Genomic DNA, 57,671 nt, shown 5'->3' on the forward strand with positions numbered 1-57,671 from the left:
GCGGGCGTGTTTCTGTTCTCTTATTACGCGCCCGCCCCCGCCCCCGCCCCGCGCGGCCCCCGCGGCCCCCCCGCGCCCCCCCCCGGGGCCCCCACGCCCGTTCGGCACCGTCCTACAGATCCTCGATGAAGGCCAGCGCCACCGACCAGGCCCGCTCGGCCGCCTCCTCGTCCCAGTCGGGCAGCTCCGCGTCCGTGAACACGTGCCCCGCGCCCGGGTAGCGGTAGATCTCCACGTCCGCCCCCGCCTTGCGCATCTGGAGGTACCAGGAGGACAGCCAGTCGTGCGTCTCGAACGGGTCGGGATCGGCCACGTGCAGCTGTACGGGCAGCTCGTCCACCGACGCGGACTCCGCGAGGTCCGAGGTGCCGTGGAACAGCAGCAGCCCGCGCGCCTTCTCGTCCCCGAGCGCCAGGGTCTGCGCGATCGAGGCCCCGAGGGAGAGGCCCATGTAGACCAGTCCGCGCTCGGAGTAGGGGGCGGCGGCGAGGACCGCCCGCTTCAGCAGCTCGTCCTTGCCGATCTCGTCCCGGAGCTCCACACCCTCCTCGACGGTCCCCACCGTCCGGCCCCCGTAGAGGTCCGGGGTCCAGACCTGGTGCCCGGCGGCGCGGAGCCGCTCGGCAGCGGCCTCGACGGAAGGGGTCAGCCCGTAGGCCGAGTGGAAGAGCATGATGTCCATGCGTCCCATCCTGCCATCCGGCCCCCGGGGCACCGGTCTCACCGCATGCTGCGGACGTCCAGCTGCCGCAGCACCCGGTCCACCACCTCCGGGTCGGCGCCGGGCTCGCTGCGCGCGGCGAGCACCTCGTGCCGGGCGGCCGACATCAGCTCCCGCTGGATCCGCTGCATCGCCCTGACCCGCTCCGTCCGCTCGGCGAAGGCGGCCTTCCGCTCCTCGTCGACCATGTCAGGACTGATCCGGGCCCCGATGTCGTACGCCCCGCGCAGCAGCCGCTCCTGGACGTCCTCGGGCAGCTCCTCGACCTCCTCGATCTCCTTGAGCCTGCGCTTGGCGGCCTTCGCGGCCCGGATGGCGAGATCCCGCTCGAGGGCGCGCTCGGCGTCCGCGTCGGCCCGCACCCCGAGCCGCTTGACCAGCCAGGGCAGGGTGAGGCCCTGGAAGACGAGGGTGGCGATGATCACACAGAAGGCGATGAAGACGATCTCGTCACGGCCGGGGAACGGCGAGCCGTCGTCGGTGCGGAGCGGGATGGCGAGCGCGAGGGCGACCGAGGCCACCCCGCGCATCCCCGCCCACCACATGACGACGGTCTCCCGCCAGCTCGTCGGGATCTCCTCGTCGACGTCCCGGCGCGTGTGCAGCCGCTTCGCGAGCCAGGTGGCGGGCAGCAGCCAGAGCAGCCGGACCCCGACGACCACCGCGACGACGACGGCGCCCCAGCGGAGCATCTCCCAGCCGTGCCCTTCGGCGACCCCGAAGACGTGCACGAGTTCCAGGCCGATCAGGCCGAAGGCGATGCCGGTGACGAGGGTGTCCACGACCTGCCAGAAGGTCTGCCCGGCGAGCCGGCCCATGACGTCGTCGGCGTCGGTCGCGTGCTCGGCGAGGAAGAGCGCGGTGACCAGGACGGCGAGGACGCCGGAGCCGTGCAGCTCCTCGGCGAGGACGTAGCTCACGAACGGCACGAGGAGGGTGAGGCCGGTCTGGAGGGTGACGTCTCCCAGGACCCCGATGAGCTTGTTGGAGAGCCAGCCGAGCCCCAGACCGACGATCACGGCGACCACGGCGGAGAGCACGAGCGCGCCGACCGCCTCCGGCCAGGAGAAGGAGCCGCTGACGGCGGCGGCGATCGCCACGTGGTAGAGCACGATCGCGGTGACGTCGTTGAAGAGGCCCTCGCCCTCCAGGATCGACACGAGGCGGCGCGGAAGGCCGAGCGAGCCGGCCACGGCGGTCGCCGCGACCGGGTCGGGCGGCGCGACGAGGGCGCCGAGCGCGATCGCGGCGGCCAGTGGAAGGCCGGGCACCAGCGTGTGCGCGACCGCGCCGACGGCGGCCGTGGTGACGAAGACGAGGGCGACCGCGAGCAGGAAGATGGGCCGCTTGTTGGCCGCGAACTGCCGCCAGGAGGTGCGCTGCACGGAGGCGTAGAGCAGGGGCGGCAGCACCAGCGGGAGGATGAGCTCCGGCGGGATCTCGACGTTCGGCACGAAGGGCAGGAAGGCCAGCACGATCCCGATGAGGGTCATCAGGACGGGCGCGGGCAGTCCGAGCCGCTCACCGAGGGGGACGGTGAGCAGGGCGCCGAGCAGCAGCAAGAACAACAGGGCCAATTGATCCACGGGCACACCCTGCCACGTATGTCCGCTTTGGCGGCCATTGCCCCCGCATGGGTGCCGGGAACGGGTCCCGGCCCCGGCGGCACCCGCGTCTACAGGGCCTTGCGCATCGCGCGGTGCGGCATGCCCGCGTCCGGGAACTCGGGGCCGTAGGCCTCGTAGCCGAGCCGCTCGTAGAAACCGAGCGCGTGGGTCTGCGCGTGCAGGTCGACGGCGGTCAGACCGCGCTCCCGGGCCGCGTCCTCGACGGCCAGGACGAGCGCCGCGCCGACGCCGAGACCGCGTGCCGCCTTGACGACCGCCAGCCGGCCGAGCGAGCCCACCGAGGCGTCGCCGCCGGTCTTTCCGACCGCGTCCGCCCCGAAGAGAAGACGCCCGGTGCCCAGCGGCAGCCCGTCCTCGCGCACGGCGAGCACGTGCGCCGCGGTCGCGTCGTACGCGTCGTACTCCAGCTCCCGCGGAACGCCCTGCTCCTCGACGAAGACCTCGCGGCGGACCGCGAAGCAGGCCTCCCGGTCCTCGGGGCCCAGCGCCTGGCGGACGCCGAACACGGCACTCACTGGCTCTCCGCCGCGATCCGGTCGAGGGCCTTGCGCAGGTCCTCGGGGTAGGTGCTGGCGAACTCGACCCACGAGCCGTCGCCCGGGTGCTCGAAGCCGAGGCGGACGGCGTGCAGCCACTGCCGGGTCAGGCCGAGGCGCTTGGCGATCGTCGGGTCGGCGCCGTAGGTGAGGTCGCCGACGCAGGGGTGGCGGTGGGCGGACATGTGCACCCGGATCTGGTGGGTGCGGCCCGTCTCCAGCTTGATGTCGAGCAGCGAGGCCGAGCGGTACGCCTCGATGAGGTCGTAGTGCGTGACCGAGGGCTTGCCCTCGGCGGTGACCGCCCACTTGTAGTCGTGGTTCGGGTGCCGGCCGATGGGGGCGTCGATGGTGCCGCTCATCGGGTCGGGGTGCCCCTGCACGAGCGCGTGGTAGCGCTTGTCGACCACGCGCTCCTTGAACTGGCGCTTGAGCGAGGTGTACGCGTACTCCGACTTGGCCACCACCATCAGACCGGAGGTGCCGACGTCGAGGCGGTGCACGATGCCCTGGCGCTCGGCGGCGCCGGAGGTGGAGATGCGGTAGCCGGCGGCGGCGAGGCCGCCGATGACCGTGGTGCCGGTCCAGCCGGGGCTGGGGTGCGCGGCCACGCCGACCGGCTTCATGATCACGACGATGTCGTCGTCGTCGTGGATGATCTCCATGCCCTCGACGGGCTCGGCGACGATCTGGACGGGGGCGGCCGCGCCCGGCATCTCGACCTCGAGCCACGCGCCGCCGCTCACCCGCTCGGACTTGCCGACGACGGAGCCGTCGACCTGGACCTTCCCTGCGGCGGCCAGCTCGGCCGCCTTCGTACGGGAGAACCCGAACATACGGGCGATGGCGGCGTCGACGCGCTCGCCCTCCAGGCCATCGGGAACGGGCAGCGTGCGGATCTCGGGACTCGTACTCACCCGTCGAGTATGCCTTGTGCCGGACGTACTCCGTCCGGCGTCGGTCGTCCGTCAGTCCTTGTGGACGGTTCCGTCCGGGTCCAGACCCCGGAACGACAGGATCACGATGAGGATGCCGCCGCACACGATCGCCGAGTCGGCGAGGTTGAAGACGGCGAAGTGCGCGGGGGCGATGAAGTCGACGACCGCGCCCTCGAAGACGCCCGGCGAGCGGAAGATCCGGTCGGTGAGGTTGCCCAGCGCACCGCCGAGCAGCAGACCGAGCGCGATCGCCCAGGGCAGGCTGTAGAGCTTCCGGGCGAGCCGGATGATCACGACGATCACGGCGGCGGCGATACAGGTGAAGATGATCGTGAAGGCCTCGCCCATGCCGAACGCGGCACCGGGGTTGCGGATGGCGTCGAAGCGCAGCACGTCGCCGATCACCCGGATCGGCTCGCGGCCCTCCAGCTTGGCGACCACCAGCATCTTGCTGCCCAGGTCGAGCAGGTAGGCCACGAGCGCCACCACGAAGAGCGCGAGGATCCGCCGCCTGCCCCTGGGCCGCTCCCCGGGAGCGGCCGACCCGTCGGGCGCGGCCGTTCCGTCGACGGCGGCCGACTCGTCGGAGGCGGCCGAGTCGTCGGCCCCTGCTGAATCCGGCGTACCGATGATGCGCTCCGCCTCTGCCACGTGAGTGAGTCCCTCGACCTCGATGCCTGACCGTGCACCGAGGGTACGGCACAGGCGTACGAGACCGGCAGCCGAGACCGTCGGCCGCGCGGTCGGGATCGTCAGCCGCTCAGCCGGGTCCGTCAGCCGCGCCGCTCCTGCCGCTGCTTGTCCTCGACGCAGAGGGTGGCCCGGGGGAAGGCCTGCATCCGCGCCTTGCCGATCGGCTTCCCGCACACCTCGCAGAGGCCGTACGTGCCGGCGTCGAGCCGTTCCAGGGCGTGCTCGGTCTGCTCCAGCATCTCCCGGGCGTTGGCCGCGAGGGCCAGCTCGTGCTCCCGGGTGATGTTCTTGGTGCCGGTGTCGGCCTGGTCGTCCCCGGCGCCGTCGCCGGAGTCCCGCATGAGGCCGGTGAGCTCCTCCTGGGAGTGCGCCAGCTCGGTGCGGAGCCTCAGCACCTCCGCCTGGAGCACGGTGCGGGCCTCGGTGACCTCCGCCGGGGTCCAGGGATCCTCGCCCGGCCGCACCGCGAGCTCGCCGGTACGGGCCGGAGGCACCGCCGCCTCGTCCCCGGCGGTCGTGACGACACCCGCGGTCTTCTTCGCTGCCACCGAACCGGCTCCTGTCTGCTTCTTCGCGGGCGCCCTCTTGGCAGCCGCCTTCTTCGCCACGGCCTTCTTGGCGGGCGTCTTCCCGGCGGCCGTCTTCCCGGCTGCCGTCTTCTTCACGGCGGGCGTCCTCTTCACGACCGTCGGCGGCTCCGTGACCGTCGTCCTCTTCCCGGCCACGTCCTTGGCGCCCTCGGCCGTACCGGCGGAACCGGCGGCCGAGGTCTTCTTCGCGGCGGTCTTCTTCGCCACCATGTCGCGGCCCCTTCACATTTTGTGATCTTGCTCGCGCATCGTGCTGGGACGATAAATCGGCCCAGGGCCCGCGGCAACGGGGCACGCCGCCGTTCCCACCCGTCCCCGCGCCCCTCGGGGCGGGCCTGCCTCCGTTGTGCCCAGCTCCCCGCCGGGTAATCCGTCCCGCCCCTCCCCCACATGGCCGCATCCGGGTCCGGCCCGTCCCGTATGGCCATTCGGGTCACGGGAAAACCGGTCTGCCGCCCCGCACCGGGCCCCGTACACTGGCCACAGCGAAAGGCTTGGATGGGGACGAGTAGCGTCGTACGCAGCCATGAGCGACCCGGGGACGGTGAGAGCCCGGGGGCGAGCCCGATGTGAAGCATCACCCCGGAGCCGTCGGAAGAAAGCCGCAGCACAGCGCGGTGACTAGACCCGGCGTCGCGACCCCAATGAGGGGGCTCAGGGCGTGCGTGCCCGGGGCCAAGGAGGGTGGTACCGCGGGAGCAGCGCTCTCGTCCCTCCGACGGAACGACGACAGTCCGCCGGAGGAACTCGATGACACCGCCGCAGTACCGCCAGGTGCCCGCCCAGATCGACCTGCCCGCGATGGAGCGCGCCGTGCTCGATCACTGGCAGGAGAACAAGGTCTTCGCCAAGACCCTGGAGCAGTCCGAGGGACGCCCCGAGTGGGTGTTCTACGAGGGTCCGCCCACCGCCAACGGCATGCCCGGCGCGCACCACATCGAGGCCCGCGTCTTCAAGGACGTCTTCCCCCGCTTCCGGACCATGCGCGGCTACCACGTGGCCCGCAAGGCCGGCTGGGACTGCCACGGCCTGCCGGTCGAGCTCGCCGTCGAGAAGGAGCTCGGCTTCTCCGGCAAGAAGGACATCGAGGAATACGGCATCGCCGCGTTCAACGACAAGTGCCGCGAGTCGGTGACCCGGCACACCGACGCCTTCGCCGAGCTGACGACCCGCATGGGCTACTGGGTCGACCTCGACGACGCGTACCGGACCATGGACCCCTCGTACATCGAGTCGGTCTGGTGGTCCCTGAAGCAGATCTTCGACAAGGACCTCCTGGTCCAGGACCACCGGGTCGCCCCCTGGTGCCCCCGCTGCGGCACCGGCCTCTCCGACCACGAGCTGGCCCAGGGCTACGAGACGGTCGTCGACCCCTCGGTCTACGTCCGCTTCCCGCTGACCTCGGGACCGCTGGCCGGCAAGGCGGCGCTCCTCGTCTGGACGACGACCCCGTGGACCCTGGTGTCCAACACGGCGGTCGCCGCCCACCCCGAGGTCACCTACGTGGTCGCCACCGACGGCGACGAGCGGATCGTCGTCGCGCAGCCGCTGGTCGAGAAGGCGCTCGGCGAGGGCTGGGTCACCACCGGCGAGTCGTTCACGGGCGCCGAGATGGAGCGCTGGACGTACCGGCGCCCCTTCGAGCTGATCCCCTTCGACGCCCCGGCGCACTACGTCGTGAACGCCGAGTACGTGACGACCGAGGACGGTACGGGTCTGGTCCACCAGTCCCCCGCCTTCGGTGAGGACGACCTCAAGGTCTGCAAGGCGTACGGCCTGCCGGTCGTGAACCCGGTCCGCCCCGACGGCACCTTCGAGGAGGACGTGCCGCTGGTCGGCGGCGTCTTCTTCAAGAAGGCCGACGAGGCGCTCACCGCCGACCTGGACGCGCGCGGCCTGCTCTTCCGCCACATCCCGTACGAGCACAGCTACCCGCACTGCTGGCGCTGCCACACGGCGCTGCTGTACTACGCGCAGCCGTCCTGGTACATCCGCACGACCGCGGTCAAGGACCGCATGCTCGCCGAGAACGAGCGGACGAACTGGTTCCCGGACTCGGTCAAGCACGGCCGCTTCGGCGACTGGCTGACGAACAACGTCGACTGGGCGCTGTCCCGGAACCGCTACTGGGGCACCCCGCTGCCGATCTGGCGCTGCGAGGACGACCACCTCACCTGCGTGGGCTCGCGCGCGGAGCTGACCGAGCTGACCGGCACGGACCAGTCGGAGCTCGACCCGCACCGCCCGTACATCGACGCGGTGACCTTCCCGTGCCCGAGCTGCTCGAAGACCGCCACGCGCGTGCCCGAGGTCATCGACGCCTGGTACGACTCGGGCTCGATGCCGTTCGCGCAGTACGGCTACCCGTACGAGAACAAGGAACTGTTCGAGTCCCGGTACCCCGCGCAGTTCATCTCCGAGGCCATCGACCAGACCCGTGGCTGGTTCTACACCCTGATGGCCGTCGGCACCCTGGTCTTCGACAAGTCGTCCTACGAGAACGTGGTCTGCCTGGGCCACATCCTCGCCGAGGACGGCCGCAAGATGTCCAAGCACCTGGGGAACATCCTCCAGCCGATCCCGCTGATGGACCAGCACGGCGCCGACGCGGTCCGCTGGTTCATGGCGGCCGGCGGCTCGCCGTGGGCGGCGCGCCGGGTGGGCCACGGCACGATCCAGGAGGTCGTCCGCAAGACCCTCCTGACGTACTGGAACACGGTCGCCTTCCAGGCGCTGTACGCCCGTACGTCCGGCTGGGCGCCGAGCGCCGCGGACCCGGCCCCGGCCGACCGCACGGTCCTCGACCGCTGGCTGCTCTCCGAGCTGAACACGCTGGTCGCCGAGACGACCGAGGCGATGGAGTCGTACGACACCCAGCGCACCGGCAAGCTGATCTCCGCCTTCGTCGACGACCTCTCCAACTGGTACGTGCGCCGCTCGCGCCGCCGCTTCTGGCAGGGCGACAAGGCGGCCCTGCGCACCCTCCACGACGTGATCGAGACGGTCACCCGCCTGATGGCCCCGCTGACCCCGTTCATCACGGAGCGGGTCTGGCAGGACCTGGTGGTGCCGGTGACGCCGGAGGCCCCCGAGTCCGTCCACCTGGCCACCTGGCCGGAGGCGGACACCGCCCGGATCGACAGGACGCTCTCCGAGCAGATGCTCCTGGTCCGCCGCCTGGTGGAGCTGGGCCGCGCCACGCGCGCGGAGTCCGGCGTGAAGACCCGCCAGCCCCTCTCCCGCGCGCTGGTCGCGGCGACGGGCTTCGCGGCCCTCTCCCCCGAGCTCCAGGCCCAGATCACGGAGGAGCTGAACGTCTCCTCGCTCGCCTCCCTCTCCGAGGTGGGCGGCTCGCTGGTCGACACGACGGCGAAGGCGAACTTCCGCGCCCTGGGCAAGCGCTTCGGCAAGGGCGTCCAGGACGTGGCGAAGGCGGTCGCGGCCGCCGACGCGGCGGCGCTCTCCCTGGCCCTGCGCGCGGGCGAGGCGACCCTCGAGGTGAACGGCGAGACGATCACCGTCACCCCCGAGGAGGTCATCATCACGGAGACCCCTCGCGAAGGCTGGTCGGTCGCCTCGGACGCCGGCGCGACGGTCGCCCTGGACCTGGAGATCACCCCGGAGCTGCGCAAGGCGGGCCTGGCCCGTGACGCGATCCGTCTGATCCAGGAGGCCCGCAAGAACAGCGGCCTGGACGTCGCCGACCGCATCGCCCTGCGCTGGTCCTCCGACTCCCCGGAGACCGTCGAGGCCCTCACGGCCCACGCCGACCTCATCGCCGACGAGGTCCTGGCCACGGACCACGCCCAGGGCGACGCGGACGACACGTACGGCACGCCGTTCGAGGACGAGGGCCTGTCCCTGACGTTCCGCCTCCGCAAGGCGTAAGCGATACGGCGAAGGGCCCGGCACCAGTGGTGGTGCCGGGCCCTTCGCCGTACCCCCGCACAGGCGCGTGGGCCCACGGCAAAGGGCCGGCCCCCCGGAGGGGACCGGCCCTTCTAGCCTGCCGACGGCTACGCGCTCATCGCGCGACCGGGCGCCGTCAGTTGTCGTCCTCGTCGATCAGGAAGCCGCGCATCGGCGCCGGGGCCTGCTGCATCGGCTGCGGTGCCTGCGGACGGACCGGAGCCATCGGCTGGGTCATCGCCGGAGACATCTGCTGCTGACCGCCGCCGTAGGAGGGGGCGCCACCCATGGACGGCGCACCGCCCATCGTGCCGTTGCCGCCGTAGGACGGCGCGCTCGCGCCCGCCGAGGCCATCGACGGGGCCGGCGGCAGGGAAGCCGTGGCCGGGGTGCGCGGCGGGGCCAGCGAGTCGTCGGCCTGGGTCTCCAGCTGACGCAGCTGCGACTCCAGGTACGACTTCAGCCGCGTGCGGTACTCGCGCTCGAAGCCGCGCAGGTCCTCGACCTTGCGCTCGAGCGTGGCGCGGGCGGACTCCAGGGAGCCCATGGCGACGCGGTGCTTCTCCTGGGCGTCCCGCTCAAGAGCGTCCGCCTTGGCGCGGGCGTCCCGCTCCAGGCCCTCGGCGCGGGAGCGCGCCTCGCCGACGATCTTGTTGGCCTCGGAGCGGGCCTCGGCGATCGCCTGGTCGGCGGTCTGCTGGGCCAGCGAGAGGACACGCGCGGCGCTGTCGCCACCGGGACCCTGGGCAGGCTGCTGCATCTGCGGCGGCATCTGCTGCTGCATCTGCTGCTGCTGCATCTGCTGCTGCTGCGGGTGGCCCATGGGGCCGCCCTGCATCGGGCCGGGACCCATCGGACCGCCCTGCATCGGGCCGCCCTGCATGGGACCGCCCTGCATGGGGCCGGGGGGAAGCTGGGGGGCACCGGACGGCAGCTGCGGCGGGCCCATCTGCGGCGGCTGCTGCTGGACCGGCGGTCCGGATATGGCGGCGGGCACGGGCGCGCCGGGACCGACGGGACGATCCTGCTGCTCCGGAGGCTTGCGCATGCCCTGCTGCTGTTGCTGCTGCTGGTTCTGCGCGGCGGCGCGCGTCGCGGCGGCCAGCTTGGCGCGCAGGTCCTCGTTCTCGCGGAGCAGGCGGGTCAGCTCGGACTCGACCTCGTCGAGGAAGGCATCGACCTCGTCCTCGTCATAGCCTTCTCGGAGGCGGACGGTCGTGAACTGCTTGTTCCGCACGTCCTCGGGGGTCAGCGGCATCTCTTCTTCACCTCTACGTAGTCGTCGGCAGTCGGCAAGACCGTATCGTCCACATTCACCTCGCGAAGCTGCTCACGATGGAGATCAGGATGTAGACGATGATCATCAGAACGAAGAAGGACAGGTCGAGTGCCACGCCCCCGAGACGCAGCGGCGGGATGAGTCGCCGCAGAAGCTTGAGCGGTGGATCGGTGACAGTGTAGGTGGCCTCAAGGACGACCACCATCGCCTTACCGGGTTGCCATGAACGGGCGAACTGGAAGACGTAGTCCATGACAAGTCGGACGATGAGGAGGACGAGGAAGCACATCAGCACGATGTAGACCACCTGTAGTGCGACGCCCATCCCGCGTTTCCCTCTCCCCTGACTTACGTGCTCTTACTTGTCCGACCGCTTCGCGGCCGGCCCGTCCGGTTCTCGTGTTCTCAGCTCTGGTTGAAGAATCCGCCCTCTGCGATCCGGGCCTTGTCCTCCGCCGTGACATCGACGTTAGCAGGCGACAACAGGAACACCTTCTGCGTCACGCGCTCAATGCTGCCATGGAGCCCGAAGACGAGTCCGGCGGCAAAGTCGACAAGTCGCTTCGCGTCCGTGTCGTCCATCTCCGTGAGGTTCATGATCACCGGGGTGCCCTCACGGAAGTGTTCCCCGATGGTACGGGCCTCGTTGTAGGTCCGGGGGTGCAGCGTGGTGATGCGGTAGGGCTCCCGCTCGGACACGACCTTGGGCATGATCACCGGTGCGTTCTTCTCCATGCTCGGACGTTCGGGTGTGATGGATGCCACGGGGGCAATTCGGGCCGGACGTCCGCTTTCGGCGAGTACCGGGACAGAATGGGCGACCGGTTCCCGGGGCGCCGGGGGCTGCACCACTCGTACCGGTTCCTCACGCTCCACCTGGCGCGGGGGGGTGTGACGCCGCTCGCGCTCGGGCTCCGGCTCCAGCTCGGGTTCGAAGTCGTCGTCGGGGTCGAAGCCCCGGCCGTCGTACCCATCGTCCTCCACGAGGCCGAGGTAGACCGCCATCTTGCGCATCGCGCCGGCCATTCTCTGAGTCCTCCGCTCTGTGGTGGATCGCCCTACTGGCCAATTCGCAGCGTCACCAAGTGCCCGCGATCCACGGGTCGTCCCGCCGTTCTGCGGAATGACCATATTTTCTGCTGTGGTCCGACTTGCTTCGCGACGTTACCCGAGCTTCGGGCGGACGCCGAGTACCGCCGTACCGACGCGTACGTGTGTCGCCCCGGCCGCGACGGCCTCCTCGAGGTCCGCGCTCATCCCTGCCGACACCATGTTCGCAGCCGGACGGGTCGCGCGCAGGACAGTCGACAAATCCATCAGCCGGTCGAAGGCCGCCCGTTGCCGTCCCGCGTACGGACCGGCGAGCGGGGCGACGGTCATCAGTCCGTCGAGCCGCAGTCCGGGGGCGGCGTCCACCGCGGCCGCCAACTCCTCGATCCCGTCCGGCGCGACACCGCCGCGGTCGCCCCGCTCACCGGACTCGGCGTCGAGGGCGACCTGGAGGAGACAGCCGAGCTCGCGGCCCTCCTTCTCCGCGGCGGCGGAAAGGGAGGAAACGAGCTTCAAGCGGTCGACAGACTGCACCACATCGGCATAACCCACCACGGATCTGACCTTGTTGGTCTGCAACTGGCCCACGAAGTGCCAGGTCAGATCAAGGTCGGCACAGGCGGCCGCCTTGGGGGCGGCGTCCTGGTCCCGGTTCTCGGCGACGTGCCGTACGCCGAGTCCGTGGAGGATTCTCACGTCGCTCGCGGGATAGGTCTTGGTGACCACGATGAGCGTCACCTCCTCCCGCGGGCGTCCGGCCGCGGCGCAGGCGGCGGCGATGCGCGCCTCCACCCGGGCCAGGTTCTCGGCGAGTTCCGACGTGCGGTCCGTCATGTCTCTTCTCAGTCCAACCAGACATATCCCGCGAGTCGCCCCGTGGTGCGATCGCGGCGGTACGAGTAGTGGTCACCGGATTCCCGGGTGCAGACCGTACTGGCCTGCCGGTCGGTGACGCCGAGCCGTTCGAGCTGGGCGTGCACTCCGGCGGTGACGTCGACGGCCGGGGTGCCCCAGCTCGTCTCGGCCCAGGCGGTCGGTTCGGTCGCGGCGACCTCGGCCCGCATGGCCTCCGGCACCTCGTAGCAGCGCCCGCAGACGGCGGGGCCGGTGCGGGCGACGATACGGGCGGGGTCGGCACCGAGTTCGATCATGGCCGCGACCGCGGCCGGGACCACTCCCGCCACCATCCCGGGGCGCCCGGCGTGGGCGGCGGCGGCGACTCCGGCGACCGGGTCGGCGAGGAGGACGGGTACGCAGTCCGCGGTGAGGACGGCGAGTCCGAGTCCCGGTCGGGAGGTGACGAGCGCGTCCACCGACGGGATCGCGTCGGTGCCCCACGGTCCGTCGACCTCGGCGACGTCCGCGCCGTGCACCTGGTTCATCCAGACCACCCGGGCCGGGTCGAGCCCGAGGGCGCCGGCGGCGAGCGTCCGGTTGGCGCGTACGGCCCCGGGGTCGTCCCCCACCGCACCGCCCAGGTTGAGCTCCTCGTACGGAACGGCGCTCACCCCGCCCCACCGGTCGGTGAAGGCGAAGTGCGCGCCGTTCGCGTCGAAGCGCTGTCCTATCACTTCAGGAAGTCCGGGACGTCCAGCTCCTCGGCCTGGCTGTCCGCGTACGGACGGGCCGGCGGGACGACCGGCGGGGCGGGCGACAGCGGGGCCTCGTTGACGGCCGGGGCCGGCTCGACCGGAGCCTGGACCGGCTCCTCGCGCGGGGCGACCGTGCCGAGGCCGCCCAGCGGACGGGAGGTCTCGACGTGGCGGGGTGCCGGGGCCGGCTCCTCGCGCTTGGCCGAGACCGAGCCGATGATGTTCTCCCGGCGGGCCGGCGGCTGACCGCCGTCGAAGCCGGCCGCGATGACGGTGACCCGGACCTCGTCGCCGAGGGCGTCGTCGATGACGGCGCCGAAGATGATGTTGGCCTCGGGGTGGGCCGCCTCGCTGACCAGCTGTGCGGCCTCGTTGATCTCGAAGAGACCGAGGTCGCTGCCGCCGGAGATGGAGAGCAGCACGCCGCGGGCGCCGTCGATGGAGGCCTCCAGGAGCGGCGAGGAGATCGCCATCTCCGCCGCCGCCACCGCGCGGTCGTCGCCGCGGGCGGAGCCGATGCCCATGAGGGCGGAACCGGCCTCGGACATGACCGACTTGACGTCGGCGAAGTCGAGGTTGATCAGACCCGGGGTGGTGATGAGGTCGGTGATGCCCTGGACACCGCTCAGCAGCACCTGGTCGGCCGACTTGAAGGCGTCGAGCACGGAGACCTGGCGGTCCGAGATCGACAGGAGCCGGTCGTTGGGGATGACGATGAGGGTGTCGACCTCTTCGCGGAGTTCGGCGATGCCGTCCTCCGCCTGGTTGGCCCGACGGCGTCCCTCGAAGGTGAACGGCCGGGTGACCACACCGATCGTGAGGGCGCCGAGCGAGCGTGCGATGTTGGCGACGACGGGTGCGCCGCCGGTGCCGGTGCCGCCGCCTTCGCCGGCGGTGACGAAGACCATGTCGGCCCCCTTGAGGACCTCCTCGATCTCCTCACGGTGGTCCTCTGCCGCCTTGCGACCGACGGCCGGGTTGGCCCCGGCCCCGAGGCCGCGGGTGAGTTCACGACCGACGTCGAGCTTGACGTCGGCGTCGCTCATCAACAGCGCTTGCGCGTCGGTGTTGATCGCGATGAACTCGACGCCCTTGAGACCGACCTCGATCATTCGGTTGATGGCATTGACACCACCGCCGCCGACACCGATGACCTTGATGACTGCGAGGTAGTTCTGCGGTGCTGCCACGTCGAAGGCCTCTCGCCTCGAGTTACGTGTCGTCGCTGCGCGGTTGGTCGCGCCGCTCCGACGGATGCCGATTGGGACGGTCCGAAACGCCGACCCAAACCCTAACGTTGAAGTTTAGGGTTACCAGTGTCTCTGTTCGCTGGACTCTTCCGAACGAGACACTAAGTCGACAAGCGGCGCACGTTCAACGAACACGCCGAACCTCCCGTTTTTCTTTTCACCCTATGTGATCACCCGTAGCGCTGGCCAACCAGGGTGCTGGCCAGGGGCGATACCCGTCAACTTCCGGACGAGGCGGGCGCCGTGGGGGCACTTACATCGAAGTGCCCCGCTTTGGGAGTGGCCTTCATGAGCGCGGTGAGAACCCGGGCCTTGACCGGGCCGTGCTCGCCGCTGCCCCAGAAGACGGTGCGTCCCCCGGTCAGCTCCAGAGTGACGGAGTCGTACGAGGTGATGCGCACGACACGAGTGTTCCGGGCGATTTCCGCCGGGAGTTCACCCCGGACGCGGACCGCCTCGCGGAGCAGTCGGCCCGCGTCGAAGCGGCGCAGGCTCGGGGAGGAGGCGCTGTCGAGGGCGAGCCGGGGGACACCGGGAGGGGCTTTGTCGACGGTGGAGAACCGCACACCGGCCGCGTCCACTTCGATGAACTTTCCGCCCTTTTCCATGAGGAGAACGGGCTTTCGTTCCGTCACTTTCAGCCCGATTCCGTGCGGCCAGGACCGTGCGACGGTCACCGTCTCGATGCGCGGCAGCTTTTGCCGGAGCCGGGCCTCGATGGCGTCGGTGTCGACCGTGACGAGCGGGGCCCCCATCGGGACGGCGGCGACGGCCTCGATCTCACGCACGGTCAGGACCGCGGCGCCGGAAGTCTTCACACGTTCCACACGGAACCAGGCCGAGCCGTAGAGCGCCCAGACGCCACCGGCCACGAGGGCGAGGACGCCGAACGCGATCAGGAGCGTCCGGGTTCCAGGTGCCCGGAACCCTCGGTTCCGGGCACCCGTGCGGGACGGACCGCCCGACGACCCCTTCGACGTGCTCGCGCCGCTCTTCTCGGCGGTCGTCGGTCCGGCTGCCACGCTTCCCGCCTTTCGCGGCCGCTACGCCTGTCGGCGTGCGGCGATCGCCTCGTACACCATGCCGACGAGCAGGTCGTCGGCGTCCCGGCGGCCGAACTCGGCGGCGGCGCGGGACATCTCGTACAACCGGTGCGGATCGGCCAGTACGGGCAGGACGTTGCCCTGCACCCACTGCGGGGTCAGCTCCGCGTCGTCGACGAGGAGCCCACCGCCGGCCTTGACCACCGGCTGGGCGTTGAGCCGCTGTTCACCGTTGCCGATGGGCAGGGGGACGTACGCGGCGGGCAGCCCGACGGCGGACAGCTCGGCGACGGTCATCGCGCCCGCGCGGCAGAGCATCATGTCGGCGGCGGCGTACGCGAGATCCATCCGGTCCACGTACGGTACCGGCACGTAGGGCGGCATTCCGGGCATGTTGTCGACGCGCGGCATTTCGTTCTTCGGGCCGACCGCGTGCAGGATCTGGATGCCCGAGCGCTGGAGCACCGGGGCGACCTGCTGGACGACCTCGTTGAGCCGCCGGGCGCCCTGCGAGCCGCCCGAGACGAGGAGCGTCGGCAGGTTCGGGTCGAGCCCGAAGGCGGCGCGCGCCTCGGGGCGCACCCGTGCCCGGTCGAGGGTCGCGATGGTGTGCCGCAGCGGGATGCCGATGTAGCGGGCGTTGCGGAGCTTGCTGTCCGGGGTGGCGACGGCGACCCCGGCCGCGTATCGCGAACCGATCTTGTTGGCGAGGCCGGGCCTGGCGTTGGCCTCGTGGACCACGATCGGCACGCCGAGCCGCTTGGCCGCGAGGTAGCCGGGCAGCGCCACGTAGCCGCCGAAGCCCACCACGCAGTCCGCCTTGGTGCGTTCGAGGACCTGCTCGGCGGCCTTGATCGTGCCGCGCAGCCGCCCGGGGACGGTGATCAGCTCGGGGGTGGGCTTGCGGGGCAGCGGTACGGCGGGGATGAGGGCCAGCTCGTAGCCCCGCTCGGGCACGAGCCGGGTCTCCAGACCCTTCTCCGTGCCGAGCGCCGTGATCCCCACACTGGGGTCCTGCCTGCGCAGGGCGTCCGCGAGGGCCAGCGCCGGCTCGATGTGGCCGGCGGTCCCCCCGCCGGCGAGTACGACATGCACCGAAATTCACCGCTCTCCGGACGGGCGCTTCTTGACGCGCCGTCGCATCGACTTCCATCTCACCCCGGCCCGCTTACCCCAACCGGGGCGGCGCATGGCCAGGGCCGCTTTCGCGGCGGGTTCCTGTCGCGCGAAGGCGATGAGGAGCCCGACGGCGAACATGGTCGGCAGCAGGGCCGACCCACCGTAGGAGAACAACGGGAGCGGGACCCCGGCGATCGGCAGCAGACCGAGCACCGCACCGATGTTGATCACGGCCTGAGCCGTGATCCAGGTGGTCACACCTCCCGCGGCGAACCTCACGAAGGGGTCCTCCGTGCCTCCGGCCACGCGGATACCCGCATAGCCTAGAGCCGCGAACAGGGCGAGTACCGACAGCGTCCCCGCCAGACCCAGTTCCTCACCGGTGACCGCGAAGATGAAGTCGGTGTGCGCCTCGGGCAGTTGGCCCCATTTCTCGACGCTCGCACCGAGTCCGGAACCGAACCATCCGCCCGAGGCCAGAGCATAGATTCCGTGCGCGGCCTGGAGGCAGGGGGCTCCCTCTCCGCCGGGGTCGGTCGCTCCGATGCAGTCGAAGCGCTTCATCCGGTTGGGGCTCGTCTTGATCAGCAGGACGCCGATCGCGCCGGCCACCCCGAGCACCCCGACGAAGAGCCGGGTGGGTGCTCCGGCCGTCCACAGGAGGCCGAAGAGGATCGCGGCGAGGATGATCGAGGTGCCCAGGTCGCCGCCGAGCATGATCAGCCCGAGCAGCATGAAGGCGCCGGGAACCAGCGGCACCAGCATGTGCTTCCACTGGGTGAGCAGCTTCGTGTCGTGCTTGCGGGCGAGCAGGTCGGCCCCCCACAGGATCAGCGCCAGCTTGCCGAACTCGCTGGGCTGGAGCTGGAAGGGGCCGCCGAGGGAGATCCAGTTCTGGTTGCCGTTGACCGCGTGCCCTATCCCGGGGATCTGCACGAGCACCATCAGGAAGACCGCGCCGACCAGGATCGGGTAGGCGAGCGCCCGGTGCAGCTTGATCGGCATCCGGGAGGCGGCCAGGAGCAGTCCGGTGCCCAGGAGCGCGGCGAAGAACTGCTTCCGGAAGAAGTAGGACGGCACCAGGTCGTAGGTGAGCGCCGTGATCATCGAGGCGGAGTAGACCATCACGAGGCCGAGCGCGGTGATGAGCATCCCCGCGCCGCTGATCACGTAGTACGCCGTGAGCGGCCGGTCCCAGGCCTTCAGCGCCCGCCTGCGCAGGCCTCGCAGGCCTCCGCCGCGCGTCCGTCGCGGAACCGCGGGGGCCCGCCCCCCGCCGCGTACGGCGGACGGCCGGCGTGTCCCTGCGATCTTGCTCGGCATGGTCGCTGCCCCCTCCGGTCGTGCCCGGTCCGGCCGGACCTTCCCACTGGGCAGGTCAGGCGTCCCCGGTGGCGGCGAGGGCGCGGACCGCGTCCGCGAAGGCCTCGCCGCGCTTGTTGTAGTTGGTGAACATGTCCATCGAGGCGCAGGCCGGGGCGAGGAGCACCGTGTCCCCCGGGCGGGCGAGACGGGCCGCCTCGCGGACCGCCTCGGACATCGCCCCAGTGTCGGTCCGGTCGAGGTCCACCACCGGTACCTCCGGGGCGTGTCGCGCCAGGGCTTCGCGGATCAAGGCACGGTCGGCGCCGATCAGGACGGCCCCGCGCAAGCGCTTCGCCGACTTCTCCACGAGCTCGTCGAAGGTCGCGCCCTTGGCGAGGCCGCCGGCGATCCAGACGATCGGGTCGTAGGCGGCCAACGAGGCTTCCGCGGCGTGGGTGTTGGTGGCCTTGGAGTCGTCGACGTACGTGACTCCCTGGATCTCCTCGACCAGTTCGATGCGGTGCGGGTCGGGCCGGAAGGCCTTCAGCCCGTCCCGTACGGCCTTCGCGTCGACGCCGAAGGCGCGGGCGAGGGCGGCGGCGGCGAGGGCGTTGGCGATGTTGTGCGGGGCCGGCGGCTGGACGTCGGCGATCTCGGCGAGCTCCTGGGCGTTCTTCTGCCGGTTCGGGGCGAAGGCCCGGTCGACGAGGATGCCCTCGACGACGCCGAGTTCGGAGGGGCCGGGGGTGCCGAGGGTGAAGCCGATGGCCCGGCAGCCCTCCTCGACGTCGGCCTCGCGGACCAGGTCCTCGGTGGCCTTGTCGGCGACGTTGTAGACGCAGGCGACCTGGTTGCCCTCGTAGATCCGGCCCTTGTCGGCGGCGTACGCCTCCATGGAGCCGTGCCAGTCGAGGTGGTCGGGAGCCAGGTTGAGCACGGCGGCCGAGTGGACGCGGACGGACGGCGCCCAGTGCAGCTGGTAGCTGGACAGCTCGACGGCGAGCACGTCGTAGGTCTCGTCGCCGAGGACGGCGTCGAGGAGCGAGACGCCGATGTTGCCGACGGCGGCGGTCCGCAGTCCGGCCGCCTCCAGGATCGAGGCGAGCATCCGGACGGTCGTGGTCTTGCCGTTGGTGCCGGTGACCCCGAGCCAGGGGGCCGCGTCAGGGCCCCTGAGCCGCCAGGCGAGTTCGACGTCGCCCCAGATCTCCACGCCCGCCTCCGCGGCGGCCGTGAAGAGCGGCTTGTCGGGGCGCCAGCCGGGGGTGGTGACGATCAGCTCGGTACCGGTCGGCAGGGTCGCCCCGTCGCCGAGGCGGACGGTGATGCCCTCCGCCTCCAGTTCGGCGGCCTGGGCCCGGGAGCGCTCGTCGTCGCCGTCGTTGACGACGGTCACGACGGCGCCCAGACCGTGCAGGACGCGGGCGGCCGGGATGCCGGACACCCCGAGCCCCGCGACGGTGACGTTCTTGCCGGTCCAGTCGAGCTGTTCTGTCACTTTTCCGATGCCCATCCCGCGTAGAAGAGGCCCAGGCCCACGATCACGCACATGCCCTGGATGATCCAGAACCGGACGACGACAAGGACCTCGGACCACCCCTTGAGTTCGAAGTGGTGCTGGAGGGGTGCCATCCGGAAGACGCGCTTGCCGGTCATCTTGAACGAGCCGACCTGGATGACCACGGACATCGTGATCAGCACGAACAGGCCGCCGAGCAGGGCCAGCAGGAGCTCCGTACGGGAGCAGATGGCGAGACCGGCGAGCGCGCCGCCGAGGGCGAGCGAGCCGGTGTCACCCATGAAGATCTTGGCCGGCGAGGTGTTCCACCACAGGAAGCCGAAGCAGGAACCCATCAGCGCGGAGGCGACGACCGCGAGGTCGAGCGGGTCGCGCACCTCGAAGCAGGCGTTCGGGTTGGTCAGGGTCATGGCGTTCGCACAGGACTCCTGGAACTGCCAGAGCCCGATGAAGGTGTACGCGCCGAAGACCATCACCGAGGCGCCGGTGGCCAGGCCGTCCAGGCCGTCCGTCAGGTTCACGCCGTTGGACATGGCGAGGATCATGAAGAGCGCCCAGACCACGAAGAGCACCGGTCCGATGGACCAGCCGAAGTCCGTGATGAAGGAGAGCTTCTCGGAGGCGGGCGTGAGTCCGCGCAGGTCCGCGAACTGCAGCGACAGCACGGCGAAGGCGATGCCGACGATCAGCTGGCCGGCCATCTTCGCCTTGGCGCGCAGGCCCAGCGACCGCTGCTTGACGATCTTGATGTAGTCGTCGAGGAAGCCGACGAGGCCCATGCCGGCCATCAGGAACAGCACCAGGACGCCCGAGTACGTCGGGTCCTCACCGGTGATGACCTTGGCCAGGGCGTACGCGATGAGCGTGGCCAGGATGAAGGAGATGCCGCCCATGGTGGGCGTGCCCTTCTTCCCGGCGTGGCCGCGCGGGCCGTCGTCGCGGATGAACTGCCCGTATCCCTTGCGGGCGAGCAGCTTGATCAGCAGCGGCGTGCCGATCAGGGTCAGGAAGAGCCCGATGGCCCCCGCGAAGAGGATCTGCCTCATCGGCCGGTGACCTCGCCCTCGGTGTCGAGGAGAGCCAGGGCGACCTGTTCGAGACCGACCGACCTGGAAGCCTTCACAAGGACGACGTCCCCCGGGCGCAGCTCACTGCGCAACAGGTCGACAGCCGCCTGCGCGTCGGACACGTGCACCGACTCCTCACCCCACGAACCCTCGTTATATGCGCCCAGTTGCAGCCAGGACGCTTCCCTGTCCCCGACCGCGACGAGCTTGCTGACGTTGAGCCGGACGGCGAGCCGTCCGACCGCGTCGTGCTCGACGAGCGATGCGTCACCGAGCTCGGCCATCTTGCCGAGCACCGCCCACGTACGAGCCCCTCGGGCCTGTGCGGCCCTTCCCATGGCCGCGAGCGCGCGCAGGGCGGCTCGCATGGACTCGGGGTTCGCGTTGTAGGCGTCGTTGACGATCGTCACGCCGTCCGGACGCTCGGTGACCTCCATGCGCCAGCGCGACAGGGTGCCGGCCTCGGAGAGCGCGGTGGCGATCTCTTCGACAGGCATGCCCAGCTCGTGCGCGACGGCGGCCGCTGCGAGCGCGTTCGACACGTGGTGCTCACCGTACAGGCGCAAGGTCACGTCGCTGCACCCGGTGGGTGTGTGAAGACGGAAAGAGGGCTGTCCGGCGGCTGTGAGGTGGACGTTCTCGGCCCGTACGGCCGCTTCGTCCGCTTCGCCGAACAGGATCACGCGGGCCTTGGTGCGGCTCGCCATCGCGCGGACGAGCGGGTCGTCGGCGTTGAGGACCGCCACCCCGCCCTCCTCGGCCGACGGCAGCGCCTCGACCATCTCGCCCTTGGCCTGGGCGATCTGCTCCCGGCCGCCGAACTCGCCGATGTGAGCGGTGCCCACGTTGAGGACGAGGCCGATCCGCGGCGGGGTGAGGCCGGTGAGGTAGCGGATGTGCCCGATGCCGCGGGCGCCCATCTCCAGGACCAGGTGCCGGGTCTCGTCGCTCGCGCGGAGCGCGGTCAGCGGCAGGCCGATCTCGTTGTTGAGCGAACCGGGCGTCCACACGGTGGGCGCGTGCCGGTCGAGGACCTGGGCGATCAGGTCCTTGGTGGAGGTCTTGCCCGCCGAGCCGGTGAGGGCGACGACATCGGTGCCGAGCCGTTCGACGACCGCCCGGGCGAGGGCCCCGAGCGCGGTCTGGACGTCGTCCACGACGAGGGCGGGGACGCCGACGGGGCGGGTGGCGAGCACCGCCACCGCGCCCGCGGCGACGGCGCGTTCCGCGTAGTCGTGGCCGTCGACGTGCTCACCGGCGAAGGCCGCGAAGAGGCTGCCGGCCCGCACCTCGCGGGAGTCGATGACGACGGGCCCGGTGATCCGGGCGGCCGGATCCGGTATGTCGTGCGCCTGCCCGCCGACGATTTCGGCGATCTCGGCGAGGGAGAGGGCGATCACTGCTTCATCCCTGACTGTTCTGGTGGCTGTTCTCGTGACTGGCTTCGCCCGGGACGGCCCGGGTGGCGTTCTGTTCGAGGATCGCCGCGCGCAGGACCTCGCGGTCGTCGAAGGGGCGGACCACTCCGGCGATCTCCTGGCCCTGTTCGTGGCCCTTGCCTGCGACCAGGACGGTGTCGCCGGGCCGCGCGCGGGCGACGGCGGCCGCGATGGCGGCGGCCCGGTCGGGTTCGACCAGGACGGCGCCGCGCTCCCCCGCCGGCACGTCCGCGGCGCCCGCGAGCATGGCGGTGAGGATCGCGAGCGGGTCCTCGGAGCGGGGGTTGTCGGAGGTGAGGACGGCGGTGTCGGCGAGCCGGGCGGCGGCGGCGCCCATCGGGCCGCGCTTGGTGGTGTCCCGGTCGCCGCCGCAGCCGATGACCACGTGCAGGCTGCCCTCGGTGACCTCGCGCAGGGAGCGCAGGACCGATTCGACGGCGTCCGTCTTGTGCGCGTAGTCGACGACCGCGAGGTACGGCTGGCCGGCGTCGACCCGCTCCAGGCGGCCCGGTACGCCGGGGACGGCGGCGACGCCCTCGGCTGCGCTCTTGGGGTCGACGCCCGCGGCGGCGAGGGTGGCGATCGCGGCGAGGGTGTTGGCGACGTTGAACGGGCCGGGCAGCGGGGCGGTGGCGGGGATCCGCACGCCCTCCGGGCCGACGGCGGTGAACGTCGAGTCGTGGGAGCCGAGGACGACGTCCTCGGCGCGCCAGTCGGCGTCGGCGCGGCCCGCGGCGGAGAAGGTGACGACCGGGACGGTCGCCTCCTTCACGAGCCTGCGGCCGTACTCGTCGTCGAGGTTGACCACACCGAGGCGGCTGCGCTCGGGCGTGAAGAGCCCGGCCTTCGCCCGGAAGTAGTCGTCCATGTCGGAGTGGAACTCCATGTGCTCCGGGCTGAGGTTGTTGAAGACGGCGACGTCGAAGACGCAACCGTCGACCCGGCCGAGCACGAGGGCGTGGCTGGAGACCTCCATGGCGACCGCGTCGACGCCGCGCTCGCGCATGACGGCGAAGAGCGCCTGGAGGTCGGTGGCCTCGGGGGTGGTCCGCTCCGACTTGATGCGCTCGTCCTCGATCCGCGTCTCGACGGTGCCGACGAGCCCGGTGCGGTGTCCGGCGCCACGCAGTCCGCCTTCGACGAGGTAGGCGGTGGTGGTCTTGCCTGAGGTGCCGGTGATGCCGATCTGGAGGAGGTCGGCGCCGGGCCGTCCGTAGATCTCGGCGGCGAGTTCGCCCATCCGGCCGCGCGGATTCTCGACGACCAGGACCGGCAGGTCGGTCGCGGCGGCGCGCTCGGCGCCCGCCGGGTCGGTGAGGATCGCGGCGGCTCCGAGTCCGGCGGCCTGGGCGACGAAGTCGGCGCCGTGGAGGCGGGCGCCGGGCAGGGCGGCGTACACGTCGCCGGGGCGCACGGCCCGCGAGTCGTGGGTGATGCCCGAGATCTCGGCGTCCCGGGGGGCGTCGACCCCCAGGTACGCGGCCAGGACGCCCAGGGGTGTCGGGCGGGCCTGCTCCGGCCGGGGCGGGGCGGTTCGGTACTGATCAGCGTGTGGCACGGCGGTGAGCGTACCGGGCCCACCCTGTGAGGGGCCAAAACGGCCCGGGGCCTCGCCGGAGTTCGATTTCCGGTTCCCGGAATGGGGGGTGATCGTTGTCACTGGTGCTCCCGGAGTGTCACGGGGTGGGGTCGGAGAAGACCGGCAGTCGGGCGGGCTCGCTGCCCGTGGGGGCGATGTGGAGGGTCTTGAGGGCGAACTCCATGACCTTCTTGTAGATGGGACCGCAGATCTGGCCGCCGAAGTAGCTGCCCTTGGTGGGGTTCTGGATGGCGCAGTAGACGGTGACCCGCGGGTCGTCGGCGGGGGCGAAGCCGGCGAAGGAGGCGGTGTAGCCCTTGTAGCGGCCGAGTTCGGGGTCGACGCGGTTGGCGGTACCGGTCTTGCCGGCGACGCGGTAGCCGGGGATGGCCGCCCTGGTGCCGGTGCCCTCCCGGTCGTCGACGACGGACTCCAGCATCGTGGCGAGGGTGTCGGCGGTCTTCTCGCTGACGACGCGGGTCTCCTTGGGCGTGGGGGCGGGTGAGAAGCGCCCGTCGGGCCCCTTGGTGCCGCGTACGAGGGTCGGTTCGACGCGTACGCCGCCGTTGGCGATGGTCGAGTACACGGAGGCGGCCTGCAGGGCGTTGACGGAGAGGCCCTGGCCGAAGGGGATCGTGTACTGCTGCGAGGTGGACCAGTCCTGGGGCTTGGCGAGGATGCCGGCGGTCTCGCCCGGGTAGTTCAGGCCGCTGGGGCTGCCGATGCCGAACTTGCGCAGATAGCCGTGGAGGACCCGGTTGGACTCGGCCTGGGTGGCGCCGAGCCGGCCGGTGGCGAGGATGGTGCCGATGTTGCTGGACTTGGCGAGGACGCCGTTGAGGGTCAGGTACCAGGTCTTGTGGTCGACGTCGTCCTTGAAGAGCCGGTCGCCGCGGTGGAGCCGGTTGGGGACGGTGACATGGGTGTCGGGGGCCGCCTTGCCCTCCTCCAGGACGGCGGCCATGGACATGACCTTGCTGGTGGAGCCGGGCTCGTAGGCGTCCTGGAGGGCCGCGTTGCCCATGGAGGCGGCGTTCGCGGCGGAGAGGTCGTTGGGGTCGAAGCCGGGGGCGTTGGCCATGGCGAGGACCTCGCCGGTCCTGGTGTTCTGCACGATGACGTAACCCCGGTCGGCCCTGGACTTCCTCACCTGCTCGGTGATGGCCTGCTGGGCGGCCCACTGGATGTCCCGGTCGATGGTCAGCTCGATGTCGGAGCCGGGAACGGCGGGGGTGCCCTGGGAGCCCGCGGTGGGGACCTGCCGGCCGCCGGACTGGGTGAAGCGGATCTTGCCGTCCTTGCCGGCGAGCTGGGGGTCGAGCATGGACTCCACGCCGCCCGCTCCCTTGCCCTCGGCGTTGACGTACCCCAGTATCCCGGCGGCGAGTTCGCCGTTCGGGTAGACGCGCTTGGTGCTGGGCTCGCTGAGGATGCCGCCGAGGAGGTTGACGCCGTTGCCGCCGGCGGCCTGGGCCTTCTGCCCGTAGACCTTCCTGAGGTCCTTGATCTGGTTCCAGACCTGCGGGGTCTGCTTGCGGGCGAGCAGGGTGTAGCGGGACTTGGGGGTACGGAGCTTCTTCGCGAGCTCCGCGGGCTCCTTGCCGAGGAGCGGGGCGAGGAGGGCGGCGGCCTGCTCGGGCGCGTCGGGGACCTTGGACTCCTCGGGGGTGAAGAGCTTGGGGTCGGCCGTGATGTCGTACGCGTCGACGCTGGCGGCGAGCGCGATGCCGTTGCGGTCGGTGATCTCGCCCCGCTCGGCGGAGAGCGTGTACTCCTGGAAGCGGTACTTGTCGGCCTTCGCCGCGTACGCGCCGGCGTCGACGGCCTGGACCTGGAGCAACCGCACCACGAAGGCCAGCATGACGAGGGTCAGACCGAGGGAGACCAGGCGCAGCCGGGGCCGCGGGCTGCCGAGCCGGATCGTGCGGGGCTGCCTGGCCGGCGGCCGGGGCGCGGTCCGCTTCGCGGCCGGGCGCGGGGCGGGGCGGGACGGGCGGGCTCCGGCGGAGGCGGGCCTGGGGCGCGCGGGCCGGGCGGGGCCGGGGACGCGGCGGCGCGGGGGCTCCTTGGGGGGCACTGCTCGGTCACCTGCCGGAGGTCGTCGGAGCGGGGGCGGAGGGGCCGGTGGGGGCGGCGGTAGCACGGGTCCCGGTGGCGGACCGGGCGGTGTCGGACCGGGCGGTGTCGCCGGTCGAGGTGCCGGACCAGGTGGTGCCGCCGGTCGGGGTGCCGGTCGCCGTGGCTCCGGTCAGCGTGTCAATCCCGACGCCTGCCACGATGCCGGGCGTGTCGGTTCCCGTGGCCCCGGTGGTCGTGGCGATGCCGATGCCCGTGGCGGCCCCGGCGCCCGTGACGGCACCGGTGCTCGCGGCGGTGTCCACGCCCGTGGCCGCCGCGCCGGCGGCGGTCCCCGACGCGTCGGCGCGCGCCCCGGGCTCCGGGGAGCCCGTAAAGGCCGACGGCGTGACCGACGCGCCGGCCGTGGGGCTCGGCTTCGGCGCCACCGCGACCGAGGGCTCGCCGAGCACCTTGCCGTCGGGCCCCAGGAAGGCCGGGCTGCCGCCCGGGACCATGCCGAGCTCGCGGGCCCGCCGCTCCAGCGCGTCGGGGGCCGCGTAGTCGTCGACGTCCCGCTGGAGCGCCTGCTCCTCGTCGGTGAGCTCGGTGGTCCTGTCCTTGAGCTCGTTGAGCTGGAAGGAACCCTGGTTGAGGGCCGAGTTCAGCAGCAGCAGGCTGATCAGGCCACCGCCGAGCAGCACCACGACGAGGAGGACGAAGGGGGTGCGGGCGGCCGAGCTGGGCCCCGACGGCATGAGCCGTCCGAGCCGCGCGGCCCGCCCTTTGAGCGGCCCCTTCGCCGTACTCACAGGACGTCTTCCCTGATCCGTTCGGCGCCCCTGAGCCGGGCCGGGGCGGCGCGCCGGTTCTCGGCCACCTCCTCCTCGGTGGGCAGCTCGGCGCCCCGGGTGAGCAGCTTCAGACGCGGCTGGTACTTCTCCGGGACGACCGGCAGGCCGGGCGGGGCGGTGGTCGCCGCGCCGGCCGCGAAGACCTGCTTGACCAGCCGGTCCTCCAGGGAGTGGTACGAGAGGACGGCGATGCGGCCGCCGACGCCGAGGGCCTTCACGGCCGCCGGAATCGCCCGCTCCAGGACGGTCAGCTCGCCGTTGACCTCGATGCGCAGGGCCTGGAAGGTGCGCTTGGCCGGGTTGCCGCCGGTCCGCTTGGCGGCCTGCGGCAGCGAGTCGCGGATGAGCTCGACGAGCCGGGCACTGTTGCTGAACGGCTCCTTCTCGCGCTCGCGCACGATCGCGGAGACGATCCGCTTGGCCTGCTTCTCCTCGCCGTACGCGCGGAGGATGCGGACCAGCTCGCCGGGCGGGTAGGTGTTGAGGACCTCGGCCGCGCTGATGCCGGTCGTCTGGTCCATGCGCATGTCGAGCGGGGCGTCCTGGGCGTAGGCGAAGCCGCGGTCGGCCTCGTCCAGCTGCATGGAGGAGACGCCCAGGTCGAAGAGGACGCCGTCGACCGTGCGGAGGCCGAGCCGGTCGAGGACCTCGGGCAGCTCGTCGTACACGGCGTGGACGAGGGTGGCGCGCTCCCCGTACGGGGCGAGCCGCTCGCCGGAGAGCCGCAGGGCCTCCTTGTCCCGGTCGAGGGCGACGAGCCGCGCCTCGGGGAACCGCTTCAGGAGTGCCTCGCTGTGGCCGCCGAGGCCCAGGGTGCAGTCGACGACGACCGCGCCGGGGCGCTCCAGAGCGGGGGCCAACATGTCCAGGCACCGCTGGAGCATGACCGGGACGTGTCGGTCGTTGCTCAATGCGCCCTCTCAGATCCGGCGCGGAGGTACGGGCGAGCGGGAGGAGGCCGAGCCGTAGGTACCGCCGCACACACGGGGGAGAAACCGCGGAAATCGCTCGTTGTCTCCGTGAACTTCGCGTCACTTTAGTCCACGGGACCCGCCGGTCAACCAACCGGCTGGCGCGTCGCACGGCGCCGGGGCCCGGGCCGGACATTCCGGACGGCTCGCCCGTTCTGGCCGCGTCGCCGACGCCTGTGGGTTAGCTCACAACAAGACTCAATGGCGTTCTTTGTCCCCTCTCACAGCGAGCCTGGAAGGTCTGTGACCATTAACGTCGGATTCATGTCGACCTCCACGCACTCCTCCGCCGACGCCGTGCGCACCGCCGGCTCGGTCACCGACCGTCTCGTCGAGGCGAACGCACGCTACGCCGCCGACTTCACCGACCCCGGCATGGACGCGCGGCCCGTGCTGGGCGTCGCCGTCGTCGCCTGCATGGACGCCCGTCTCGACCTCCACGCGGCCCTCGGCCTCGAACTCGGCGACTGCCACACCATCCGCAACGCGGGCGGCGTGGTCACCGACGACGTGATCCGTTCGCTCACCATCAGCCAGCGGGCCCTCGGCACCCGCAGCGTGGTGCTGATCCACCACACCGGCTGCGGCCTGGAGTCCCTCACCGAGGAGTTCCGGCACGAGCTGGAGATGGAGGTCGGTCAGCGGCCGGCCTGGGCGGTCGAGTCCTTCCGCGACGTCGACCAGGACGTCCGGCAGTCGATGCAGCGGGTGCGGACCTCCCCCTTCCTGCTGCACGCCGACGACGTCCGCGGCTTCGTCTTCGACGTGAAGACGGGTCTGCTGCGCGAGATCGACCCGTCGGACGGCCCCGCCGACCAGGCTTAAACACCCAAAGCCCGGCATTTCCCTCGCACTTGTCCACAGGCGAGTGACACGACCCGGCCATGCGAACAAGAATGCTCGGGTGACACCCCCCGAAGTTCTCACCGGGGGCAGGTGTCCGTGTTCCGGAAGGCCGAGGAGGGCCGGGTGACGACCTATGACGATCGAGCGAGCCTCGCTGATCTGACCACCACTGTGGATCGAGTCCGCAGATCGGTGGAGAGTGTGATCGAGGGCAAGCCCGAGGTCGTACGGCTTTCGCTGACCGTGCTGCTCGCCGAGGGACACCTCCTCATCGAGGATGTCCCCGGCGTCGGCAAGACCATGCTCGCCAAGACCCTGGCCCGGTCCATCGACTGCTCGGTGCGCCGCATCCAGTTCACGCCCGACCTGCTGCCCTCGGACGTCACCGGCGTGTCGATCTTCGACCAGCAGCGGCGTGACTTCGAGTTCAAGCCGGGCGCGATCTTCGCGCAGATCGTGATCGGCGACGAGATCAACCGCGCCTCGCCGAAGACCCAGTCCGCGCTCCTGGAGTCCATGGAGGAGCGCCAGGTCACCGTCGACGGCCAGACGTACGAGCTGCCCAGCCCGTTCATGGTGGTCGCCACGCAGAACCCGGTCGAGATGGAGGGCACCTACCCGCTGCCCGAGGCCCAGCGCGACCGCTTCATGGCCCGGGTCTCCATCGGCTACCCGAGCGCCGAGGCCGAGCTCCAGATGCTCGACGTCCACGGCTCGGTCTCCCCCCTCGACGACCTCCAGCCGGTCGCCCACGCCCACGACATCCTGAAGCTGATCGAGGCGGTGCGCGCGGTCCACGTCGCCGACGCCGTACGCCGGTACGCGGTCGACATCGTCTCCGCCACCCGCACCCACGCCGACCTGCGGCTCGGCGCCTCCCCCCGGGCCACGCTCCACCTGCTGCGGGCCGCCAAGGCCTCCGCCGCGCTCAGCGGCCGCGAGTACGTGCTGCCCGACGACCTCCAGGCCCTCGCCGCGCCGGTCCTCGCCCACCGGCTGCTGCCGACGGCGCAGGCCCAGCTGAACCGCCGTACCTCCGAGCAGGTCGTCCAGGACATCCTGCAGCGGACCCCCGTCCCGGCCGCGGCCCCGCCCGCCGGACCGCTCTACGGCCAGCAGCCCGGCGCCCGGCGGCTGTGATGGGAGGCGCTGCCGTGCCGGACGGTCAGCGGGACGACGAGGACGACCGGGGCGGTCTGCGGGCCGCCCTCGGCGGTCTCACCACCCGTGGCCGCTCCTTCCTCGCCGCCGGGGTGGCCGCCGCCGTCTGCGCGTACGTCCTCGGCCAGGCCGACCTGCTGCGCGTCGGGCTGCTGCTCGCCACGCTGCCGCTGATCTGCGTCCTCGTGCTGCACCGCACCCGCTACCGGGTCGCGACCTCCCGCCGGCTCACCCCCCAGCGGGTGGAGGCGGGCACCGAGGCCCGGGTCCAGCTGCGGATGGAGAACGTCTCCAAGCTGCCCACCGGGCTGCTCATGCTCCAGGACCACGTGCCGTACATGCTGGGGCCCCGCCCCCGCTTCGTCCTCGACCGGGTCGAGGCGGGCGGCCGGCGCGAGGTGTCCTACCGGGTCCGCTCCGACCTGCGCGGCCGTTTCCCGCTCGGCCCGCTCCAGCTGCGGCTCAACGACCCCTTCGGGATGTGCGAGCTGACCCGTTCCTTCAGCGCGTACGACACCCTCACCGTCGTACCGAGGACCGAGGCCCTGCCGCAGGTCAAGCTCGCCGGTGAGGCCTCGGGGTACGGCGACGGACGGCAGCGCTCGCTCGCCCTCGCCGGCGACGACGACATCATCCCGCGCGCCTACCGCCACGGTGACGACCTGCGCCGGGTGCACTGGCGCTCCACCGCCCGCTACGGCGAGCTGATGGTCCGCCGCGAGGAGCAGCCGCAGCGGGCACGCTGCACCGTCCTCCTCGACACCCGCCGGGTCGCCTACCAGGGCGCGGGTCCCGACTCCGCCTTCGAGTGGGCGGTCTCCGGCGCCGCCTCCTCCCTGGTGCACATGCTGGAACGCGGCTACGCCGTCCGGCTCGTCACCGACACCGGCAGCGCGGTGCCCGGCGAGGGCGCCGAGGGCTTCGGCGGCTCGGCACAGGACTCGGCCGAGTCCGCCGGCCTGATGATGGACACCCTCGCGATCGTCGACCACTCCGAGGGCGGCGGTCTCTCCCGCGCCTCCGACGTGCTGCGCGGCGCCGACGAGGGACTGCTCATCGCCTTCCTCGGCGACCTCGACGAGGAGCAGGCGGCCCTCACCGCCCGGATGCGCGGCCGCGCCGGCGCGGCCGTCGCCTTCGTCCTGGACTCCGGGACCTGGCTGACCGGCGGCTCGGTCGCCGGTGCCGTAGACGCCCGGGTACGGCAGCTCCGAGAGGCGGGCTGGACGGCGCTGGCCGTACCGCCCGGGGCACGGCTCGCCGACCTGTGGCAGCAGGCGGCCGGAGTCCGCGCGGAGTCCGCCACCGCCGACACCTACGGAGGATGGTCATGAGCGGGCGCGCACGGCTGACCCTGGCCGCCTGGGGCGCCACCCTGATGGGGGCGGGGGCGCTGCTCCCCCTCGTGAAGCCGGCGACCTGGATCTTCACGGCGGCCTTCGTCCTCGCCCTGGTGAGCGGAGTGGGCGCGCTGGCCAGGCGGGCACCGCTCGCCCGGCCGCTGACCCTGTTCGCCCAGGTCGCCGTCGCGCTGCTCGCGCTGACCGTGATCTTCGCCCGCGAGCAGGCGGTCCTCTGGTTCCTCCCCGGCCCCCAGGCCCTCGCGCACGCCGCCGAACTGTTCCGGGCGGGCGCCGAGGACGTCGGCCGGTACGCGATCCCCGCGCCGGACACCGAGGGCATCCGGCTCATGCTGGTCGGCGGCGTCCTCGCGATCGGCCTGCTCGTCGACACCCTCGCGGTCAGCTTCCGCAAGGCCGCCCCGGCCGGTCTTCCGCTGCTCGCCCTGTACTCGGTGGCGGCCGGACTCTCCGGCGGCGGCGCGGGCTGGCTCTGGTTCCTGCTCGCGGCCTCCGGCTATCTGCTGCTGCTCCTCGCGGAGGGCCGCGACCGGCTCTCCCAGTGGGGGCGGGTCTTCGGCGGCGCCCAGCGCTCCGGCCGGCCCGGCACGACCGTCGGAAGCGGCGGTCCCGCCTTCGCCCCGGCCCGCACGGGCCGCCGGATCGGCGCGGTGGCCATGGGCGTGGCCCTGGTGGTTCCGCTCGCCCTGCCCGGCTTCACCGGCGGACTGTTCGGGGGCGGCGACGGCACCGGCACCGGGGGCGTCGGCAAGGGCGGCACGATCTCGGCCGTGAACCCGCTGGTCTCCCTCCAGGACAATCTGCGCCAGCAGGAGGACCGGGAGGTCCTGCGCTACCGGACCAACGCCCGCGACACCTCCGGCATGTATCTGCGGCTCGTCGCGCTCGACCAGTTCGACGGCACCTCGTGGAAGTCCGCGGTCCGCCCGATCGAGGACGTGCCCAGGCAGCTGCCCTGGCCGCAGGGGCTCTCGCAGGACGTCGAGATCAACGAGGTGACCAGCAACTTCGTCGCCTCCGACGGCTACGAGCAGAAGTGGCTGCCCATGCCGTACCCGGCCGGCCGCGTCGACATCGACGGACGCTGGCGGTACGAGCCGGCCGGCCGGATGCTCGTCGGCGACGACAAGCAGACCACCCGGGGCGCCCGCTACCAGGTCACCAGCCTGGACGTACGGCCGACGTCGGAGCAGCTGGCCGGGGCCGGACCCGCCCCGGAGAAGCTGCGCGGCGAGTACACCAAGGTCCCGGCCTCGCTCCCGGCCGATGTGCGGGCGACCGCGCTGCGGATCACCCAGGGCGCGCGCAACGACTACGAGCAGGCGGTGAAGCTCCAGGACTGGTTCGCCCGGGACGGCGGCTTCCGCTACGACGTCGATGTGGAGTCCGGCACCGGGGTGCAGGCGATCTCCCGGTTCCTGAAGGACAAGGAGGGCTTCTGCGTCCACTTCTCCTTCTCCATGGCGGCGATGGCCCGCTCGCTCGGCATCCCGGCCCGGGTCGCCGTGGGCTTCATGCCGGGCACGACGCAGACCGACGGATCGGTCTCGGTCGGCATCCGGGACGCCCACGCCTGGCCCGAGCTGTACTTCGAGGGCGCCGGGTGGACGCGGTTCGAGCCGACCCCCTCGCGGGGCTCCACCCCCGCGTACACCCGGGAGAGCACGCCCTCCGGTACGGCCACCGGTCCCGCGCAGCCCCAGCAGAGCGCCTCGGCGCAGCCGTCCGCCGCGCCGAGCGCCTCGGAGAGCTGCACCCCGCAGATGCGGAGGCTCGGTGACTGCGGTCCGGACGCGGCGGTGGCCGGTGCGGAGACGGGAGGCTCGGGTCCGAACCCCCTGACGGTGGTCCTCCTGACCCTCGGGGCCCTGGTCCTGCTCTCCCTTCCCCTCCTCCCCCTGCTCTGGCGGACCCGGGTACGGGCCCGGCGGATCGGCTCGGAGGGGGCACGCGGTCCCGAGGAGACGGCGGCACGGACGCTCGCGGTCTGGCGGGAGATCAACGACACCGCCTGGGACTACGGGGTCGAGCCGGACGAGTCGCGGACGCCGAGGAACACGGCGGCGCGGATCGTCCGCCTCGGCGAGCTGCGGGACGAGGCGGCGGACGCGGTGCACCGGGTGGCTCGGGCGGTGGAGGAGGTGCTGTACGCGCCCCGCCCGCGTCCGGTCGCGGGCCTGGCGGACGAGGCCGCCCGGGTCAGGGCGGGCTTCCACGCCTCCGCCGACCGGCGCGCCCGGCTCAGGGCGACGCTGGCGCCGCGCTCGGCGGTCCGGCTCCGTTGGGCGGCGTCGGCCCGCTGGTCGGAGACGTCGATGGGCTGGTCGGTACGCCGCCACGCCCTGACGACCCGCTTCCGCCGCACCACCCCGAACCCGAGCTGACCCCCCTTCCCCGGGGGCACGCGTCGGGGCCCGGAGGGGCGGACGTCCGCCCCTCCGGGCAGGCCCGCCCGCCCGAAGCGACCGCCCCGCTGCTCCGGGCCCCCGTGTGGGCAATCGTCCCGCAGGGCGGGACGGGTGGGCACACGGGACGGCGCCCTCGGCGGGCGCCTCCGCCCCTTGTGCCGGGACCCGCATCACCAGCGGCGGTGCACCCGGGGTGCGGGCTGCACGAACTGTGCGGCGCCCGCCGGGTGCGGGTTCGGGCGCGAAAGCCTGGGCCCGGCAGGGGGCACCGTTCCGTTGTGCCCACCCTCTCCCAAGCTCCCGGCTTCGCTCGAGCAGGGGGGACCCCCATCGCCCCAGCGGAACAGATGCCCACAACGGGGTGGGCGCCGCCCAGCGGGGTGCGTGCCCGCAACGGGGTGGGCGGCGGCTGGCGCCCGGCCGTAACAGGGTGGGCGTCGTGTCGGCGGGGGCTCGGGAGGTACGACAGAGCCCCGCGGGGGTCCCGCGGGGCTCTGTCACGTAGGGGCGCGGGGCTACCGCTCGGCCGCCGTCAGTGGCCGCCGCCCTGCTGCTCGTCGCGGCGGCGCTGCCACCGCTCTTCGATCCTGTTCATCATGGAGCGTCGCTGCCGGGTCTGACGGCCACCGGCCGCCACCCCACCCTTGGCCTGCTGCTCGCCCGGCTTCGGCGCCTTGCGCCATCCGGTGACCGCCAGGACCGCGCAGCCCAGCATGACGAGGAACCCCACCACGCTGATCCAGATCTGCTGTGCGACCATTCCGGCCATGAGGAGCGCGATACCCACCAGGAAGCCGGCGACTGCCTGGTAGACCCGTCGCCGGGTGTACGTACGCAGTCCGCTTCCCTCGAGCGCTGTCGCGAACTTGGGGTCTTCGGCGTACAGCGCTCGCTCCATCTGCTCGAGCATTCGCTGCTCGTGCTCCGAGAGCGGCACGGAGTCCTCCTAGTCGTCGGTCGCGGGGGCGACCGGTTTGCGGCCCTTTCAGGATAGGCAGGGAATCGCCCCCGTGAAACCCGCCCTCAATGCCGAATAGCCAATCCGGGCCGCCATGCGGATCGGTTGCTGAGGCGTTGATTCCCCAGCCCCTCGTCCGTCATGCCGGATGCTGTCCCCCGATCATACGGGGCGGAGCCCGTTACGGGGCGGGCTGTGGCGTACTCCATGGAGCGCCGTCGCCCGCACCGCCGAACGGGTGGCCGTCCCGCTCAGGCCCGCTTCTCGCCCAGCACGTGCAGCTGGGTGGCGATCGCCTGGAAGGAGGGCAGCTCCGCGGCGGCCGCTTCCAGCTTGAGCAGAGCCTCCGCCGCGCCGGGCTCGGTGTCGACGAGGGCGCCGGGGACGAGGTCGGCGAAGACCCGGACGCCGTGCACGGCGCCCACGTCGAGTCCGGCCCCGTCGGCGAGCCCGGTGAGCTGTTCCGCGGTGAAGCGCCGGGGTACGGGGTCGCCGGTGCCCCAGCGGCCTGCCGGGTCGGAGAGGGCGTGCCGGGCCTCGGTGAAGTGCCCGGCGAGGGCGCGGGCGAGGACGGCACCGCCGAGTCCGGCGGCGAGCAGGCTGAGACTGCCGGCGGGCCGGAGCGCGGCGACCGCGTTCCGCACGCCCTCGGCGGGGTCGTCGACGTACTCCAGGACGCCGTGGCAGAGCACCGCGTCGTAGCCCTCGCGCCCGACGACGTCGAAGAGGCCGCTGATGTCGCCCTGGACGCCGGTCACCAGGTCGGCGACGCCGGCCTCGGCGGCCCGGCGCTCCAGCGCGAAGAGCGCGTTGGGGCTGGGGTCGACGACGGTGACGCGGTGGCCGAGGCGGGCGACCGGCACCGCGAAGTTCCCGGAGCCGCCGCCCGTGTCGAGGACGTCGAGGCTGTCGTTCCCGGTGGCCTCGACCCGGCGGTCGAGGGCCTCCTTGAGGACGTCCCAGACGACGGCGGTACGCAGGGAGGCGCGCGACGGGCGCGACGACGCCTCTCGACCGAAGGCGGGGGAAGGGTCCGGCACGGCTGTTGACTCCTCGGTGACGGGTACGGACGCTCCCCACCCTATGGCCTCGCTCCCGCCTTTCGGATCATCCTCCGGCCTCGTCCGCCCCCGGCCGGCGGGGCAGGACCGGCTGGAGGGCGAGCAGCCGCTCGACCAGGCGCAGGAAGAAGGAGGCGTCCCTGAGCAGGTCGTCGGCCTCGCGCCGGGTCGCCGCGCTCGTGATGCCGGCTTCGGCGCGGGCCCTGCGCTCGGCGCCCGAGGCGAAGAGGGCGCTCCACTCGGTGAGCTCGGGCGCCAGCTCGGCGAGGAGCTCCCAGGCGCTCCTTATCCGCTGCCGACGGCGGGGCGCGGCCTCGGGCCTGGCGCGGGCGGCGAGCACGGCGGCGGCGGCCCGGAGGGCGGCGAGGTGGGCGGCGGCGTACCGCTCGTGGGGGCGGTCGAGGGCGGCGGCCTCGGTCAGTCCGGCGTGGGCCTTGGCGAGGAGGTCGAGGGCGGCGGGCGGGGCGGCGGCACGGCGCGGGACGGGGTGGATGTCGGAGGCGGGTCCGGACTGCGCGGGGGCGGTACGGCTCCCGGGGTGGCGGGGCGCGGCTGCTGCGGAAGGGCTTGCCATGACGAGTCCTCCAGTCGTCGCGTGACGGCTCTGTAGCCGTATGTGTCCATCGTGCCCGGCCCCACTGACAACGCCACTGACCTGGGGTTTTGCCTGAGCGTCACCATCCCGGTAGTTTTTGCACTGACCAGTCAGTGCAAAAAGGGGAACAGGGGGTGGGGCCCGTGGGAGCGGAAACCGACGAGCGGCCGCACGGGGCCGCCGTCGTCGCGGACGGCTTCGGGCTGAGGGGACCGCGCGGCTGGGCTTTCCGGGAGGTCTCCTTCCGGGCCGGTCCCGGCTCGCTGGTGGCGATCGAGGGGCCGTCCGGCTCGGGCCGCACCTGCCTGCTGCTCGCCCTCACCGGCCGGATGAGGGCCAAGGAGGGCACCGCGGAGGTGGGCGGCCTGCCCCTGCCCCGGAAGATGGCCGCGGTCCGCCGGATCAGCGCACTCGGGCAGGTGCCCGGGGTCAGCGAGCTGGACCCCGCCTTCACGGTCGCCGAGCACCTGGGCGAGCGTGCCCTCCTCCAGCGCCGTTACGACGGTTCCGTCCGGGCCCTCCTGCGCCGCCCGGCCGAGCGCAGGGCGGCGACCCGGGCCCGGATCGAAGAGGCCGTGAAGGCCGCGGGGCTCGACCTCTCCGCCCTGCCGAAGGGCGAGCGGACCTCCGTACGGGATCTGGAGCGGCTGGAAGCGCTGCGGCTGACGATCGCCCTGGCTCTGATCGGCCGCCCCCGGCTGCTCGCCGTGGACGACACGGACCTGAAGCTGTCGGACGCCGACCGGGCCGAGGCCTGGGCACTGCTGCGCTCGGTGGCCGCGGGCGGCACGACCGTCCTCGCCGTCTGCAGCGAGGCTCCCGGGGACGCCCTGCGGATCACCACGCTCGCGGATCCGGCCGAGCGGGAGACGCCCGCCGGGAAAGCGGAGCCGAAGGCCGAGTCGGAGGCCGCCGAGCCGGACGCGGAGACCACCGAGACCACCGGGACCGCCGAACCGGACACCGGGACCGCCGGGAAGGCCGGGCCCACCACGGACGACGCCCACTCCGACACCGACACCGAGCCCGACACCGAGCCCGACGCCGACCACACGACCGAGGAGGGGGCGGCCGATGCGCTCGCCGAAACTGGCCGCGCTTGAGCTGAAGCGCTTCGGCAGGGGAAAGCTGCCGCGCGCCGCGCTCGTCGCGATCCTGCTGCTGCCCCTGCTGTACGGCGCCCTGTACCTGTACTCGTTCTGGGACCCGTACAGCAGGCTCGACAAGATCCCCGTGGCCCTCGTCAACGAGGACCGGGGCGCCACCGCCGACGGCAAGCCGATCAACGCCGGCGACGACATCACCGAGGGGCTCCTGGAGAGCGACACCTTCGCCTGGCACCGGGTGAGCGACGCCGAGGCGCGCGAGGGCGTCGAGGACGGGACGTACTACCTGTCCCTGACCATGCCCGGCGACTTCAGCTCGCGGATCGCCTCCAGCTCCGGGGACTCCCCCGAGACCGGCGCCCTGCGGGTGCGGACGAACGACGCCAACAACTACATCGTGGGCCAGATCTCCCGGACGGTGTTCTCCGAGGTGCGCACCGCGGCCTCCACCAAGTCCTCGCGGTCGTTCCTCGACAAGATCTTCATCTCCTTCTCCGACATCCACGACGCCACCGCGAAGGCCGCCAAGGGCGCCGACGACCTCAAGGAGGGCGTGGACAAGGCGAAGAAGGGCTCGAAGGACCTGGCGGACGGTCTGAAGACCGCCAAGAACGGCAGTGGCGACCTGGCCGCGGGCCTGAAGAAGCTCGACAAGGGCGCCACGGACCTGGAGAGCGGCTCCCGCGAGGTCGCGAACGGCACCCAGTCGCTCGCCGACAAGGTGAACGGCACCGCCGACAAGGTCCGCCCCTACCTGGCGAACAACGGCACGTCGATCCGCGACACCGCCCGGCTCGTGTCCGACTCCGTCACCGCCGCCCGCAACAACCTCGCCGACCTGGTCGAGCGCGCCCCGGTGCTCCGTACCGCCGCCCACGCGGCCGACGACGGTCTGGCCGCGATCCACCGGGAGGAGTGCGAGCTGAAGCCGGAGGCCGACGCCCGGATCTGCGACAGGCTCAAGAAGGCCTCGGTCTCCGCCGACGACGTGGCCACCATCGCGGACGACGTGCACGAGCTGACCAAGGACAGCAGCGGCGACCTGAAGGTCCTGGACGCCCGGCTCGTCACGCTCAAGAAGCAGGCCGACGAGCTCGCCGCCCGCGCCCCGCACCTCGACGAGGACGTCGAGGACGCCATCCGGAAGATCAACGAGCTGAACGCGGGCGCGAAGAAGGTCGCGGCGGGCGCGGACAGGCTGCACACCGGCATCACCGACGCCAAGACCGGTTCCGTCAGCCTCGACACCGGTGTCGGCAAGCTCAAGAAGGGCGCGGGCGCCCTCGACGGCGGCCTGTTCAAGCTGGCCGACGGCTCCGGCGAGCTGGCCGGCGGCCTGCACGACGGCGTCGAGCGGATCCCGGACTACGACAAGCAGGACCGTGACCGGCGTACGGAGGTCATGGCGGACCCCGTCCAGCTGGCCTCCCAGTCGCTGCACAAGGCGCCGAACTACGGCACCGGTTTCGCCCCGTACTTCATCCCGCTCTCCCTCTGGGTCGGCGCGATGGTCGCGTACATGATCATCCAGCCGCTGAACCGGCGCGCCCTGGCCGCCGGTGCCTCCGCATGGCGGATCGCGCTCGCCGGCTGGTTCCCCGTGGCGGCGATCGGCGTCCTCCAGGTCGCGGCCCTCATGTCGGTCCTGCACTGGGGCCTCGGCCTCCAGATGGACCGGGCCGCCGGCACGGTCGGCTTCCTCGCCCTGGTGACCTGCTGCTTCGCCGCGATCATCCAGTGGCTCAACGCCCGCTTCGGCGCGGCCGGCCGGATCCTGGTCCTCGCGGTCCTGATGCTCCAGCTGACCTCGGCGGGCGGCACGTACCCCGTCCAGACCAGTCCGGGCTTCTTCAACGCCGTGCACCCGTTCCTCCCGATGACCTACGTGGTCGAGGCGCTGCGCCGGCTGATCACGGGCGGCGGGATCGGGCCCGTCTGGCAGGCCTGCGCGGTCCTGACCGCCTTCACCCTGGGCGCCCTGGCCCTCACCGCCGTCTCGGCCCGCAAGCGCCAGGTCTGGACGCTCGACCGGCTCCACCCCGAACTGACCCTGTGAGAGCGGTCCGGTGCCATCCGCCACACCTGTGAGAATCGACCCCATGGACAGCAGCAGCACCCGACGCCAGGCCACGCGCGCGAAGCTCTACGAGGCGGCCGTCACGCTCATCGCGGAGCAGGGTTTCTCCGCGACGACGGTGGACGAGATCGCCGAGCGGGCCGGCGTGGCCAAGGGCACGGTCTACTACAACTTCAAGAGCAAGACCGAGCTCTTCGAGGAGCTGCTGCGCCACGGCGTGTCGCTGCTCACGGCCTCGCTGCGCTCGGCGGCCGAGGAGACCGCCGAGCGTGGCGGGAGCCGGGTCGACGCGCTCGACGCGATGATCCGGGCGGGCCTCGTCTTCATCGACCGCTACCCGGCCTTCACCCAGCTGTACGTGGCCGAGCTCTGGCGCACCAACCGGGCCTGGAACTCGACGCTCCTGGTGGTCCGCCAGGAGGCGGTCGCGGTGGTCGAGGGGGTGCTGCGCGAGGGGGTCGCGGCCGGTGAGCTGAGCGAGGACATCGACGTCCAGCTGACGGCGGCGGCGCTTGTCGGCATGGTCCTCGTGGCGGCCCTCGACTGGCAGGCCTTCCAGAGCGAGCGGTCGCTCGACGACGTGCACGCGGCGCTCTCCCGGCTGCTGCACGGCCGGGTGGGCGGCCGGTAGGGACGGCGGCACGCGCGCGAGGCGAGGTCCCGCGCGGTGGCACGCGCGCGCAGATCACGAAACGACCGGTGCGGCGAGGCTCGATCCCCCCGAGCCTCGCCGCACCGGTCTCTTTCCCGCACCCCCGTGCCGGCAGGTGCGCGGCCCGTTCCGCAGCCCCGTGCCGGCGGTGCCGGAGCCGCGCCCCTTCCGTGAGCTCCACTCTTCCGTCCGGGCCCCCCGGTGCCCATCCGCGCGCCTACTCATCTCGCCCTCTAGGTACGGGTACTCAGTCCTGGTTACGATCGCGGGCGTGTCCGTACTCCCCCTGGTGTTCACCAGCGGCTGGGCGAGCGGGATCAACGCGTACGCGGTGATCCTGCTGTTCGGCGTCTTCGGCGCGACCGGGCTCACCGACGAGGTGCCCGAGTCCTTGCAGCGCACCGATGTCCTCGTCGTCGCCGGTGTGCTCTTCCTGTGCGAGGCGGTGGCGGACAAGATCCCGTACGTCGACTCGATATGGGACTCCGTCCACACGGTGATCCGGCCGGTTTCGGGGGCCGTCGTCGGCGCCCTGCTCGCCGGGCAGAACGGTTCGCTGCCCGAGCTCGCGGCGGGCGCGGTCGGCGGTTCGACGGCCTTGCTGAGCCACTTCGTCAAGGCGGGGACGAGGATGGCGGTCAACTCGTCGCCCGAGCCGTTCTCCAACGTCGCGCTGAGCCTGGCGGAGGACCTCGGGGTGGCGGCGATCATCACCTTCGCGGTCTTCCATCCGGTGGCGGCGGCGGTCATCGCGGCCGTGCTGCTCGCCCTCGGTCTGGCGATACTGGTCCTCCTGGCGAAACGGATCCGCCGCTTCCTGCGCCGCAGGTCCCAGCGCCGTGAGGAGAGAAGGCTCGCCGACGTGACGGCCGGGATCCGGTCGCGGCCGCCGTCCGACGACGGGTCCGAGCACTTCTGACCGGCGTGCCCCGGATGCCGGACCGGACGTCCGACCGGGATTCCGGTGCTGTCGGAGCGGCCGGATAAAGTCGCCGGCATGGCACGGATTGTGGTGATCGGCGCGGGACTCGGCGCCATGGCGGCGGCGGCCCGGCTGGCCGTGGCGGGCCACCGGGTGACGGTGTACGAGCGGGGCGCGACGTACGGCGGCGCGGTCGGCCGCTTCGAACGGGACGGCTTCGCCTTCGACACGGGGCCCGGGCTGCTGCATCTGCCCGCCGTGTACCGGGACCTGTTCGTGAAGACCGGCAAGGAGCCCCTGGAGGAGTGCGTCGCGCTGACGCAGGTCGACCCGGCGAGCCGTCATGTCTTCGCCGACGGCACCCGCGTGGACCTGCCGAACGCCTCACGGGCCGGCACGGTCGCCGCCCTGGACGCGGCGCTCGGCGCGGGGGCGGGCGAGCGCTGGGGCGACTTCCTCGTCCGCGCCCGCGAGGCCTGGGACCGGACCCGCCGCCCGCTCCTCGAGGAGCCGCAGCCGGCCGACCCCGCGCCGCTGGCCCGTGAGCCGTACCCGGCCCTGAAGCCGGGCGTGTTGCGACGCCCGACGACGACGCTCGCGCGGATCGGGTCGCGGGAGCTGCGCGACCCCCGGCTCGCCGCCCTGCTCGACGCGTACGCGTGGGCGTACGGCTTCGACCCGGCGACCGCCCCGGCCTCGGCCGCCGTCCTGCCGTACATGGAGCAGACCTTCGGCAGCTGGTACGTGGGCGGGGGGCTGCGGGCGCTCGCCGACGCGGTGTACGAGCGGTGCCGGAAGCGGCGTGTCGAGTTCGTCTTCGACACGCCCGTGGAAAACGTCCTGGTGAAGGACGGCCGGGCGGTGGGCGTGCGGCTCGCGGGCGGCGGGACCGCCGAGGCCGACCACGTCGTCTCCGGAGCCCCGGTGCCCGCGCTCTACCGCGATCACGTCGTCGGGGGCGGAGACGGCGACGAGCGGCCGCGCCACCAGACGAACGGCACGAGCAGGGTGACGGTCCTTCTGGCGCTGCGCGGACCCCGCGAGTCGGGGGCGGTCCACCGCACCGTCGTGCACGAGAGCGGCGGGCGGCCGACGGTGACGGTGCTGCGCCCGGACGATCCGGCGCTGCGTCCCGACGCGGACCACGAGTCGGTGACGGTCACGGCGACCGTCAGGACGTCCGGGGAGCAGGAATGGGAAGCCTTCGCCGGGCGGATGGTCGAGGCTGCCGGACACGCGGTGCCGGGGCTCCGGGAGCGGCTGCTGTGGCGGCACGTCCGTACGCCGGAGGACGTCCGGCGGGACACCGGCGCCGCCGAGGTCCCGGGGCCCGCGCTCGCCGGGGCCGGGGGTCTGCTGCTCCCGGCCGACAACCGCTCCCCGCTGCCGGGCCTCTGGTTCGCGGGCGGCTGGTCCCACCCGGGCGGCGGGCTGGCCCACGCGGGCATGTCGGGCGCGCTGGTGGCGGGGTTCATCGTGGAGGGCGCGGACTTCCGCGGCTCGCGGTGAGTGCGTGGGTCCGTCGGCGCGACGCGCCGACGGCCCCGCGGTCACACTCAGTACCGGTACTGCTGCTGGTCGTCCGGGTGCGGCTCGTAGCCGTACGGGCCCGGGGCCCCCGGCTGCTGCTGCGGCGGCTGGGGGGCCTGCTCGGTGTCGCGCTGCTGCGGGACCCAGACGCCGCCGGGCGGCGTGTCGTAGGTGTACGAGGGGGCGTACGGATCGCCGTAGTAGGACCCGTACTGCTGGCCGTCCGTGCCCGGACCGATGTACGGATCGGAGTAGGCGGCGTACTGCTGCTGCCCGGCGGCGCCGTAGTCGTAGGCGGGCTGCTGCTCGTGGGCCGGCGCGTAGGGGTCGTACCCCGTGCCGTAACCCGTCTCGTAGCCGGTGTGGGCGGGGTCCTGTCCGGCGCCGTGGCCCTGGTCCCGGCCCGTGTCGTAGACCCCGTACTGGCCGGTGTCGTCGGGCATCGGCAGGGGCTCGTAGACCGCGGTGGTCTCCGCCGCGTGCTGCTCACCGGCGTCGCCCCGCCCGGCGTACGCGGCGTCCTGGTCCGCGTAGGCGGTGCCCTGCCCGGCGTAGGCGTCCTGGCCCTCGTAGGAGAGCTCGGTGACCTCGAGGGTGGGCCCGGCCTGCTCAGGAGCGCCGGCCCTGCGACGACGGCTCGCGCCGGGATTGCCGCCGATCGCCCAGCCGGTGGAGAAGCCCCGGCGGAAGGAGAGCGTCACATAGGTCTGGCCGACGGCGAAGGCGACCGCCCCGGCGATGATCACCGCCACCAGGGACAGCAGTACGCCCGCGACCACACCGAGGAAGCCGCAGAAGGCGAGCACCCGCCAGCGCAGCCGCGCCTTGTACTGGAGGAGCACCTCCCCCAGCAGCCACAGTGCGACCACTCCGAACGCGATGTAGAGGACCGTCCACCCCATGCCCCGCCGCCCCTCTCCACGGTCACCGCCGCGGGTCGGGGCGGGTACGACCGGTCACGACTGCTGGTGCAGTCCGAGATTCTCGTAGATCTCGAGCGTCGCGGTGGAGCTGTTCAGCGTGATGAAGTGCAGTCCGGGGACGCCCTCGGAGAGCAACCGCGCGCAGAACTCCGTCGCGAACTCGATACCGATGGAGCGTACAGCGGCGGGATCGTCCTTGACGGCGAGGATGCGCTCTTTCACGTCGTCGGGGAAGGCCGCGTTGCTCAGCTGGGGCAGTCGGCCGAGGGTCTTCACGTTCACGACGGGCATGACCTCGGGGATGATCGGGGTCTCGCAGCCCGCCTTCGCGACGCTGTCGCGGAGCCGCAGGTAGTTCTCCGGGTCGAAGAACATCTGGGTGATCGCGTAGTCGGCGCCCGCGCGGCACTTGTCCACGAAGTGCCGGATGTCCGTGTCCCAGTCGGTGGAGCGGGGGTGCATCTCCGGGAAGGCGGCGACGCCCACGCAGAAGTCGCCCGACTCCTTGATCAGCCGGACGAGGTCGGCGGCGTACCGGACGCCCTCGGGGTGCTCGACCCACTCGCCCAGGGGGTCGCCGGCCGGGTCGCCGCGCAGCGCCAGCATGTTGCGGATGCCGGCGTCGGCGTACTGGCCGAGGACGTTGCGCAGCTCGGCGACCGAGTGGTCGACGGCCGTGAGGTGGGCGACCGGGGTGAGGGTGGTGTCGGAGGCGATCTTCTGGGTGGCCTTCACGGTGCCGCCGCGGGTGGAGCCGCCGGCGCCGTAGGTCACGGAGACGAAGCTGGGGCCGACGGCCTCGACCCGTCGCATCGCGTTCCAGAGGCCCTGTTCGCCCTTCTCGGTCCGGGGCGCGTAGAACTCGAAGGAGTACGACGTGCCGCCGGAAGCGAGGATCTCGCGGACCGTGCGGGCGCGGTCCGAGCGGACGGAAGCGGTACCAAGGGCCATACCGGCAGGTTAGACGCGGTGCGCGGCGCCGTGTACACCGCGTCCGAGTGCTGGACACCTTTTCGGACACCGCCGCGGAAGGCGCTTCGGGGGCCCGCGTCGCCGTGAAGACGCCTCGGGGATGCCCTCAGACCCCCGCGCGCTCCCTGACCCGCTTGGCGAGGGCGGCGGTCGCGGCGGCCGGGTCGTCGGCCTCGGTGATCGCCCGGACGACGACGATCCGGCGCGCGCCCGCGTCCAGGACCTCGTCGAGGTTGGTCTCGTCGATGCCGCCGATGGCGAACCAGGGGCGGTCCTGGGCCAGGCCGGCCGCGTACCGCACGAGTCCGAGACCCGGCGCGTACCGTCCGGGCTTGGTGGGGGTGGGCCAGCAGGGCCCGGTGCAGAAGTAGTCCACACCCGGCTCGACGGCGGCCGCGGCCACCTCGCTCTCGGCGTGGCAGGAACGGCCGATCAGCACGTCGTCACCGCCGCCGAGGATCGCGCGGGCGGCGGGCACGGGCAGGTCGCCCTGGCCCAGGTGGAGGACGTCGGAGCCGATGGCGTGGGCGACGTCGGCCCGGTCGTTCACCGCGAGGAGCTTGCCGTGCCGGCGGGCGGCGTCGGCGAGGACGGCGAGGTGCTCCAGCTCCTCACCGGCCTCCATGCCCTTGTCTCGGAGCTGCACGATGTCCACGCCGGAGGAGAGCACGGCGTCGAGGAAGGCGGGCAGGTCGCCCTGGCGCTTCCGGGCGTCGGTGCACAGGTAGAGGCGGGCGTCGGCGAGCCGCTCACGAGGCGTGGGCATGGGTGGGTCCCCCCGTAGGTGTCGCCGGCGGGGTGACTCCCCCGTCGGTGTCGCCGACGGGGCGGATTTCCCCGTCGGTGTCGCCGGCGCCGCGGCGGCCGCCCCCGCGAGGGGCCGGTCGCCGCGACACCCGCTTGGTGGTGTCTTCGTGCGTACGCGCCTCAGAGGGCGAGCGCCTGGGCGCGGCGCTTCACCTCCGTGCCGCGGTTCTCGTTGAGCGCCTGCGCGGGCGTGCCCGGCAGGCTCTCGTCCGGAGTGAAGAGCCACTCCAGCATCTCCTCGTCGGTGAAGCCGTCGTCCCGCAGCACGGTCAGGAGCCCGACGAGGCCCTTGACGATCTTGTCGCCCTGGATGAAGGCGGCGGGAATCTGCAGGGCGTTGTTCTCTCCACGGCGCACGGCGATGAGCTGACCTTCCTTGATCAGCTGCCGCACGCGCGTCACCTCGACATCGAGCATCTCCGCGATGTCGGGCACGTAGAGCCAGGCGGGGACGAGCGCATCGATCTTTACGTCAATCTCGGTCACAGGACAAGCCTGCCATCCCGGACCGACAGCCGGTACTCGGGCCCTACCGGACCGCCGCCTTCAGGGGTACGGACGGGTCGGACGCGCGCGCGGGGTCGACGGGGGTGGCCGTCTCGATGAGCTTGCGGCCCTGGGCGAGGTCGCGGGGGCGCCCGACGGCGAGGAGGGCGACCGGCACCCCGGCGCGCAGCCAGAGCACGGACCAGGCCTCCTCCGCCGGGTCGCCGCGCCACAGCAGTTCGTCGGCGTCCGCGTGGTGCCCGGCGTACTGGACGAAGCGGCCGAACTGCTCGGACCAGAAGTACGGGACGGGGTCGTACGGCGCGTCGGCGGCCCCGGTGATCGTCGCGGCGACCGTGCGGGGGCCCTGGAGCGCGTTGTCCCAGTGGTGGACGAGGAGGCGTTCGCCGTAGCGGGCGGAGGGGAAGGAGGCGCAGTCGCCGACGGCGTACACGTCGGGCAGGGAGGTGCGCAGCCGCTCGTCGGCGGTGACGGCGCCGCTCGGGTCGAGGGCGATGCCGGAGCCGGCGAGCCAGCCGGTGGCCGGCCGGGCGCCGATGCCGACGACGACGGCCTCGGCGGGGAGTTCACGGCCGTCGGCGAGGAGGACCCGGCCGGGTTCGACGGTGGCCACGCGCGCGTGGGTGAGGAGTTCGGCGCCGTTGGCCCCGTACCACTCGGCCATGGGGGTGGTGACCTCGGCGGGCAGGGCGCCGGCGAGGGGGCGGTCGGCGGCCTCGACGACGGTGACGGCGCAGCCCGCCTCGCGTGCGGCGGTGGCGAACTCGGCGCCGATCCATCCGGCTCCGACGACCACGACGGTGTGACGGCGCTCCAGGACGGGCCCGAGGCGTACGGCGTCGTCGAGGGTCCGCAGCAGGTGGACGCCGGGGACGCCCTCGGCGCCGGGCAGGGTGACCGGCTGGGCGCCGGTGGCGACGACCAGGGTGTCGTAGCCGACGGGTCCCGCCTCGGTGTCGATCTCGTGGTCGGCGGCGCGGAGTCCGGTGACGTCGAGGCCGAGACGGAGTTCGACGTCCAGCTCCTCGAAGTCGACGTCGAAGGCGGAGTCCTCGGCCTTGCCGAGGAGGACGGCCTTGGAGAGCGGGGGCCGGTCGTAGGGCTGGTGGGGCTCGGCCCCGATGAGGGTCACGGGGCCGGTGAAGCCCTGTTCGCGCAGGGCCACGGCGGTCTGCACACCCGCCATCCCGGCGCCGACGATCACGACATGCTGCTGGGCCTGCTTCTGCTCGCTCACCCGACCACCTTACGCATCTGACGAACCGTCAGGAAGGGAGGGGCCTGGGCCCCGGAAAGGCCTGCGGTTAGTCTGGCGGACGTAAAGCACTCGCGGGAGCCCGGACGCACCGGGCTGAGAGGGAGGCTGGGACGGCCTCCGACCGTACGAACCTGATCCGGGTCATGCCGGCGAAGGGAGGGGCTGGACGCCCATGCGTTCTTCCGAAGTCTCCGATGTCCCAGAAGTCTCCGATGCCGTGGACGTCCCCGGCATCTCCGGCGCCGACGACGTCTCCGGAATGTCCGGCGTGTCCGACGTCCTCGTCGTCGGAGGCGGCATCATCGGCCTGGTGACGGCCTGGCGGGCCGCGCGGCGCGGACTGCGCACCGCCGTCGTCGACCCGGATCCCGGCGGCGGTGCCGCGCGGGTCGCGGCCGGGATGCTCGCCGCCGTCACCGAACTCCACTACGGCGAGGAGACCCTGCTCGGGCTCAACCTCGCCTCCGCCGCGCGCTATCCCGCGTTCGTCGCCGAACTCGAGGAAGCCACCGGTCACGACGTCGGCTACCGCGCCTGCGGCACCCTCGCCGTCGCCCTCGACGCCGACGACCGGGCCCACCTGCGCGAACTCCACGCCCTCCAGACCCGCTGCGGGCTCACGTCGGAGTGGCTCAGCGGCCGCGAGTGCCGCCGCCTCGAACCCATGCTGGCCCCGGGGGTGCGCGGCGGGCTGCGGGTGGACGGCGACCACCAGGTCGACCCGCGCCGGCTGGCCGCCGCGCTCCTCGTCGCCTGCGAACGGGCCGGGGTGGTCTTCCACCACGCCCTCGCGCGGAGCCTGACGGTGGTACGGGACCGGGCGCGCGGTGCCGTGCTCGCCGACGGCGGGGAACTGACGGCCGACCAGGTCGTCCTCGCCGCCGGAAGCCTGAGCGGGCGGCTCGCGGGCGTGCCGGACGAGGTGCTGCCGCCCGTCCGCCCCGTGAAGGGCCAGGTGCTGCGGCTGCGGGTGCCGGCCGCGTACGCCCCCTTCCTCTCCCGGACCGTCCGGGCCGTCGTCCGGGGCAGCCACGTCTACCTGGTGCCCCGCGAGAACGGCGAGCTCGTCGTCGGCGCCACCAGCGAGGAGCTGGGCTGGGACACCACGGTGACGGCGGGCGGGGTGTACGAGCTGCTGCGCGACGCCCACGAACTCGTCCCCGGCCTCACCGAGCTGCCGCTCACCGAGACCCTGGCGGGGCTCCGCCCCGCGTCCCCCGACAACGCGCCGCTGCTCGGCCCCACCGCCCTCCCCGGCCTCCACCTGGCCACCGGCCACTACCGCAACGGGGTCCTGCTCACCCCCGTCACCGGCGACGTCATGGCCGAGGTGCTCACCACGGGCGTCCTCCCCGACGAGGCGCGCCCCTTCACCCCCCGCCGTTTCTCCCCCGCCCCTCCCGTACGTCAGGAGCAGCCCGCATGAACGTGTCCGTGAACGGAGAGCCGCGCGAGCTCTCCGGCCCCCTCACCCTCGACTCCCTCGTCGCCACCCTGACCACGGCCCGCTCCGGGGTGGCCGCCGCCCTCAACGAGACGGTCGTGCCGCGCGGCGAGTGGGCGGCGACGCCGCTCGCCGAGGGCGACCGGGTCGAGGTCCTCACCGCGGTGCAGGGAGGCTGAGCGCGATGTCCGACGACGTGTTCACCCTCGGCGGTGCGGAGTTCTCCTCGCGCCTGATCATGGGAACCGGCGGGGCGCCCAGCCTCGACGTCCTGGAGCGCTCGCTGATCGCCGGCGGTACGGAACTGACGACGGTCGCCATGCGGCGCCTGGACCCGACCGTCCAGGGCTCGGTCCTCTCCGTCCTCGAACGGCTCGGCATCCGGGTCCTGCCCAACACCGCGGGCTGCTTCACCGCCGGCGAGGCGGTGCTGACCGCCCGGCTCGCACGGGAGGCGCTCGGCACCGACTGGATCAAGCTGGAGGTCGTCGCCGACGAGCGGACCCTGCTGCCGGACGGGGAGGAGCTCCTCGCCGCGGCCGAGACCCTGGTGGACGACGGGTTCACCGTCCTCCCCTACACCAACGACGACCCGGTCCTCGCGCGGAAGCTGGAGGACGTGGGATGCGCGGCGATCATGCCGCTCGGCTCACCGATCGGCTCGGGCCTCGGCATCCGCAACCCGCACAACTTCCAGCTGATCACGGAACGGGCCGGGGTGCCGGTGATCCTCGACGCGGGCGCGGGCACGGCGTCCGACGCGGCGCTCGCGATGGAGCTGGGGTGCGCGGCGGTGATGCTGGCGTCGGCGGTGACGCGGGCGCAGGAGCCGGTGCTGATGGCGGCGGCGATGCGGCACGCGGTCGAGGCGGGGCGGCTCGCGCACCGGGCGGGACGCATTCCCCGCCGCCACTTCGCGGAGGCGTCGTCCCCGCGGGAAGGCCGCCCCCACCTGGACCCGGAACGCCCGGCCTTCTGACGCCCGGCCCGGAGCGGGCGCCTGCCCGGCCGGGCGCCCGGCCCAGAACGGACGCCCGGCCGGCGGGCGACGGCGCGCGGCCGGGGCCGGGGCCGGGGTCCGTGCGGTGCTCGTCACAGGTGCGCTGCAACAGCGGGGCGACCGCGCGGGGGCCCCGTCCACGGCTCGTAGACTCGACGCCGTGGACACGACCCTTCAGGACCCCCTCGTCGGGCGGCTGCTCGACGGCCGCTACCGCGTCGACGCGCGCATCGCCGTCGGCGGGATGGCCACGGTCTACCGGGCCGTCGACACCCGCCTCGACCGCGTCCTCGCGCTCAAGGTGATGCACCCCGCCCTCGCGACCGACGCCGCCTTCGTGGAGCGTTTCATCCGCGAGGCGAAGTCCGTCGCCCGGCTCGCGCACCCCAACGTCGTCGGCGTCTTCGACCAGGGCGCCGAGGGCGCGTACGTCTACCTGGCGATGGAGTACGTCGCCGGCTGCACCCTCCGTGACGTCCTGCGCGAGCGCGGCGCCCTCGCGCCCCGGGCCGCGCTCGACATCCTGGAGCCGGTGCTCGCCGCGCTCGGCGCCGCGCACCGGGCCGGGTTCGTGCACAGGGACATGAAGCCGGAGAACGTCCTGATAGGGGACGACGGCCGGGTCAAGGTCGCCGACTTCGGTCTCGTGCGGGCCGTGGGCTCGGCGACGGCCACCACCGGCTCGGTCCTCGGCACGGTCTCGTACCTCGCGCCGGAGCAGATCGAGCACGGCACGGCCGACACCCGCGCCGACGTGTACGCCTGCGGTGTCGTCCTGTACGAGATGCTGACCGGCGGCAAGCCCCATGCCGGTGACACCCCCGCCCAGGTGCTCTACCAGCACCTGCACACGGACGTGCCCGCCCCCTCGGCCGCCGTTCCGGGCCTCGCCCCTGAGCTGGACGGGCTGGTCGCGGTGGCCACGGCCCGTGACCCGGAGGTACGCCCGGACGACGCCGTCGCCCTGCTCGCGCTCCTCCGGGACGCCCGCGCCGGGCTCGGCGAGGAGCAGCTGGACGCCGTACCGCCGCTGGCGCGGTCCGGGGTCCGGAACACCGCCGAGGACCGGACCAGCGTGATCGCCCGGCCCGTGCCGGTGGCCGGCGCGGACCCCCAGCCGGTCCTGCACACCAACCGGCTGCCCGCGCCGGAGGCTCCCGGGCCCGCGGCCCGCCGGAGGCCCCCGCGCGGGCCCCTCCTGATCGTCCTCGGCGTCCTGCTCGCGCTCGGCCTCGGCGGCGGCGTCTGGTACATCAATTCCGGCCAGTTCACCCGGGTCCCCGCCGTGCTCGGCCAGACCGAGGCGGTCGCGACGAAGCGGATCGCCGACGCCGGTCTCGAGGTCGGTACGACGAAGCGCGCGTTCAGCGACGTGTACGAGCGGGGCACCGTCATGGCCGTCGACCCGGCGCCGGGCGAGCGCCTCCGGGGCAACGGCACGGTCACCCTGACCCTCTCCCGGGGCCCGGAGATCGTGAAGGTGCCCAACCTCAGGAACAAGCCGCTCGCCGAGGCCAGGCGCACCCTGGAGAAGGAGGGCCTGGCGCTGGGGGTGGTCACCACCGCGTTCAGCGATTCCGTCGCCCGGGGCTCCGTGGTCAGCTCCGATCCCGAGCCCGGTACCGAGCGCGCCCCCGACTCGGCGATCGCCCTGGTGGTCAGCAAGGGCGCGCCGATCGACGTGCCCGACGTCACCGGTGAGACCGTCGCCGACGCCACGGCCCTGCTCGGGGAGGAGGGGCTGACCGTGCGGGTCGCCCCGGAGCGGATCCACTCCCCCGAGGAGGCCGGCGCCGTCGCCGCGCAGTCCCTGGCCGGGGGCAGCCGGGCCGCCGAGGGCGACACGATCACCCTGACCGTCTCCAAGGGCCCGAAACCGGTCGAGGTCCCGGACGTCATCGGCGAGACGACCGGGGACGCCCGTACGGTCCTGGAGGACGCGGGCTTCGAGGTGGAGGTCAAGAAGTCCTTCCCGTACCTCGGTGACACGGTCACCGGCCAGTCCGTGGAGGGCGGCGAGACCGCGCCGGAGGGCTCCGTCATCACCATCACGATCAAGGGACTCTGAGGACTCATGCGCAACCCCGTCGGCGGCCACGTCCCCGTGGCCGGTGGCCTCGCCACGACCGGCCTCGGCTACGCCCGTGAACTCGGCGCCGAGGCCGTGCAGGTCTTCGTCGCCAACCCGCGCGGCTGGGCCACCCCGGTCGGCAATCCGGCTCAGGACGAGCGGTTCCGGGCGGAGTGCGCGGCCGGGTCGATCTCGGCCTGGGTCCACGCCCCGTACCTGATCAACTTCGGCTCCCACACCGAGGCGACCGCGGAGAAGTCGGTGGAGTCGATGCGGCACTCGCTGCGCCGCGGCCGGGAGATCGGCGCGAAGGGCGTGGTGGTGCACACCGGCTCGGCGACCGGGGGTCGCCCGCGCGCGGTGGCCCTCGCCCAGGTACGGGAACGGCTGCTGCCGCTCCTCGACGAGCTGACGCACGAGGACGATCCGTATCTGCTTCTGGAGTCGACGGCGGGCCAGGGCTCCTCGCTCTGCTCACGCGCGGAGGACTTCGGGCCGTACTTCGACGCGCTCGACCGCCACCCGAAGCTCGGCATCTGCCTGGACACCTGCCACATCTTCGCCGCCGGCCACGATCTGACCGGTCCGCACGGTGCGACGCAGACCCTGGACCAGCTGGTGGAGACGGTGGGCGAAGGACGGCTGAAGCTGATCCACGCCAACGACTCCCAGGACGTCGTGGGCGCGCGCAAGGACCGGCACGCCAACATCGGCGTGGGCCACATCGGCGAGGACGGGTTCCGGAACCTCCTCCGGCACCCGGCGACCGAGGGCGTGCCCCTGATCATCGAGACGCCCGGCGGCAAGGCGGGCCATCTCGCGGACGTGGAGCTGCTCAAGAAGCTCAGGGACTGACACGGTCACGATTCCCCGTTGATGAATACCCCTAGGGGGTATACGGTTCCTGTGAAGGCAGGAACCGCTACCCGACCATGGGGGCACCCGATGCAGCACGACGCTCACGCCCATCACGACCACGGCACCCACACCGGCGACCACGCGGGGCACGCGGGCCACACCAGCCATGCGGACCACACCGGTCACTCAGGCCACGCCAGCCACGTGGACCACACCGGACACCAGGGCCACGACGGTCACCACGAGCACCACGGCGCCCACCACACGACCGGCAAGGTCTCCTGGTCCATGGCCGCCAGGGCCACGCTGCACTGCCTCACCGGCTGCGCCATCGGCGAGGTGCTCGGCATGGTCATCGGCACCGCGCTCGGCTGGGGCAACATGCAGACGATGATCCTCGCGATCGTCCTGGCCTTCTTCTTCGGCTACGCGCTCACCCTGCGCGGCATCCTGGCCGCCGGCGTGGACTTCCGGACGGCCTTCAAGGTCGCCCTCGCCGCCGACACCCTCTCCATCGCGGTCATGGAGATCATCGACAACGGCGTGCTCGCCCTCTGGCCCGGCGCCATGGACGCGCACCTCACGGAGCCGTTCTTCTGGATCGTGCTCGCCATCGCGCTCGCCGCCGCCTTCGTGATCACCACGCCGGTCAACAAGTGGATGATCGGCCGCGGCAAGGGCCACGCGGTGGTCCACCAGTACCACCACTGATCAGCTCGGACGCACCACCGACGGACGGTCCGGAGCGCTACAGCTCCGGGCCGTCCCCCGGCTCCTCCTGGTACGAGTAGCGCTGCTCCGTCCAGGGGTCGCCGAGGTTGTGGTAGCCGCGCTCCTCCCAGAAGCCCCGGCGGTCGGCGGCCATGTACTCCACGCCCCGGACCCACTTGGGGCCCTTCCAGGCGTACAGGTGGGGGACGACCAGACGCAGCGGGAAGCCGTGCTCGGCGGTGAGCAGCTCGCCGTCCTTGTGGGTGGCGAAGATCGTACGGTCCGCGGCGAAGTCGGCGAGCCGCATGTTGGCGCTGTAGCCGTACTCGGCCCACACCATCACATGGGTGACCTGCGGCGCGGGCGGGGCGAGGTCGAGGATCGTGCGGGCCCGCACACCACCCCATTCGGCCCCGAGCATGCTGAACTTCGTGACGCAGTGCAGATCGGCCACGACCGTGGCGAACGGGAGGGCCGAGAACTCCTCGTGGTTCCAGCACCGCTTGTCACCGTCGGCCGTCGCCCCGAAGACGCGGAACTCCCAGCGGTCCGGCTTGAACTTGGGGACGGGCCCGTAATGGGTGACCGGCCAGCCGCGCTGGAGCCGCTGGCCCGGCGGAAGGTCCGGCGAATGATCCGGCCGCCCCGCTTCCCGGTGTACTCCGCTCTCCGGCTGACCCATGTCATCCATGGTGACAGACGGCAAGGGGTGGTCATGACCAGGAGACCGCGCGCACCAGCGGATTCGGGCAACTCCCACTAAGCCTGCACTTACTGGACGACCCCCATTCGGGGTGCGAGGATGCGGCCATCCTGCCCAGTGACGGCATAGACACGTAACGTGGAAGGAGCCTCTGCGATGCAGGGCGACCCCGAGGTCCTCGAGTTCCTCAACGAGCAGCTGACCGGCGAGCTGACGGCCATCAACCAGTACTGGCTGCATTACCGCATCCAGGACAACAAGGGGTGGACGAAGCTCGCCAAGTACACCCGCGAAGAGTCCATCGATGAGATGAAGCACGCGGACAAGATCACCGAGCGCATCCTCATGCTCGACGGTCTGCCCAACTACCAGCGCCTCTTCCACGTGCGGGTCGGACAGACCATCACCGAGATGTTCCAGGCGGACCGCCAGGTCGAGGTGGAGGCGATCGACCGCCTCAAGCGCGGCATCGAGGTCATGCGCGCCAAGGGCGACATCACCTCGGCGAACCTCTTCGAGGAGATCCTCGCCGACGAGGAGCACCACATCGACTACCTGGACACGCAGCTGGAGCTGATCGAGTCCCTGGGCGAGGCGCTGTACATCTCGACGCTCATCGAGCAGCCGAGCTGAGCGACCCCGCCTAGGCGGCTTCCTCCAGCTCCGCGACGGGCTCGGCCGCCAGAGCGGGCATGCCCTGGTCCACGAGATCGCGGCGCGGGCAGTTGCCGCGCCCGAGAATGGCCTGAATTCGACGGACGCAGGAACCGCAGTCCGTGCCGGCCTTGCAGGCCGAGGCGATCTGGCGAGGCGTACAGGCGCCCGCGTCGGCATGCTGCTTGACCTGCTTCTCCGTGACACCGAAGCATGAGCAGACGTACAACGCGGTTCACCTCCCGCCGTGATCGATAAGGCTAACCTAACCTTACCCGGCGCGGCGGGACCGCAAAAGCCCCGACCATGACGATGGGGCGCGGATCACATGGATCCGCGCCCCGTCGTCGTAGGTACCTACTTACTGATCGCGGTACATCTCCGCGACCAGGAACGCCAGGTCGAGGGACTGGCTGCGGTTGAGCCGCGGGTCGCAGGCCGTCTCGTAGCGCTGGTGCAGGTCGTCGACGAAGATCTCATCGCCGCCGCCCACGCACTCGGTGACGTCGTCACCGGTGAGCTCGACGTGGATGCCGCCCGGGTGGGTGCCGAGGGACTTGTGGACCTCGAAGAAGCCCTTGACCTCGTCGAGCACGTCGTCGAAGCGGCGCGTCTTGTGGCCGGAGGCGGCCTCGAAGGTGTTGCCGTGCATCGGGTCGGTGACCCAGGCGACGACCGCGCCGGAGGCGGTGACCTTCTCGACCAGCTCGGGGAGCTTGTCGCGGACCTTGTCGGCGCCCATGCGGACGATGAAGGTCAGCCGGCCGGGCTCGCGGTCCGGGTCGAGACGGTCGATGTACGTCAGCGCCTCGTCCACCGAGGTGGTCGGGCCCAGCTTGATGCCGATCGGGTTCGCGATGCGCGCGGCGAACTCGATGTGGGCGTGGTCGAGCTGGCGGGTGCGCTCTCCGACCCACACCATGTGGCCGGAGGTGTCGTACAGCTTGCCGGTGCGCGAGTCCGTACGGGTCAGGGCGCCCTCGTAGTCGAGCAGCAGCGCCTCGTGGGAGGCGTAGAACTCCACGGCCTTGAACTCGGCCGGGTCGGTGCCGCAGGCCTTCATGAAGTTCAGGGCGTTGTCGATCTCGCGCGCCAGCTGCTCGTAGCGCTGGCCCGAGGGGGACGCCTTCACGAAGTCCTGGTTCCAGGCGTGCACCTGGCGCAGGTCGGCGTAGCCACCGGTGGTGAAGGCGCGCACCAGGTTGAGCGTGGAGGCGGAGGCGTTGTACATCCGCTTCAGTCGCTCGGGGTCCGGGATGCGGGACTTCTCGTCGAAGCCGAAGCCGTTGACCGAGTCGCCCCGGTACGTCGGCAGGGTCACGCCGTCACGGGTCTCGGTCCCCTTGGAGCGGGGCTTCGAGTACTGGCCGGCGATGCGGCCGACCTTCACCACGGGCACGGAGGCCGCGTAGGTGAGGACGGCGCTCATCTGGAGCAGCGTCTTGAGCTTGGCCCTGATGTGGTCGGCGGACACGGCGTCGAAGGCCTCGGCGCAGTCGCCGCCCTGGAGCAGGAACGCCTCGCCACGGGCGACGGCTCCCATCCGGGCGCGCAGCTGGTCGCACTCGCCGGCGAAGACGAGCGGAGGATACGACTCGAGGTCCGCGATCACATCGCGCAGAGCCTCGGCATCGGGGTACTCGGGCTGCTGCGCCGCGGGCAGGTCTCGCCAGGTCGCCTTGGCGACGGCGTGGGAATCAGCGTTCACGGTCACACGCACCACATTACGGGTTCTTCGTCCGCTCCTGTCCCTCCGCCCAGTGGCTGAGACGCACGCCCGAAATGTCCGTCGATGATCTTCACGTCTTCGAGTGGTGTTACCCTCTGGCCCGTTTCACAAGTACACAGTCGAACCACAGGGGTGGGCGTGACCCAGAGTCACCGCAGGGACCGCAAGAAGAAACGACTCTTGTACGGAGCGGCGGCCGCCGTCGTCGCCACCGCCACGATCGGCACCATCGCGGTCGCCTCGCCGGGCCTCCTGGGCGCGGCCGGCGACGGGAAGGCTGCTGGGGACACTTCCCTGCAGTCGCAGTTCGCAAACGCGGCGCGCGAGTTCGACGTGCCGCAGAGCGTGCTGATGGCGGTCTCGTACCGCCAGACTCGGTGGGAGTCGCACGACGGGCAGCCGAGCACGACCGGCGCGTACAACGTCATGGGGCTGACGAAGGTCGACCCGGAGGACCTCGAGGACGACGCGAGCGAGCACCTCCTCGAGCACCTCGTGAACGGCACCGGCGACCCGTCGATCGACAAGAAGATCGACAAGAAGAAGGCGCTGGAGCCCGTCCCCGAGGCGGCGGTCGACACCGACGACCCGAAGCTGCACACGCTGGACAAGGCCGCGGAGCTGATCGACGGCTCGACCGACGCCGTCCAGAACGACACGGCCGAGTCGATCCGGGCCGGTGCGGCGCTGCTCGCCGACTACCAGAAGCAGGCCGGCGCCGAGCTGTCCGACGACCCGGGCGCCTGGTACCCGGCCGTGGCCCGCTACAGCCAGTCCGAGGACCGGGAGGGCGCGGACCTCTTCGCGAAGCGCGTCTTCGAGTCCATCCGGACCGGCGAGCAGGAGCTCACGGCGGAGGGCGAGCAGGTGGTCCTCCCGGCTGACCCGTCGGTGGATCCGGTCGAGCCGGCGAACGTGCCGCTGGCCGCGAGCACCGCGGCCACCACCGCTCCGGCGGTCGAGTGCCCGCCCGAGCTGGTCTCGGTCTGCGGCTTCATCCCTGCCGCCTACCAGCAGGACCTGGGCAACTACAACATCGCGAGTCGTACCGCGAACGGCAGCGGCGGGTTCGACATCCGCCAGATCATCATCCACGACATCGAGGGCAGCCACGACGGTGCCGTGAGCGTCTTCCAGAACCCGAACAAGTGGGCGAGCGCGCACTACATCGTGCGGGCCGACGGTCGCGTGACCCAGATGGTCGAGACCAAGAACGAGGCGTTCCACGCGGGCAACAAGACCGTGAACATGCACTCGGTCGGCATCGAGCACGAGGGCTTCGCCATCAAGGGCGACGCCGGCTGGTACACCGAGCCGGAGTACGAGTCCTCCGCCGCCCTCGTGAAGTACCTGGCCCAGAAGTTCTCCATCCCGCTGGACCGCGAGCACATCATCGGCCACGACGAGGTGCCGAGCGTCCTGGACAGCAAGGTCCAGGACCACTGGGACGCCGGCCCGTTCTGGGACTGGAACCACTTCATGTCCCTGGTCGGCGCCCCCACCGGCGCCGGTGGCGCGGGTGGCCTGCTCCAGGCCGGGCAGCTCGTCCGGATCGTCCCGCCGTTCACCTCGGCCAACCAGCAGGCGATGAAGTACACGGACGCGGGGGTCGCCAAGACGACCGTCCCGCTGCCGGTCAACTTCGGCTACCTCTACTCGGAGCCCGTGGCCGACCAGACCAAGGCGCTGACCGACCCGTACTTCACGGCGAACTGGCAGTACGGTTCCAACTGGGCGAACAAGGTCACGGCCGGCAGCACGCACGTCGTCGCCGAGTCGCGGAGCAACTGGACCGCCATCTGGTACGGCGGCAAGAAGGCCTGGTTCCACAACCCCGGCGGTCAGTACACGGCCGTCGTCGGCGTGAAGAACGCGATCACCGCCAAGGACGGCGCCACCTCGATCCCGGTCTACGGCCGTGCGTACCCCGAGGACGCCGCCTACACGGGCACCGGCGTGTCGATCCAGCCCAGCAACAACGCGTCGCTGACGAAGTACAGCCTCCCGGCTGGGCAGCTGTACACGAAGGCCGGCGACCCCGTGGTGGGCGACTACTACTCCAGCGCGTACAACACCAACGGCACCCGGGTCGTCGGCAAGACCAACGTCTTCATCCCGATCCGCTACAACCACCGCCTGGCGTTCGTGAAGGCGAGCGACATCAAGGAAGTGGCCACCAAGCCCGCCGTCCGCGCCGACAACCGCTACAACGTCATCGCC

The 57,671-nt window shown here is 72.1% G+C and carries 51 protein-coding genes and 1 riboswitch (1 of these 52 only partly in view); of the genes, 18 read left to right on the forward strand and 33 right to left on the reverse strand.

Features of this window, described 5'->3' with window-relative positions:
* Positions 1–112: 112 nt before the first annotated feature.
* The 6 genes from ACFWUY_RS02355 to ACFWUY_RS02380 form a co-directional block, all read right to left on the reverse strand.
* Positions 113–691, reverse strand: coding sequence for a dienelactone hydrolase family protein (locus ACFWUY_RS02355; RefSeq protein WP_078945870.1), 579 nt, complete (start codon positions 689–691; stop codon positions 113–115).
* Between the two features lie 29 nt (positions 692–720).
* On the reverse strand, positions 721–2,307 hold the full coding sequence (locus ACFWUY_RS02360; RefSeq protein ID WP_384101087.1) for a Na+/H+ antiporter: 1,587 nt from the start codon (positions 2,305–2,307) through the stop codon (positions 721–723).
* An 89-nt stretch (positions 2,308–2,396) separates the two neighbouring features.
* Positions 2,397–2,864, reverse strand: a complete 468-nt coding sequence (locus ACFWUY_RS02365) for a GNAT family N-acetyltransferase (protein WP_384101089.1) — start codon at positions 2,862–2,864, stop codon at positions 2,397–2,399.
* On the reverse strand, positions 2,861–3,802 hold the full coding sequence (locus ACFWUY_RS02370) for an RluA family pseudouridine synthase (protein WP_384101091.1): 942 nt from the start codon (positions 3,800–3,802) through the stop codon (positions 2,861–2,863). The genes ACFWUY_RS02365 and ACFWUY_RS02370 overlap by 4 nt, the downstream gene beginning before the upstream one ends.
* A gap of 51 nt (positions 3,803–3,853) precedes the next feature.
* Entirely contained in the window at positions 3,854–4,474 is a 621-nt protein-coding gene (gene lspA / locus ACFWUY_RS02375; RefSeq protein ID WP_384101093.1) for a signal peptidase II, read from the reverse strand.
* Between the two features lie 122 nt (positions 4,475–4,596).
* Positions 4,597–5,316, reverse strand: coding sequence for a TraR/DksA family transcriptional regulator (locus ACFWUY_RS02380; RefSeq protein ID WP_384101100.1), 720 nt, complete (start codon positions 5,314–5,316; stop codon positions 4,597–4,599).
* 540 nt (positions 5,317–5,856) lie between these two features.
* Between ACFWUY_RS02380 and ileS the strand changes: the two genes are divergently transcribed.
* Complete coding sequence (gene ileS, locus ACFWUY_RS02385) at positions 5,857–8,994, forward strand: isoleucine--tRNA ligase (RefSeq protein ID WP_384101102.1); 3,138 nt, start codon at positions 5,857–5,859, stop codon at positions 8,992–8,994.
* A 157-nt stretch (positions 8,995–9,151) separates the two neighbouring features.
* On the opposite strand, the gene ACFWUY_RS02390 is transcribed toward ileS, so the two are convergent.
* The 16 genes from ACFWUY_RS02390 to rsmH form a co-directional block, all read right to left on the reverse strand.
* Entirely contained in the window at positions 9,152–10,273 is a 1,122-nt protein-coding gene (locus ACFWUY_RS02390; RefSeq protein WP_384101104.1) for a DivIVA domain-containing protein, read from the reverse strand.
* Positions 10,274–10,328: 55 nt separating this feature from the next.
* Positions 10,329–10,619: a YggT family protein gene (locus ACFWUY_RS02395; protein WP_017238790.1), complete on the reverse strand. Its 291-nt coding sequence runs from the start codon at positions 10,617–10,619 to the stop codon at positions 10,329–10,331.
* 80 nt (positions 10,620–10,699) lie between these two features.
* On the reverse strand, positions 10,700–11,320 hold the full coding sequence (locus tag ACFWUY_RS02400; protein ID WP_384101106.1) for a cell division protein SepF: 621 nt from the start codon (positions 11,318–11,320) through the stop codon (positions 10,700–10,702).
* A 138-nt stretch (positions 11,321–11,458) separates the two neighbouring features.
* Positions 11,459–12,178 (reverse strand): YggS family pyridoxal phosphate-dependent enzyme, encoded by a 720-nt coding sequence (locus ACFWUY_RS02405; RefSeq protein WP_384101108.1) that lies wholly within the window; start codon positions 12,176–12,178, stop codon positions 11,459–11,461.
* An 8-nt stretch (positions 12,179–12,186) separates the two neighbouring features.
* A complete protein-coding gene (gene pgeF / locus ACFWUY_RS02410; protein ID WP_384101110.1) occupies positions 12,187–12,915 on the reverse strand; it encodes a peptidoglycan editing factor PgeF in 729 nt (242 codons plus the stop codon).
* On the reverse strand, positions 12,912–14,126 hold the full coding sequence (ftsZ, locus tag ACFWUY_RS02415) for a cell division protein FtsZ (protein ID WP_384101112.1): 1,215 nt from the start codon (positions 14,124–14,126) through the stop codon (positions 12,912–12,914). Before ftsZ ends, pgeF begins: the two co-directional genes overlap by 4 nt.
* A 278-nt stretch (positions 14,127–14,404) precedes the next feature.
* Entirely contained in the window at positions 14,405–15,208 is an 804-nt protein-coding gene (locus ACFWUY_RS02420; RefSeq protein ID WP_384101114.1) for a cell division protein FtsQ/DivIB, read from the reverse strand.
* A 21-nt stretch (positions 15,209–15,229) separates the two neighbouring features.
* Entirely contained in the window at positions 15,230–16,324 is a 1,095-nt protein-coding gene (gene murG, locus ACFWUY_RS02425) for an undecaprenyldiphospho-muramoylpentapeptide beta-N-acetylglucosaminyltransferase (protein ID WP_125664549.1), read from the reverse strand.
* Positions 16,325–16,330: 6 nt separating this feature from the next.
* Positions 16,331–17,671 (reverse strand): putative lipid II flippase FtsW, encoded by a 1,341-nt coding sequence (ftsW, locus tag ACFWUY_RS02430; RefSeq protein ID WP_384101117.1) that lies wholly within the window; start codon positions 17,669–17,671, stop codon positions 16,331–16,333.
* 55 nt (positions 17,672–17,726) lie between these two features.
* Positions 17,727–19,166, reverse strand: coding sequence for a UDP-N-acetylmuramoyl-L-alanine--D-glutamate ligase (gene murD, locus ACFWUY_RS02435; protein ID WP_384101119.1), 1,440 nt, complete (start codon positions 19,164–19,166; stop codon positions 17,727–17,729).
* Complete coding sequence (mraY, locus tag ACFWUY_RS02440; protein ID WP_055601726.1) at positions 19,148–20,218, reverse strand: phospho-N-acetylmuramoyl-pentapeptide-transferase; 1,071 nt, start codon at positions 20,216–20,218, stop codon at positions 19,148–19,150. Before mraY ends, murD begins: the two co-directional genes overlap by 19 nt.
* Entirely contained in the window at positions 20,215–21,639 is a 1,425-nt protein-coding gene (gene murF / locus ACFWUY_RS02445) for a UDP-N-acetylmuramoyl-tripeptide--D-alanyl-D-alanine ligase (RefSeq protein WP_384101121.1), read from the reverse strand. The genes mraY and murF overlap by 4 nt, the downstream gene beginning before the upstream one ends.
* A 4-nt stretch (positions 21,640–21,643) precedes the next feature.
* On the reverse strand, positions 21,644–23,338 hold the full coding sequence (locus tag ACFWUY_RS02450) for a UDP-N-acetylmuramoyl-L-alanyl-D-glutamate--2,6-diaminopimelate ligase (RefSeq protein WP_384101123.1): 1,695 nt from the start codon (positions 23,336–23,338) through the stop codon (positions 21,644–21,646).
* Positions 23,339–23,354: 16 nt separating this feature from the next.
* Complete coding sequence (locus ACFWUY_RS02455) at positions 23,355–25,334, reverse strand: penicillin-binding transpeptidase domain-containing protein (protein ID WP_384101125.1); 1,980 nt, start codon at positions 25,332–25,334, stop codon at positions 23,355–23,357.
* A 7-nt stretch (positions 25,335–25,341) separates the two neighbouring features.
* Positions 25,342–26,124 (reverse strand): septum formation initiator family protein, encoded by a 783-nt coding sequence (locus ACFWUY_RS02460; RefSeq protein WP_384101127.1) that lies wholly within the window; start codon positions 26,122–26,124, stop codon positions 25,342–25,344.
* Positions 26,121–27,077, reverse strand: coding sequence for a 16S rRNA (cytosine(1402)-N(4))-methyltransferase RsmH (gene rsmH, locus ACFWUY_RS02465; protein WP_384101129.1), 957 nt, complete (start codon positions 27,075–27,077; stop codon positions 26,121–26,123). Before rsmH ends, ACFWUY_RS02460 begins: the two co-directional genes overlap by 4 nt.
* Positions 27,078–27,401: 324 nt before the next feature.
* Between rsmH and ACFWUY_RS02470 the strand changes: the two genes are divergently transcribed.
* The 4 genes from ACFWUY_RS02470 (at position 27,402) to ACFWUY_RS02485 (ending at position 32,889) form a co-directional block, all read left to right on the forward strand.
* Positions 27,402–27,962: a beta-class carbonic anhydrase gene (locus ACFWUY_RS02470; RefSeq protein ID WP_384101131.1), complete on the forward strand. Its 561-nt coding sequence runs from the start codon at positions 27,402–27,404 to the stop codon at positions 27,960–27,962.
* Between the two features lie 144 nt (positions 27,963–28,106).
* Positions 28,107–29,123 (forward strand): AAA family ATPase, encoded by a 1,017-nt coding sequence (locus tag ACFWUY_RS02475; RefSeq protein ID WP_384101133.1) that lies wholly within the window; start codon positions 28,107–28,109, stop codon positions 29,121–29,123.
* Positions 29,123–30,478, forward strand: a complete 1,356-nt coding sequence (locus tag ACFWUY_RS02480) for a DUF58 domain-containing protein (RefSeq protein WP_384101135.1) — start codon at positions 29,123–29,125, stop codon at positions 30,476–30,478. The genes ACFWUY_RS02475 and ACFWUY_RS02480 overlap by 1 nt, the downstream gene beginning before the upstream one ends.
* The gene (locus ACFWUY_RS02485) at positions 30,475–32,889 is read left to right on the forward strand and encodes a DUF3488 and DUF4129 domain-containing transglutaminase family protein (RefSeq protein ID WP_384101137.1); all 2,415 of its coding nucleotides are present in this window, start codon (positions 30,475–30,477) and stop codon (positions 32,887–32,889) included. Before ACFWUY_RS02480 ends, ACFWUY_RS02485 begins: the two co-directional genes overlap by 4 nt.
* Positions 32,890–33,445: 556 nt before the next feature.
* On the opposite strand, the gene ACFWUY_RS02490 is transcribed toward ACFWUY_RS02485, so the two are convergent.
* The 3 genes from ACFWUY_RS02490 to ACFWUY_RS02500 form a co-directional block, all read right to left on the reverse strand.
* Positions 33,446–33,850: a DUF3040 domain-containing protein gene (locus ACFWUY_RS02490; RefSeq protein WP_351214675.1), complete on the reverse strand. Its 405-nt coding sequence runs from the start codon at positions 33,848–33,850 to the stop codon at positions 33,446–33,448.
* 272 nt (positions 33,851–34,122) lie between these two features.
* The gene (locus ACFWUY_RS02495; RefSeq protein ID WP_384101139.1) at positions 34,123–34,911 is read right to left on the reverse strand and encodes a class I SAM-dependent methyltransferase; all 789 of its coding nucleotides are present in this window, start codon (positions 34,909–34,911) and stop codon (positions 34,123–34,125) included.
* Between the two features lie 67 nt (positions 34,912–34,978).
* On the reverse strand, positions 34,979–35,506 hold the full coding sequence (locus ACFWUY_RS02500) for an SAV_6107 family HEPN domain-containing protein (RefSeq protein ID WP_384101141.1): 528 nt from the start codon (positions 35,504–35,506) through the stop codon (positions 34,979–34,981).
* Between the two features lie 164 nt (positions 35,507–35,670).
* On the opposite strand from ACFWUY_RS02500, the gene ACFWUY_RS02505 reads away from it, so the two are divergent.
* From ACFWUY_RS02505 to ACFWUY_RS02525, 5 genes are all read left to right on the forward strand, one after another.
* Positions 35,671–36,630 carry an ATP-binding cassette domain-containing protein gene (locus tag ACFWUY_RS02505; protein ID WP_384101143.1) on the forward strand — a complete coding sequence of 320 codons (960 nt, stop codon included), beginning with the start codon at positions 35,671–35,673 and terminating at the stop codon, positions 36,628–36,630.
* Positions 36,602–38,689: a YhgE/Pip family protein gene (locus tag ACFWUY_RS02510; RefSeq protein WP_384101145.1), complete on the forward strand. Its 2,088-nt coding sequence runs from the start codon at positions 36,602–36,604 to the stop codon at positions 38,687–38,689. The genes ACFWUY_RS02505 and ACFWUY_RS02510 overlap by 29 nt, the downstream gene beginning before the upstream one ends.
* A gap of 43 nt (positions 38,690–38,732) precedes the next feature.
* Positions 38,733–39,341, forward strand: a complete 609-nt coding sequence (locus ACFWUY_RS02515) for a TetR/AcrR family transcriptional regulator (protein WP_384101147.1) — start codon at positions 38,733–38,735, stop codon at positions 39,339–39,341.
* A 292-nt stretch (positions 39,342–39,633) separates the two neighbouring features.
* Positions 39,634–40,281, forward strand: coding sequence for a DUF4126 domain-containing protein (locus tag ACFWUY_RS02520; protein ID WP_384101149.1), 648 nt, complete (start codon positions 39,634–39,636; stop codon positions 40,279–40,281).
* Between the two features lie 78 nt (positions 40,282–40,359).
* Positions 40,360–41,793, forward strand: coding sequence for a phytoene desaturase family protein (locus ACFWUY_RS02525; RefSeq protein WP_384101151.1), 1,434 nt, complete (start codon positions 40,360–40,362; stop codon positions 41,791–41,793).
* Positions 41,794–41,840: 47 nt separating this feature from the next.
* Here ACFWUY_RS02525 and ACFWUY_RS02530 read toward each other — a convergent pair whose 3' ends face one another.
* From ACFWUY_RS02530 to ACFWUY_RS02550, 5 genes are all read right to left on the reverse strand, one after another.
* Positions 41,841–42,716, reverse strand: coding sequence for a hypothetical protein (locus ACFWUY_RS02530; RefSeq protein ID WP_384101153.1), 876 nt, complete (start codon positions 42,714–42,716; stop codon positions 41,841–41,843).
* Between the two features lie 54 nt (positions 42,717–42,770).
* The gene (gene metF, locus ACFWUY_RS02535) at positions 42,771–43,688 is read right to left on the reverse strand and encodes a methylenetetrahydrofolate reductase [NAD(P)H] (protein ID WP_384101155.1); all 918 of its coding nucleotides are present in this window, start codon (positions 43,686–43,688) and stop codon (positions 42,771–42,773) included.
* 127 nt (positions 43,689–43,815) lie between these two features.
* Entirely contained in the window at positions 43,816–44,475 is a 660-nt protein-coding gene (gene thiE, locus ACFWUY_RS02540; RefSeq protein WP_384101157.1) for a thiamine phosphate synthase, read from the reverse strand.
* 161 nt (positions 44,476–44,636) lie between these two features.
* Positions 44,637–45,002, reverse strand: a complete 366-nt coding sequence (locus tag ACFWUY_RS02545; protein ID WP_030219572.1) for an Rv2175c family DNA-binding protein — start codon at positions 45,000–45,002, stop codon at positions 44,637–44,639.
* A 43-nt stretch (positions 45,003–45,045) separates the two neighbouring features.
* Positions 45,046–46,260 (reverse strand): NAD(P)/FAD-dependent oxidoreductase, encoded by a 1,215-nt coding sequence (locus ACFWUY_RS02550; RefSeq protein WP_384101159.1) that lies wholly within the window; start codon positions 46,258–46,260, stop codon positions 45,046–45,048.
* An 82-nt stretch (positions 46,261–46,342) separates the two neighbouring features.
* Positions 46,343–46,456, forward strand: a riboswitch (TPP riboswitch).
* Between the two features lie 84 nt (positions 46,457–46,540).
* On the opposite strand from ACFWUY_RS02550, the gene thiO reads away from it, so the two are divergent.
* The 6 genes from thiO (at position 46,541) to ACFWUY_RS02580 (ending at position 52,365) form a co-directional block, all read left to right on the forward strand.
* A complete protein-coding gene (thiO, locus tag ACFWUY_RS02555) occupies positions 46,541–47,707 on the forward strand; it encodes a glycine oxidase ThiO (RefSeq protein ID WP_384101406.1) in 1,167 nt (388 codons plus the stop codon).
* Positions 47,704–47,904 carry a sulfur carrier protein ThiS gene (thiS, locus tag ACFWUY_RS02560; RefSeq protein WP_384101161.1) on the forward strand — a complete coding sequence of 67 codons (201 nt, stop codon included), beginning with the start codon at positions 47,704–47,706 and terminating at the stop codon, positions 47,902–47,904. Before thiO ends, thiS begins: the two co-directional genes overlap by 4 nt.
* A gap of 5 nt (positions 47,905–47,909) precedes the next feature.
* Positions 47,910–48,704 carry a thiazole synthase gene (locus ACFWUY_RS02565; RefSeq protein ID WP_384101163.1) on the forward strand — a complete coding sequence of 265 codons (795 nt, stop codon included), beginning with the start codon at positions 47,910–47,912 and terminating at the stop codon, positions 48,702–48,704.
* 181 nt (positions 48,705–48,885) lie between these two features.
* The gene (gene pknB, locus ACFWUY_RS02570) at positions 48,886–50,793 is read left to right on the forward strand and encodes a Stk1 family PASTA domain-containing Ser/Thr kinase (protein ID WP_384101165.1); all 1,908 of its coding nucleotides are present in this window, start codon (positions 48,886–48,888) and stop codon (positions 50,791–50,793) included.
* A 6-nt stretch (positions 50,794–50,799) separates the two neighbouring features.
* Positions 50,800–51,651, forward strand: coding sequence for a deoxyribonuclease IV (locus ACFWUY_RS02575; RefSeq protein WP_384101167.1), 852 nt, complete (start codon positions 50,800–50,802; stop codon positions 51,649–51,651).
* A gap of 90 nt (positions 51,652–51,741) precedes the next feature.
* Positions 51,742–52,365, forward strand: coding sequence for a DUF4396 domain-containing protein (locus ACFWUY_RS02580; protein WP_384101169.1), 624 nt, complete (start codon positions 51,742–51,744; stop codon positions 52,363–52,365).
* Positions 52,366–52,402: 37 nt separating this feature from the next.
* On the opposite strand, the gene ACFWUY_RS02585 is transcribed toward ACFWUY_RS02580, so the two are convergent.
* Positions 52,403–53,047, reverse strand: a complete 645-nt coding sequence (locus ACFWUY_RS02585) for a sulfite oxidase-like oxidoreductase (RefSeq protein WP_384101171.1) — start codon at positions 53,045–53,047, stop codon at positions 52,403–52,405.
* 177 nt (positions 53,048–53,224) lie between these two features.
* Here ACFWUY_RS02585 and bfr point away from each other — a divergent pair, with 177 nt between their 5' ends.
* Positions 53,225–53,701: a bacterioferritin gene (gene bfr, locus ACFWUY_RS02590; protein WP_024755581.1), complete on the forward strand. Its 477-nt coding sequence runs from the start codon at positions 53,225–53,227 to the stop codon at positions 53,699–53,701.
* Between the two features lie 10 nt (positions 53,702–53,711).
* On the opposite strand, the gene ACFWUY_RS02595 is transcribed toward bfr, so the two are convergent.
* Both ACFWUY_RS02595 and ACFWUY_RS02600 read right to left on the reverse strand, forming a co-directional pair.
* On the reverse strand, positions 53,712–53,951 hold the full coding sequence (locus tag ACFWUY_RS02595) for a bacterioferritin-associated ferredoxin (protein ID WP_384101173.1): 240 nt from the start codon (positions 53,949–53,951) through the stop codon (positions 53,712–53,714).
* Between the two features lie 132 nt (positions 53,952–54,083).
* Positions 54,084–55,436, reverse strand: a complete 1,353-nt coding sequence (locus ACFWUY_RS02600) for a class II 3-deoxy-7-phosphoheptulonate synthase (protein ID WP_384101175.1) — start codon at positions 55,434–55,436, stop codon at positions 54,084–54,086.
* 153 nt (positions 55,437–55,589) lie between these two features.
* Between ACFWUY_RS02600 and ACFWUY_RS02605 the strand changes: the two genes are divergently transcribed.
* A protein-coding gene (locus ACFWUY_RS02605; protein ID WP_384101177.1) for an N-acetylmuramoyl-L-alanine amidase crosses the window boundary here: on the forward strand, positions 55,590–57,671 show its 5' portion. 738 nt of this gene lie beyond the right edge of the window; only the first 2,082 of its 2,820 coding nucleotides appear in the window; its start codon is at positions 55,590–55,592; its stop codon lies beyond the right edge, outside the window.

This window comes from Streptomyces sp. NPDC058664 (assembly GCF_042716635.1).
Taxonomy (GTDB): Bacteria; Actinomycetota; Actinomycetes; order Streptomycetales; family Streptomycetaceae; genus Streptomyces.

Coding starts and splice junctions, on each gene's coding strand:
- ACFWUY_RS02395 (WP_017238790.1), bottom strand. CDS start 10,619: ATGGGCGTCGCACTACAGGTGGTCTACATCGTGCTGATGTGCTTCCTC.
- murD (WP_384101119.1), bottom strand. CDS start 19,166: ATGGGCATCGGAAAAGTGACAGAACAGCTCGACTGGACCGGCAAGAAC.
- mraY (WP_055601726.1), bottom strand. CDS start 20,218: ATGAGGCAGATCCTCTTCGCGGGGGCCATCGGGCTCTTCCTGACCCTG.
- ACFWUY_RS02530 (WP_384101153.1), bottom strand. CDS start 42,716: ATGGGGTGGACGGTCCTCTACATCGCGTTCGGAGTGGTCGCACTGTGG.
- ACFWUY_RS02510 (WP_384101145.1), top strand. CDS start 36,602: ATGCGCTCGCCGAAACTGGCCGCGCTTGAGCTGAAGCGCTTCGGCAGG.
- thiO (WP_384101406.1), top strand. CDS start 46,541: ATGTCCGGCGTGTCCGACGTCCTCGTCGTCGGAGGCGGCATCATCGGC.
- ACFWUY_RS02480 (WP_384101135.1), top strand. CDS start 29,123: ATGGGAGGCGCTGCCGTGCCGGACGGTCAGCGGGACGACGAGGACGAC.
- ACFWUY_RS02525 (WP_384101151.1), top strand. CDS start 40,360: ATGGCACGGATTGTGGTGATCGGCGCGGGACTCGGCGCCATGGCGGCG.
- ftsW (WP_384101117.1), bottom strand. CDS start 17,671: ATGCCGAGCAAGATCGCAGGGACACGCCGGCCGTCCGCCGTACGCGGC.
- ACFWUY_RS02585 (WP_384101171.1), bottom strand. CDS start 53,047: ATGGGTCAGCCGGAGAGCGGAGTACACCGGGAAGCGGGGCGGCCGGAT.
- ACFWUY_RS02400 (WP_384101106.1), bottom strand. CDS start 11,320: ATGGCCGGCGCGATGCGCAAGATGGCGGTCTACCTCGGCCTCGTGGAG.
- thiS (WP_384101161.1), top strand. CDS start 47,704: ATGAACGTGTCCGTGAACGGAGAGCCGCGCGAGCTCTCCGGCCCCCTC.
- ACFWUY_RS02500 (WP_384101141.1), bottom strand. CDS start 35,506: ATGGCAAGCCCTTCCGCAGCAGCCGCGCCCCGCCACCCCGGGAGCCGT.
- ACFWUY_RS02405 (WP_384101108.1), bottom strand. CDS start 12,178: ATGACGGACCGCACGTCGGAACTCGCCGAGAACCTGGCCCGGGTGGAG.
- thiE (WP_384101157.1), bottom strand. CDS start 44,475: ATGCCCACGCCTCGTGAGCGGCTCGCCGACGCCCGCCTCTACCTGTGC.
- ACFWUY_RS02485 (WP_384101137.1), top strand. CDS start 30,475: ATGAGCGGGCGCGCACGGCTGACCCTGGCCGCCTGGGGCGCCACCCTG.
- ACFWUY_RS02380 (WP_384101100.1), bottom strand. CDS start 5,316: ATGGTGGCGAAGAAGACCGCCGCGAAGAAGACCTCGGCCGCCGGTTCC.
- bfr (WP_024755581.1), top strand. CDS start 53,225: ATGCAGGGCGACCCCGAGGTCCTCGAGTTCCTCAACGAGCAGCTGACC.
- ACFWUY_RS02390 (WP_384101104.1), bottom strand. CDS start 10,273: ATGCCGCTGACCCCCGAGGACGTGCGGAACAAGCAGTTCACGACCGTC.
- ACFWUY_RS02575 (WP_384101167.1), top strand. CDS start 50,800: ATGCGCAACCCCGTCGGCGGCCACGTCCCCGTGGCCGGTGGCCTCGCC.
- ACFWUY_RS02580 (WP_384101169.1), top strand. CDS start 51,742: ATGCAGCACGACGCTCACGCCCATCACGACCACGGCACCCACACCGGC.
- ACFWUY_RS02515 (WP_384101147.1), top strand. CDS start 38,733: ATGGACAGCAGCAGCACCCGACGCCAGGCCACGCGCGCGAAGCTCTAC.
- ACFWUY_RS02470 (WP_384101131.1), top strand. CDS start 27,402: ATGTCGACCTCCACGCACTCCTCCGCCGACGCCGTGCGCACCGCCGGC.
- ACFWUY_RS02565 (WP_384101163.1), top strand. CDS start 47,910: ATGTCCGACGACGTGTTCACCCTCGGCGGTGCGGAGTTCTCCTCGCGC.
- metF (WP_384101155.1), bottom strand. CDS start 43,688: ATGGCCCTTGGTACCGCTTCCGTCCGCTCGGACCGCGCCCGCACGGTC.
- ACFWUY_RS02355 (WP_078945870.1), bottom strand. CDS start 691: ATGGGACGCATGGACATCATGCTCTTCCACTCGGCCTACGGGCTGACC.
- ileS (WP_384101102.1), top strand. CDS start 5,857: ATGACACCGCCGCAGTACCGCCAGGTGCCCGCCCAGATCGACCTGCCC.